Origin of the sequence: Xanthomonas sp. D-99, from assembly GCF_017746145.1 — a bacterium.
Classification (GTDB): Bacteria; Pseudomonadota; Gammaproteobacteria; order Xanthomonadales; family Xanthomonadaceae; genus Xanthomonas; species Xanthomonas cissicola.
In genome coordinates this window covers 1-47,375 of sequence record NZ_JAGHWU010000021.1, presented here as the reverse complement: position 1 = coordinate 47,375, position 47,375 = coordinate 1, and the positions used below count along the sequence as shown (strand labels likewise).

The following is a 47,375-nucleotide window of genomic DNA, read 5'->3' as shown; positions in this document are numbered from 1 at the left end:
GATTAAAAGTGCTGGTGACATCGAAGCCCGAGCCGCAGAGCTGGCCGATGCAAGAGCTCGGGTGACCCCGGAGGAACAAGCCCTCTGCGAGAAAGAGGCGTCGGCCAGCGCGGTGCATCTGGAGGCCTGGAGCTGGGACATGCTCCAGCGCTATCCCGTGGAACTCGACATGGCGATTGAACCCGAGCAGCCCCGTCCAAGCCCTGTCGTCTCCGTCCCTCCTGCGCCTGTCTACGTTCCCAAACCGCCGCGCCTCCACTGAAACCAAAGAGCCCCGCACTGCGGGGCTCAATGTTTGCGGGCGCTTGGCCGGCTCAGTGAAGGGTCGGGCGCTTCTTGCTGCGCACTGGATCCAGCTGGGAGTCTTTGGGCGTCCGGCCTGCGCGCCATTCGTCTATCGATGGGAGCTCCCGAACGATGACGGCCTCCCGGGTGCGCACAGCCTGGGATGGCTGGGCCGGGGCATGCTCCAAGGATTGGGCGGCGGCGCTCCCACCTGGTGGCTTCTTCTGGCTGTAGACGATCAGTTCGCCGGCGGACGCCCAGGCATTGCAAACATTTTTTTGGCGCACCAGTGGCTCGTCGGAGAGGGTCTGGCTCATCAGCCCGGCGAGCAAGTGGCCGGCGATCTCAAGTTGTTGGGGGTTGGTGGTCATGAAAACTCCTGCGTGTGGGGAAGTCCTCATCCAACCAACAATTCTCAGCTAAGCAAGAGCTCGCTTCGGGCCCCACTTCACAAATTTGAATACGAGGCAAATTTCAGTTTTGGTATGCCCAATGTTGATAGGTGGAGTTCCATCGCTCTCCTGGTCATCCGGAAAATAGTGGGCTCTGCCTTGCTGGAGGAAATGCGCCTATCAGGCTTGGGAGGCCGAACGGCCACCCACCCTCCCTCGGGAGCCTACCCGGTCCCCAAGAAGTCCGAGGTTCGCAGGCACAAAGACTTGAAGCGCTGCCGCTCGCTTGGCTATGATCGGGTATCACGCGGGGTATCACAAAAGGTATCATTTTTGGATCACCCCACTCCGGGATAAGCTAGGAAAATCAATTGGTTGGCGCGGGAGGATTCTGTTCCCATCGCCCGCTCCATGTGCCGCGAGGCTTTCAGCGATTCGGGCCGCTCCGCAATCTCCGGTGCGCTCCGCAATTCTTGGTCTCCTAGCGCCGCTTAGCCCGGCTCAGCATCAAGCCACGCCTGCAGTCGATCTGCAGATTCCATTGGGCGAACTATCAAAGACCAGACGGCAACCTCGTCAGTTTCATTTCCGTACGCGGTTGTCGCCCTTGTGCCCGGCGACCAGTCCGCCGTGATTCCAAGCTGTTCGATTCCTGCCAGCACGATGCCGCGTTGAGTAGATAGAACCGGCACTGCGCCATCGATCAACAGCATGCGCTCGTCAAAAAGATCACATTTCATAAGGTTCTCCGTTGTGAGAGCAGATGGTCGCAAAGAAAAATCTCAGGGGTGACTTGCGGTTTATGCTCGGATTACATTGAAATTTGACCGGTACTCTGGGTTCAGTTTATCGCGTCGAATTTGAATGACCGCTCCGTGATTGCGCGTAGCGCCGAGCTGCATCGGATCAGATTTCGTCAGGCTGTTATCTATTGGCGTGGTCGCTGTCTTGCGTGCCAACGCGCCGCTTGCCTCTTTTTGCGCATGGAAGACATCCGAAGCCCGCACAAAGACCGAAGAAAAAGATAGGCATCGCGGATGGATTGGCATACAGTGCCCGCCGCTGCGCTGGCAGTGGTTGCTGGCGCAGATGTCAGGTCGATGGAACGCTTGACCAGACCGGCTGTAGTGGCAACAAGGCAAGACACGCAGAGCGCGGTCTGCTGATTTAGAAAGGAAGTGGCTGTTGAGGTTGTTGAAACGTTGGATGTTGTTGCTGGTGGTTTTGGCTTTACCTGCGGGTGCTGCAGAGCTGGTCGGTCGTGCGACGGTGACCGATGGCGACACCATCACCGTTGCGCACCAGCGCATCCGCCTGTGGGGAATCGATGCGCCGGAGAGCGCGCAACAGTGCAGCGCACACGATGGCAGCACCTGGCCGTGCGGCCGCCGCGCTGCAGCGGCATTGGACAGCTATCTGCTGGACAAGACCGTGCGTTGCCAGCCAAAAGATACCGATCGTTATGGCCGCACGGTCGCCGAATGCTTCGTGCAGGGGCAGTCCGTCAATGCCTGGATGGTGCGCTCTGGCTGGGCGGTCGCCTATCGTCAATACGCCACCGCGTTCGAAGCAGACGAGCGCATCGCGCAGCAACAGCGGCGCAATCTCTGGCAGGGCGCGTTTCAGATGCCGGCAGACTACCGCCGCGACACGAAGGCGCGGACAGCAGCCACACGCCAGGCTGCAGCATCGGTGCCAAGCACTTGCACGATCAAGGGCAACATCTCCAGCGATGGCAAGAAGATCTTCCATGTGCCGGGCCAGCGCGATTACGCGAAGACGCGCATCTCGCCGGCGAAGGGCGAGCGCTTCTTTTGTTCGGTGAATGAAGCGGCCAACGCCGGGTGGAGACCGGCGCAACGGTGATGGTGCTGCGGGGTACCGAGGCACGCCGGCATCCCAGCTTCTGAATTTTCTTGCGTAGAGTCAGGGAGATCCCGATTGAGCCGGCTCTACTGCCGCCGCATAGTACCGGCATGACCACCCATTCCCAACTCGTCGGCGCGCTGATCAAGGGGATGCGCCGTGCCGAGTCTGCGTGGGCGGCCTCGATTGCCTACGGTGCCTGGCTCGCAAAGCAAGTGAGCTTCGGCCATGTCACGCCGGACAATGCGGGCAAGGTCCTGGACATGTTCGCGCTCGATCCCGAGCAGATCCGCGAACTCGGGCTGATTGGGGTGGAGGAGCTGGGCGAAACGGTCTACCACGCGTGGTCGATCAATGCCGGCGAATTGGATCGGGTGGTGCAGTGGTTTCGCACCCCGCGGGTGGAGTTTGTCGGCAAGCACTGCAGCGAACTGATCCGCGCCGGGCGAATCGGCCCGGTCCTGACCATGGCCCGCGAGCACGCACTGCTGCGCCATCGCTGAGCGCCAGCAGACCCGCACGGGCCCGGGCGCTTTACGCTGGGCGGCCCAGCGGCAATACTCGTTGACCCGCCCATACCTTATGTTTTGCCAATGCGCCAGGATTCGCCCGCTTCACCCACCGCCACCGCCCGGGCTCAACTGCTGGAAGAGCTGCGCAAGCTTGAACAGGAAGAAGCGCAGCTGAAATACGCCCAGACGCTGGAAGCCTTCGACCAGGTGATCGAGGTGCTTACCCAGTTCGGCAGCCGTTTCAATGCCAAACAAAAATCCCAGATCGCCTCGCTGGCGATGACCGGCAAGACCAAGGGGCCGCTGTCTTCCACCGGCGAAGTGGTCGCCAAGTACTGGATTCCGCATTCCGGCGAAACCTGGTCCGGCCGTGGTCGTACGCCGCGCGCCTTCAAGGCCTGGGAAGGCACCAGCTCTTATAAAGAATGGAAAGCCAATCATCCGGATAAGCGCTTCCCGCTGTATCCGGGTTGAGTCGTTCGACACGGGATGTCGAAGGCCTGCAGTGGGTTAGGCGTTGCTTTTGGCCTTCGATGTTTTGGTGAGTGGTTTGCGCTACAGCGCTTTGCTTTGCGCTCGTATTGCAAGACGCTTGGCCGATCTTCCGTGGTCTGCGCAGTCAGGTTGGATTTTTGATGATCTATCGTCGATGAATGGCTTGGGTGTTTGCACGCTTTAAGTGTGGTTGGCCGCAGACTTGCTGATGTCTGCTGGCTCTTAAGCATGTACTGCAGCTGCACGTCTGAGAACCGCAAGCCGCATGTTTTCAAACATCGCAGTCGATGCCGGCTTTTCAAGCAAGGCCACGAGCTCAGTAAATGCAGGAGAAGTATTCGCCGTGTTTCTCGCAGAAATCCCGAAGATGGATACGTACGAATTTCAGCTCCACATCCAGGTAGCAAGCAATGGCGTGGCCTAACGTAAGAGGTCGCACAAAGATTCGCTTGGGCATTGCCATCGGCACCATCATCCTGGCCACGCGTAAGCCGCGTAGCGCGCAGGACCACTCCGTCATTCCATCGACCGAGACAAAAACGCTTGCTGCCCATCCGATGCCGGTAGGCAGCAAGCGTCGCTCCTGATTGCGTGTTGCTGGGACAGCTTTACTGGTCGCTCTTGCACTCGAAGACCGACACGCTACGCGGCGGGGCCAGGAATTCGCTGGCACCGGCCGGCATCATGTCCACCTCCAGTGCTTCGTCGGTCGAGAGCACCAGTTTCCAGTGCACCGGCTCATCGGAGGAGGGCAGGGTGAAGGTCACGCCCTCGTGATAGGCGTTGATGACGATGAGCAAGGTGTCGTCATCGGCTAATTCCTTGACCCCCGAGGTCTGCGCCTTGCCTTCCAGCAACAGGCCCACCGAGCGCGCGGCGGGGTCGGTCCAGTGCGCATCGTCCATTTCGATGCCGCCTGGATTGAGCCAGGTGAGATCGCGCAGGCCGGCTTCTTCGTTGTATTGGCCGTTGAGAAAGCGGCCCCGCGACAGGATCGGATAGCGCTTGCGCAGACGGGTCAGTGCCTTCACGAACTCGGTCAGGCGGCCGTCGGTCGAATCGTTTTCCCAGTCCAGCCAGGTGATCTCGTTGTCCTGGCAATAGGTATTGTTGTTGCCACCCTGGGTCTGTGCACGCTCGTCGCCGCTGAGCATCATCGGCGTGCCTTGCGACAGCAGCAGCGTGGCAAGCAGGTTCTTCATCTGCCGCTCGCGGATCTGCAGCACCTCGGCGTTATCGGTGTCGCCTTCTTCGCCGTAGTTGCAGGAGCCATCGTTCGACGAACCGTCGCGGTTGTCCTCGCCGTTATCGATGTTGTGCTTTTCGTTGTAGCTGACCAGATCGCGCAAGGTGAAGCCATCGTGGGCGGTGATGAAGTTCACCGATGCCCACGGGCGCCGGCCGCGGCGATCGAATAGATCGGCCGAACCGGTGAAGCGGGTCGCGAATTCCGCCAGCTTGCCGTCTTCGCCTTTCCAGAATTCGCGCGCATTGTCGCGGAACTTGTCGTTCCACTCCGACCAACCGGGCGGGAAGTGGCCCACCTGATAACCACCTGGGCCGCAGTCCCATGGCTCGGCAATCAGCTTGACTTCCGACAGCAGCGGGTCCTGGTTGCAGGCATCCAGGAAGCCGCCACGTTGATCGAAGCCACTCGGCTCGCGGCCAAGAATGGTGGCCAGATCGAAGCGGAAACCATCCACATGCATCTCCCCGGCCCAGTAGCGCAGCGAATCGTTGACGAACTGGATCACCCGCGAATTGCTCAGATTCAGCGTATTTCCGGTACCGGTATCGTTGATGTAGTAGCGCTTGTCGTCGGCCAGGCGGTAATAGCTGGCGTTGTCGATACCCTTGAACGACAGGGTCGGCCCCAGCTCGCTGCCTTCGGCGGTGTGGTTGTAGACCACATCCAGAATCACTTCCAGACCCTGTTTGTGCATGGCCTTGACCATGTCGCGGAACTCATCGCGATGACCGCTGGACAGGTAGCGCGACTTCAGCGCGAAAAAGCCGATGGTGTTGTAGCCCCAGTAGTTACGTAGCCCCTTGTCGAGCAGATGCTGGTCGTCCAGGTACGCGTGTACCGGCAACAACTCCACCGCGGTGATGCCCAGGTCCTTGATGTATTGGAGTACCTGCGGCTGGGCCAGGCCGGCGAAAGTGCCGCGCACCGCCTCGGGGACCTGCCGATTGCGCATCGTGTAACCGCGCACATGGGTTTCGTAGATGACCGTTTCATTCCACGGCTTGAGCAGGCGGGTGTCGTCTCCCCAGTCGTAGGTGTCCTCGACCACCACGCACTTGGGCATGAAGGGCGCGCTATCGCGTTCGTCGAAGCTCAGGTCGCCGTCGGGGTGGCCCACGGTGTAGCCGTAGAGCTCGTCGGCCCAGATCAGATCGCCTTCCAGCTCGCGCGCATACGGGTCCAGCAACAGCTTGTTGTGATTGAAACGATGACCTTCGGTCGGCGCATAGGGGCCGTGGACACGGTAGCCATAGCGCTGGCCCGGCTTGGCATCGGGGAGATACCCGTGCCAGATTTCATTGGTGTACTCCGGCAGATCGACGCGGGTTTCGTTGCCCTGTTCGTCGAACAGGCATAGCTCGACACGCGTGGCATGCGCGGAAAACAGCGCGAAATTGGTGCCCTTGCCGTCGAAGACGGCACCGCGTGGGAACGGGCGCCCCTGACGGATGCGGGAGGGGTTGGCATAGGCCGCGCTTGCTGGACGTCGCATGGAGAGTCTCGGATTCGCCGGCATGCCGGCATTGAGGGGCCTCAAGCATTGCGTCTACAGCTGTGCAAGACGCGTTACGGCAACAGAGGTGTGGCGTGAGGGCGGCCGTCGGGATCGTTCACTTGACGCGCCGCTGCACGACGCGCGGTGAGCCACATTGCGGCCATGCGCGGGCAGGGGGGGGGGGGGCAAGGCCAGCTACTTGCGGCGATCAGGGTGAAGTCCGCGCGAAGTGCTTTGCGCAATCACGCGCATGCTTTGCTTGAGCGACGCGCCAGCGCCCTGCTAGCATCGGCCCGGTTGAGGCCGTGCAGCACAGCGTTGTTCGGACTTGTCGCGGTACCGTCGCTCTTCCCTTCTCGGGACCGTCGCAGTCGGCCTGATCGCAGCGTACATCGCGGGCTGCCGCGAACGCGCAATCGGCCTGCGCTGTACGGACTTGGGTCACTTCATCATCAGACTCTGCCCATGTCCAAGCCGCGCCGTGTGCCTGCCGCGATGAAAATCGCCATCCTTTCCCGCAACAGCAAGCTCTATTCGACCCGGCGGCTGATCGAAGCCGGACGCAAGCGTGGTCACACCGTGCGCATCCTCGACCCGCTGCGTTGCTACATGCGCATCGCCGCCGACGGCTTCAGCCTGCACTACAAGGGCAAGCCGATCACCGGCTTCGATGCGGTGATCCCGCGCATCGGCGCCTCGATCACCCGCTATGCCACGGCAGTGCTGCGCCAGCTCGAGTTCATGGGCACCTACACGCCCAATCCGTCGGACGCCATCCTGCGCTCGCGCGACAAACTGCGCGCGCATCAGTTGTTGGCCGCGCAGGGCATCGACATGCCGGTCACCGTGTTCGGCGACAACCCCGACGACACCCAGGATCTGCTCTCCATGCTCGGCCCACCGCCGCACGTGGTGAAGTTGAACGAGGGTGCGCAAGGCGCCGGGGTGATCCTGACCGAAAAGGCCAGCGCTTCGCGCGGCGTAGTCGAAGCGCTGCGCGGGCTGTACGCCAACTTCATCGTGCAGGAGTTCATCGGTGAGGCCGAAGGCGCCGACCTGCGCTGCTTCGTGGTCGGCGACAGGGTCGTGGCGGCGATGCGCCGGCAGGCTGCCGAAGGCGATTTCCGGTCCAATCTGCACCTGGGCGGCACTGCCGCCGTGGCCGAGGCAACCGCGCAGGAACAGGAGGTCGCGGTGCGCTCGGCACGCGCCTTGGGCCTGGCGGTGGCAGGGGTGGACCTGATCCGGTCAAGACGCGGCCCGCTGGTGCTGGAGGTCAACTCGACCCCGGGTCTGGAAGGGGTGGAAGGCGTGTGCGGCGTGGATGTGGCCGAGGCGATTGTCCAGCACCTGGAGCATTCGGTCCGCCGACAGCTGGTTAACGGCTTTACCAAAAAATTAACGAAAATCTAATTACGGCCTCGCTAGCCTCTTCCCACCGTAGCTCCGCTCTCGGCAGTGACGGTGATCGGGATGAACTTTTGGCCCAAGTGCGATGTCGCACTTGGGCCTTTTTATGGACGGCTTGCCGCTGTTTGGGTTCGCGTCTACATTCGCCAATGTTAAATGGGTCGGGCACAAGGAGGCGTCGCATGGCAAAGCGTTGGAGTGTTGCGGGACTGCTGCTCGCCACTGGCCTGATGAGTGGTCATGCCCTGGCCGTCGTGCTCGATCTGGACAAGCCGTTCAAGCCGCAGGCAGAGCAGGTCCGTACCGATCTTGCCGATGGCGAGAAGTACTCCGAGATCAGTCAGGATGAGCGCGCTAAGGTGGGCGCTGCGCTTGATCGGATCGAAGCAGCATTCCAGACGCAGCCGGATATCCAGGCGCTGCAGCCAGAGCAATTGGCAGCGGTTCGCAGCGATCAGGAGTTCGTCACCCGAATTTTGACCAGGGCACGCGAAGATAGCCGGCTGATTTGTCGGCGCGAGCGCGCGATTGGGTCGCAGATGAGTACGAAACAGTGCATGACGGCTGCCCAGCGGCGCTGTCAGACCACGGTGAGTCAAGACGACATTTCTCGGCGCCAGCGCTAAAACAGCTTAACGAACGAGGTTCCAGTGCGAATTCTAGTAATTGAAGATAACAGCGATATTGCCGCAAATCTTGGCGATTACCTCGAGGACCGGGGCCACACGGTGGACTTCGCCGCCGATGGCGTGACCGGCCTCCACCTTGCCGTGGTGCACGAGTTCGATGCCATCGTGCTCGACCTCAACCTGCCCGGCATGGATGGCATCGAGGTCTGCCGCAAGCTGCGCAACGAGGCGCGCAAGCAGACCCCCGTGTTGATGCTGACCGCGCGCGATTCGCTGGACAACAAGCTGGCCGGCTTCGACTCCGGCGCCGACGACTATCTGATCAAGCCGTTCGCGCTGCAGGAAGTGGAAGTGCGCCTCAACGCGCTGTCGCGTCGTGGCAAGGGCGTGCACACCCGCGTGCTGGAAACCGGCGATCTGGAGTACAACCTGGATACGCTGGAAGTGCGTCGCCGCGGCAAGCTGCTCCAGCTCAACCCGACTGCGCTGAAGATCCTGCAGGCGCTGATGGAAGCCTCGCCGGCGGTGGTCACACGCCAGGAACTGGAAACCCGCGTGTGGGGCGAAGAACTGCCCGATTCGGATTCGTTGCGCGTGCATATCCACGGCCTGCGCGCGGTGGTCGACAAGCCGTTCGATGTGCCGATGATCCAGACCCGCCACGGCATCGGCTACCGCATCGCCTCGCCCGATGCCTGAAAGTACGAGCGAGACGCGGCCGGCGCGTAGGCGCGGCCGCTATCGGCGGCGCCTGCGCAGCCGCATCATCCTGTCGTTCGTGTTGTTGGGCTTCTGCCTGACAACGCTGTTCGCCTTCGCCACCAACTGGGCGCGCTCGCGCGTGGAAAACCAGTTGGTCGAAGACGTGATGAACCGCAACATCGACGCCTTCGCGCAACGCTTCTATTCCGATCCGATGCGCAACCCCGATCTGCCGCTGCAGCAGATGCGCGGGCGCGTGGTCAAAAGCGACAAGTTCGAAGCGCTACGCCGCGAACAACCGGAGTGGTACCAGCTGCCTGACGGCATCCACACCATCACCGGCGTCGACGAAAGCGGCAATACCTATTCGTACAAGCTTGCGGTGCGCAAAACGCCCAGCGAGTGGTTCTTCCTTGCCTACAACATGACCCAGGCGCTGAAGGGCGAAATCCAGCTCAAGCGCACCCTGATCTTGTCGGTATTGGTGTTCAGCGGGTTTTCGCTGCTGATCGGCTGGTGGTCTGCGTCCAAGGTGATGCGCCCGGTCTCCGATCTGGCCGCGCGCCTGCGTGCCTATCGCGGCGGCAACAGCCAACCCAAGCCACTGGCCGCGCACTTCCCGGACGACGAGGTCGGCCAGCTCGCCGAAGCGCTCGACGACTACTCGGCGCGGCTCACCGAAGTGGTGCAGCGCGACCGCGAATTCAACGCCGACGTCAGCCACGAACTGCGCACGCCGCTGGCGGTGATCCGCGGCGCCACCGAGTTGCTGCTCACCAAGCCCAACCTGGACGAAAAGGTGTTGCAGCGGCTGCAACGCATCCAGCGCGCCGAGCAGCAATGCAGCGATCTGATCGGCTCGTTGCTGCTGCTCTCGCGTAACGAGCGCGGGCAGGGCAGCAGCAATGTCGCCAAGGTGGCCGAGCAACTGATCGATTCGCACCGCGCGCAGCTCGGCGGAAAACCACTGGAATTGCTACTGGAGGGCGTACGCGATCTGGTCATCGACGCGCCCGAATCCGCCTTGTCGGTGGCGCTGGGCAACTTGATCGGCAACGCCGTCAAATACACCCAGGATGGCCAGGTGCGCGTGCGCGTGCTGGGCGATGCCGTCGAAGTGATCGATTCGGGCCCCGGCCTGAGCGAGGAAGACGCCGCCAAGCTGTTCCAGCGCGGCTACCGCGGCACCCACGCCGGGCACTCGCAGGGTGGTGGCATCGGTCTATCGATCGTCAGCCGTCTTTGCGATCTGTACGGCTGGCGGGTCAGCGTGCGGCCAGGGCAGGAGCGAGGCGTGATTGCGACATTGGCGTTTCATCGCTAGGTCGTCGTTGCGACCTGTCATGTTTTCCGCTTCCGGCCGTGGGGTGTACGCAATTGCAGAAATGACATGCTAATTCGTGCGCTGGCGATAGCGCGCGTCGAGCTCGTGCGCCGCTCGAATCAGATGTGCCGGCTGGCCATCGTTGACCACGACATCGTCCGCTAGCGCCAGACGCTGCTCGCGGGACGCCTGCGCAGCGATCATCTGATCCGCCAATTCCGGCGTGCTGCCATCGCGGCGCATCAATCTTGCATGTTGCAGTTCGACTGGTGCATCGATCACCAGAACGCGATCCAACCAGGGGTAGGCTGTGCGGCCACCCGCTTCAGTGAGCAAAGGGATCGCAACGATGGCATAAGGACTTTCAGCCGCCTGTGCCGCGCGTTGCAACTCTGCACGGATAGCCGGATGCGTGATTGCTTCGAGCGCTTTGCGTTGCGTCACATCTGCGAAAACAATTTTGCGCAGCGCGGAGCGGTCCAGCGTGCCATCCGGCAGCAGGACGCCTTGTCCGAAGCGGTCGATGATGCAATCGAGAACAGGACCCGGCATGACGACTTGCCGCGCAACCACATCGGCATCGATGACCGGTACACCCAGCTTCTCGAACTCCGCGGCCAGCGCGCTTTTGCCGGAGGCAATCCCGCCGGTCAGGCCGACGATGAAGTCGCTCATCGTCGTGCCAGAGTCAACGCAACCCCGCGAAGCGCAGGTAACCGTCCACCAGATCGTTACCCCAGAAGAACACCACCCAGCCGGCGATGGCGAGGTAGGGGCCGAACGGAATCGGCGTGGCGCGATCGCGGCCCTTGGCGACCAGCCAGGCCGAGCCCAGGATGGCGCCGACCAGCGAGGAGATCAGGATGATGGGCAGGATGCCTTTCAACCCGCACCACGCACCAAGCGCGGCCAAAAGTTTGAAGTCGCCGTGACCCATGCCTTCCTTGCCGGTGAGCTGCTTGAACAACCACCAGACCGTCCATAGCGAGACATAGCCCACCGCCGCGCCCAACAGCGCCGGCTTGGCCGGCATGTACAGGTTGTCCATCGAACCGACCAGGCCCAACCACATCAAGGGCAGGGTGAGCTGATCCGGCAATAGCTTGTGACGTAGATCGATGCCCGACATTGCCACCAGGAAGCAGCTCAGCACGATTGCACCGAAGCCCTGCCAACCAAAGCCGAACCGCCAGACGCTAGCCACACACAAGAAGGCCGTGAGCAGCTCCACCAACGGATACTGGATCGAGATCGGCTTGCCGCTATAGCGCGACTTGCCGCGCAGCATCACCCAACTCAGGACGGGGATGTTCTCCCACCACTTGAGCTTGTCGCCGGTCACCGGATCGTGCGAGGGTTCCACCACGATCCCCGGCGGCGGCGGCTCGTAGATATCGGGCAACTCCAAAATCTCGCGCGCATCCCGCCGCCACTGCCACTCCATACGCTTGGGCAAGCGCAGGATCACCACGTTCAGGAAGCTGCCGATCAGCAGTCCCAGTCCGGCCGCGGCAGGGAAGCCGAGACCGGGATGCTGGTCGAGAAATGCCATTACGTCTTATCCAACCACCGAGGCGAGCTTGAAGATGGGCAGGTACATGCCGATGACCATGCCGCCGACGATGGTACCAATGAACACCATGATCAGGGGTTCGATCAGGCTGCTGAGCGCATCGACCGCGTTGTTGACTTCCTGCTCGAAATACTCAGCCACCTTGAACAACATGGCATCCAGCGCGCCCGCTTCTTCGCCGATGGCGGTCATCTGCACCACCATGTGCGGAAACAGGTTGACCTGTTTCATCGCTACGTTGACCGGGTAGCCCACCGAGACGTCTTCGCGCATGCGCAGTACTGCTTTTTCGTAGACCGAGTTGCCTGTAGCACCGGCCACGATGCCCAGCGCCTCGACTAGCGGTACGCCGGCCTTGAATGTAACCGCCGTTGTCCGGGCGAATCTTGCAATTGAGCTGTTATGCATGATCTGGCCAATGATTGGCACTTTTAGCACTAAACGGTCCATGCCATGTTGCATTGCTGGTGAACGTTTGTACGCGAAAACAGAACCGATTGCAGCGCCAATAAGTGCGAACAGCATCAGCCACCACCAAGACACCATAAAGCGAGACAGGTTGACGATCATCTGTGTGAAAGCAGGCAGCTCAGCGCCAAAGCCTTTGAAGACATCTTCAAATTGGGGGACCACCCAAACAAGCAGGATTGCACTGACCAACATCGCCACCGCCATTACCATGGCAGGGTAGAACAGGGCCTTCTTGATCTTGCCTTTTAGGGCTTCAAGGTTCTCTTTGTAAGTGGCGACGGTGTCGAGCACAGTTTCCAGTACGCCTGCGCCTTCGCCTGCTTTGACCAAATTCCGATAGAGCTCATCAAATTGCACCGGGTGCTTGCTTACGGCTTCGTAAAGCGATGCCCCGCCTTCGATATCTGTCCTGATCTGGCCAACCATTGTGCGCATGCGCGGATTTTTCTGGCCGCTACCAATGATCTCTAGCGCGCCGACAATCGGCACGCCCGATTTCATCATGGTTGCCATCTGTCGGCTGAAAAATGAAATGTCTTTTGCGGAGACCTTCTTTCCTGCAGCGCCGAATAGTGGCTTCGGCTTAACTTTCACAACGAGGGGGGTAATGCCCTGGCGTCGCAGCTCGGCACGCAGCAGATTTGCATTGCGGGCCGTTTGTTCGCCTTTCATCTTGACGCCGCGCTTGTCTGTTCCCTCCCAGATAAACGGGCTCATCTGCTCCGCCAGTGCGGCGGTCTTCGTCTTGACTGCGTTACGTACTGCTGACATGTGAATTCCTCATCCGCCATCCCCAGGCGGATACCTGAAGGATGGTAACCCGTTACTGGATCGCTGGCACCTAATTTTCAGGTAGCAGATAGCTCCCCAACCGCCAGCCTGGACCTGACGTTCTGTGTCACCTAGTGACCCGCGAGGGCTCGGCAAGAAGTGGGTCGCAGTTCGCGTTTCTGCCTCTGTGCACCGCTGCGGTACTGCTGCATCATCTGATCCGGGAGCACTTTGACGGCGTGCAGAAAACTGGCACGCTTTCTGCTACAGGTACTCTGCACGTGGCACCTCGCTACGCGGCGCCCAAAGGGAGTGCTCCGTGGGCGAAGACATTAATTACTCTAGGGGATATTTATGAAGAAGCAACAGGGTTTCACTCTGATCGAACTCATGATCGTCATCGCGATCATTGCAATCTTGGCCGCCATCGCACTGCCGCAGTACCAGAACTATGTCGCAAAGTCGCAGGTCACTGCTGGTCTGGCCGAGCTGAGCCCGGGCAAGACGCAGTACGAAACTCTTTTGAACGAAGGCAAGGGCTCGACGCTGACGACTGCTGATGCAGTTGGTCTGCAGGCCTCGTCGACCACCAATCGCTGTTCGACGATTACGGTGTTGGCTCCGGATGCTACCACCGGTGCGCAGACTAACGCTTTGAGCTGCACGCTGGCCGGTAGTCCGCGTATTGTTGGTAAGAAGATCACTTGGGCTCGTGATACCAACGGTGTTTGGACCTGCTCGACTGATATCGCGACTGGTGATAAGGCAAAGTTCGCTCCAGCTACCTGTCAGTAATATTTGAACCTCTCATTAAAAACCCCGACTTAGGTCGGGGTTTTTTTTGATCATTTCGCCGACTTTATCGTAACGGGTCCTAGTGAATTCGCGGCTGAGGGGAGCTGATATGCGGATTGAGTTCTTCGCCAATAAGGAGATTAAAGGCTTCACACTGATCGAATTGATGATTGTAATCGCTATAATCGCCCTGCTTGCTTCCATAGCGATCCCGCAATATCAGACCTACGTTGCCAAATCGCAGGTGGCAGCCGGCTTGGCCGAAGTCAGCCCCGGGAAGACGCGCTACGAGATTTTGGTCAATGACAGCGAGGGCAGCACACTAACTTCAGCCTCCGCAATTGGTTTGACTGCGACTGCTACCAGTCGATGCAGTGGCATTAGTGTGCTTGCACCTGATGCTAGTGGTGCTCAAGCACACGCTATAGATTGCACGTTGCGCGGCAATCCACGTGTCAATGGCGCCAAGCTCACGTGGGCCCGGGATGCAAATGGTATTTGGACATGCAGCACGGATTTGCCCCCGGTAGACAAAGATCGCTTCGCCCCTGCATCATGCCGCTAGTTTGTCTCGTGTTAGAGCTTGGTGGCTGTATTTTTGGTCTGACATGGGCCACTTGGAAAAAATGATGAATAGCGCCGTGACCGCAAATTTGGTGGGAATTACGGGCATCGCGCGCCGTCTGGTACAGGACGGCGCTGTCGAAGAGGCAGTTGCGCGATCTGCGATGGATCAGGCATCTGCGGCAAAAGTTCCTCTGCCGCAATGGTTTGCTGAGAAGAAGTTGGTCACTGCTTCCCAGCTCGCCGCTGCTAATGCGGTCGAGTTCGGTATGCCGCTGCTGGATGTGTCGGCGTTCGACGCCAGCCAAAACGCGGTCAAGCTGGTGAGTGAGGAACTACTCCAGAAACACCAAGTCCTGCCGCTGTTCAAGCGCGGCAACCGGCTGTTCGTGGGGGTGAGCAATCCGACCCAGACCCGAGCGCTGGATGACATCAAGTTCCACACGAACTTGGTAGTTGAGCCCATCCTTGTGGATGAAGATCAGATCCGTCGCACCCTGGAGCAATGGCAGGCCAGCAATGCTGCACTGGGCTCCGCGCTCGGTGACGACGAGGAGGGCATGGGGGATCTCGACGTCTCGGCCGGCGACGAGGACATGGGCGCCGGGGGGGATTCCGGGGTCGATGCCAAGGGTGATGACACGCCAGTGGTGAAGTTCGTCAACAAGGTGCTGGTGGATGCGATCAGGCGGGGAGCCTCGGACATCCATTTCGAGCCGTATGAAGACGACTACCGGGTGCGCTTGCGCATCGACGGCCTGCTGAAGAATGTGGCCAAGGCGCCGGTCAAGCTGAATCAGCGCATCGCAGCACGCTTGAAGGTGATGTCGCAGCTGGATATCGCCGAGAAGCGGGTGCCGCAGGACGGGCGCATCAAGCTCAACCTGTCCAAGACCAAGCAGATCGACTTCCGTGTCAGTACCTTGCCGACCCTGTTCGGTGAGAAGGTGGTGCTGCGTATCCTGGACGGCAGCGCGGCCAAGCTGGGTATCGACAAGCTGGGCTATGAGGCGGACCAGCAGAAGTTGTTCCTGGAAGCGATCCACAAGCCGTACGGGATGGTACTGGTGACCGGGCCGACTGGTTCGGGCAAGACGGTCTCGCTGTACACGGCGCTGGGGATCCTCAATGACGAAACGCGCAATATCTCCACTGCGGAAGACCCGGTCGAAATCCGCTTGCCTGGTGTCAACCAGGTGCAGCAGAACAACAAGCGTGGCATGACCTTCGCGGCAGCCTTGCGCTCGTTCCTGCGACAGGACCCGGACATCATCATGGTCGGCGAAATCCGTGACCTGGAGACGGCCGAGATTGCGATCAAGGCGGCGCAGACCGGTCACATGGTGCTGTCGACGTTGCACACCAACGATGCGCCGCAGACCATCGCCCGTTTGATGAACATGGGCATTGCGCCCTACAACATCACCTCGTCAGTGACGCTGGTGATCGCGCAGCGTCTGGCGCGGCGGTTGTGCAACAACTGCAAGCGCAAGTCGACGCTTCCTGACAACGCATTGCTGGCCGAAGGGTTCACGCCTGCCCAGCTTGCCGCCGGGATCGAGCTGTATGAGGCGGTCGGTTGCGATGAGTGCACCGAAGGCTACAAGGGGCGTACCGGTATCTACCAGGTGATGCCGATGACCGACGAAATCGGCGCGATCGTGCTGGAGGGCGGCAACGCGATGCAGATCGCCGAGGCCGCGCAGGCGATCGGTATCCGCGATTTGCGGCAGTCGGCGTTGATGAAGGCTGCGCACGGGGTGACCAGCCTGGCGGAGATCAATCGAGTGACGAAGGACTAAGCGCCCTCATCCGCCCTTCGGGCACCTTCTCCCGCGAGCGGGAGAAGAAAGCTGCAACGCGATCTCCCGCAAGCGGGAGAAGAGGGCGGGACGGCGATGCAGATCGCCGAGGCCGCGTAGGCGATCGGTATCCGCGATTTGCGGCAGTCGGCGTTGATGAAGGCTGCGCACGCGGTGACCGGCCTGGCGGAAATCACTCGAGTAACCAAGGAAGAGGGCTGGGAATCGGGGAGTCGGGATTAGGGAATCGGAACAGCTTGGTGACCCGGAATAGCCTGGGACCCATACGGTCCAGGCTGTTTTGTCTGGACAACAGCGTCGAGCATTGCAGCCGGCTACCGGGAGCTGACGCATGAGCCGGTCCATCGCAGTGTCTCCCACACAGGCCATCGAGGCCGGCAACTGCGCTTTTACGATTCCCGATTCCCCACTCCCGATTCCTGCTCTGCTACTCCATCCCCAGCTTCTTCAGCTTGTAACGCAGCGCCCGAAACGTGATGCCCAACTGCGCAGCAGTCTTGGTCTTGTTCCAGCGGTTTTCTTCCAGCGCCTTCTGGATCGCGGCGCGTTCCAGTTGTTCGATGTAGGACGGCAGCGCGGCTGAGGCGGGGTCGATGTCGACGACGGCTTCGCGCGGTTCGGCCGCGGCACCTCCTGAGGGGGCGGCCAGACGGTGGCCGCCGTGGGCGGGCAGGCGCAGGTCGGTGGCGCTGATCTGGTCGTCTTCGGCCAGGGCCAGGGCGCGTTCGAGGATGTTTTCCAGTTCGCGCACGTTGCCGGGGAAGCCGTAGTGATTCAATGCGTCGAGCGCCGATTGGGTCAGCAGCGGAATGGGGCGGCCGTGGCTGTGTGCCAGCCGCGCGATGATGGCCGCGGCCAGCTGCGGCAGGTCGCCACCGCGTTCGCGCAGCGGCGGCACACGCAACTCGATCACGTTGATGCGGTAGTACAGGTCATGCCGAAAGCGGCCGTCGGAGACCAGGTCGCCCAGATCCTTGTGGGTTGCCGAGAGGATGCGCACATCCACCAGCGATTCGCTGGATGCGCCGACCGGTCGCACCGACTTTTCCTGGATGGCGCGCAGCAGCTTGACCTGCATTTGCAACGGCAATTCGGCCACTTCGTCCAGGAACAAGGTGCCGCCGTGCGCGGCCTGGAACAGCCCGGGCTTGTCGGCATGCGCGCCGGTGAAGCTGCCTTTCTTATGGCCGAAGAATTCGCTTTCCATCAGCTCGGCGGGAATGGCGCCGCAGTTGACCGGCACGAACGGGCCGGCGGCGCGTGCGCCTTGTTCGTGGATGGTACGTGCGACCAGCTCCTTGCCCACGCCCGATTCGCCGACGATGTAGACCGGCGCCTGGCTGCGCGCCACCTTGCCGATGGTGGCGCGCAGGCTTTCCATGGCGCTGGAGTCGCCAAGCAGGCGGCTGGCCTGTTCCGGTGGCGGCGGTGGCGGAGCGGGGCGGTCGCGGTTGTTCAATTCCAGCGCATGCTTGACCAGGCCGCGCAGCACGCCGATGTCGACCGGCTTGCTGACGAAATCGAAGGCGCCGGCTTTCAGTGCTTCCACGGCCAGGTCCATGCTGCCGAAGGCGGTGATCATCGCCACCGGCGTCTGCGGGTAGTGTTTTGCGATTTCGGTGACCAGTTCGATGCCGTTTCCGTCTGGCAACCGCATGTCGGTCAGGCACAAATCGTAGGGATTGTTGGCCAGCAACTCGCGCGCCTCGGCCAGGTTGGCAGCGGTGCTGATGCGCAGGCCCATGCGGCCCAGGGTGAGAACAAGCAACTCGCGGATATCACGCTCGTCATCGACAACCAGGGCGCTTTTGGGTTCGTTCATGGGACGCACGATAGCCCAGCGTGATGACGGTCGACAATTGTCGAGCGGGTCGCCGCCCAACCGTTCACCTGCTGCGCGGGCGCATCGTTGCGGTTTTCAGCACGTTTGCAAGGCGCCGATGCCAGTCGGCGATGCGGGGCTGTAGATGTGCTGCGTCGCCAAACGCGTCTGCATACGAAAGCCTTGCTTGCGCAGGCCCGCAAGCCCTGCAAGCCAACTACCGCATGGCGTTTGCGTCTTCGCCAATTGCAACGGTCTGCTATCGATCACGCTGCTCGCTCTGCTCGTTATTGTCACATCAGGCATCCCGCTCGACCGATCGCCAGGTCCTTACTTGCCGAGCAATCCGTTGGGGCCTTGCAACGAGATCCGGAAGCACGCGCCGCCGCCGGGGACCGCGACGTAGTCCAGTTGCGCCTGGTTGGCGCGGCAGAGTTCCTGGGCGATGTACAGGCCCAGGCCGGTGCCGTGTTCGGAGGTGGTGTAGAACGGGCGGAACAGTTGTGCCGCCACGGCGTCGGGGATGCCTGGGCCGCGGTCGATCACATCGATCACTGCCTTGCGCTCGAGGCGTTCGACGTGCAGCTTGACCCGTGCCGGTTCATCCATCACCCGGCCGTACTTGAGTGCGTTGTGCACCAGCGCGGTGAGGATCTGATGCAGGTGCTTGGGGTCGACCAAGGCATGCACGGAGCTACCCTGGATGCCGGCCTCCAGGATGTCGGTTTCCATCGACAAGGTCTGGCGGTATTCGACCACGAAGCGGCGCACGAATGCGGCCAGGTCCAGATTGTCCGGGGTGGCGCGTTCCCGGCGCGCCAGCGCGAGGACGCTTTCGACGATGCCGTTGGTGCGCTGGCATTGCTGGTGGATGATCTGCAGCAGGCGGCGGTCGGCATCGCCGATGTCCGGCGATTCCTCCAGCAACTGCGAGGCGTAGCTGATGGCGGCTAGCGGGTTGCGGATCTCGTGCGCCAGGCTGGCCGAAAAGCGGCCCATGGCCGACAGGGTCAGCGACTCGGCACGGCGCGACACCACCGTGGCGTCGTCCAGAAACACCAGCGCCAGGTCGCTGTCGGCAAGCAGGCGCACGAAGCGCGGCTGCACTTCCGGGCGGTCGGCGCCGAGTTGCAGCGGCGCTTCTTCCTCGCGCCAGCCGCTGCGCCAGCGCTGCAGCCGGCGCGCCAGTTCCGGGGTGAGCGCCACCAGCGACAGGTCGGTGGACGGGGTGCGCTGGTCGCCATCGCCCAGCAAGCTCAGCGCCGCTTCGTTGGCCAACGAGATATGGTTGTGGGTATCCACCACCAGCACGCCGGTGCGCATGCGTCGGATGATCAGCTCGTTGATCTCGTACAGATTGGCGACCTGGGCGCCGCGTTCTTCGGCCAGCATCTGGTTGCGACGGGCGCGCGCGGCGATTTGTTCGCAGATGAAGGCCACCGCGACGTAGCTGGTGGCAAACATTGCCAGCTCCGCCACCGGGCGGGTAGCGCCGCCGCCTTCGAGCAGGGTCCACAGGTATTCCAGCAGGATGGCGGCGCTGGCGAGTACCGCGATGCTCATGCCGTAGCGCAGCCGCAGCAGGATGGAGGCGGCCGCCACGTTGAACAGCAGCATCATCGCAATCCCGGCGCTGGCACCGGGCAGCGCGTGCGTGGCCAGGGTGGCGGCAAGGATGTCGGCCATTACCGCGCACAGCACGGTCGGGGTGAGGCGGCGTTCGCCGCGGCCCCAGAACAGCAGCGGGATCGCCATGCACAGGTAGCCGATCGCCACGCCGGCGGCCAGGCGCGGGTAGCGCGGCTCGGGGATGGCGTCGGACAAGGGGCTGAACACCAGTGCGGCGATCAGGCCGGCCACCAGCACCCGGTACAGCGAGAAAAAGTACAGCTCGCGCTGCGGCGCGGACTGGATCCGGGCGATGAGCGATGCGATGGATGCCAAGCCGATTCCCCGCTGGAGCGAGCCGCGAGTATAGGCAGGTGCGCGGTCTGCGCAGCGCTTGCGCACAGAGTCGGCCGGCGCGCAAGCGCTGCGATCGGGCGGCCAATCCCGTCGAATTTTGCGCCGCACGGCGTGGTCGGCCACAATAGGCGGCCCGTTCGCGTCCCATGACGTGCCGCCCCGGCGGTCTGCGTTGCACGCAGCGGTCGTTTCCTTTTCCCACGGTGACGCATGAATTTCCACGAATACCAGTCAAAACAGCTGCTTGCCGAGTACGGCATCCCCGTTCCGGCCGGCAAGGTCGCGGCGACCCCGGACGAAGCGGTTGAAGTCGCCAATTCCCTGGGCAATGGCCCCTGGATGGTGAAGGCGCAGATCCACGCGGGCGGCCGCGGTAAGGCTGGCGGCGTCAAGTTCTGCAAGACCACCGACGATGTGAAGGCCGCAGCAGCCAAGATGCTCGGCACCAAGATGTCCACCTACCAGACCGCCGGCGTCGAGCTGCCGATCAACCTGGTGCTGGTCACCACGGCCGGTGAGATCGTCAAGGAGCTGTACCTGTCGATCCTGGTCGACCGCGGGACCAAGACCATCACCTACATCGCCTCCAGCGAGGGCGGCGTGGAGATCGAGCAGGTGGCGGCCGAAACCCCTGAGCTGATCCACGCGCTCAATGTGGATTTCGTCGAAGGCGTGCAGGGCTACCACGGCCGCGATTTCGGCTTCAAGCTCGGCCTGAACGCCAAGCAGGCCGGCCAGTTCGCCAGCATCATGGTGAACCTGTATCGCCTGTTCAACGAAAAGGATCTGGCGCTGGTTGAAATCAACCCGCTGGCGATCCTGGACGACGGCAACCTGTACGCGCTGGACGGCAAGTTCGACAGCGACGACAACGCCGCGTTCCGTCAGAAGCAGCTGGTCGCCATGCGCGACAAGACGCAGGAAGACGAAACCGAAGTGACCGCGTCGGAGCTGGACATCAACTACGTCACCATGGACGGCAACATCGGTTGCATGGTCAATGGCGCAGGCCTGGCCATGGCCACCATGGACGTGATCAAGCTCAATGGCGGCGAGCCGGCGAACTTCCTGGACGTGGGCGGCGGTGCGAACAAGCAGCGCGTTATCGAGGCGTTCAAGCTGATCCTGTCCTCGGACAAGGTCGAAGGCATCTTCGTCAACATCTTCGGCGGCATCGTCCGCTGCGACATGATCGCCGAAGGCATCATCGCCGCGGTCAAGGAAGTGGGCGTCAAGGTTCCGGTCGTGGTGCGCCTGGAAGGCACCAACGTGGAAGAAGGCAAGCAGCTGCTGCGCGACAGCGGCATGGCCATCATCCCGGCCGACAACATCAACGACGGTGCCAAGAAAGTCGTTGAAGCTGTCAAGAACGCCGCCTGATCCACGACACCGAAGGAATTATCCATGTCCGTTTTGATTAACAAGAACACCAAGGTGATCGTGCAGGGCTTTACCGGCCAGCAGGGCACCTTCCACGCCACTCAGATGGTCGAGTACGGCACCCAGGTCGTCGGCGGCGTGACGCCGGGCAAGGGCGGCACCACCCACATCAATCTGCCGGTGTTCAACACCGTCGCCGATGCGGTCGAGGCCACCGGCGCCGACGCCTCGGTGATCTACGTGCCGCCGCCGTATGCGGCCGATGCGATCCTTGAAGCGGCTGCGGCCGGCATCAAGGTCATCGTGTGCATCACCGAAGGCATCCCGGTGCTGGACATGCTGCGCGTCAAGAACGTGCTGACCCGTTCGCATCCGGACACCGTGCTGATCGGGCCGAACTGCCCCGGCGTGATCACCCCGGGCGAGTGCAAGATCGGCATCATGCCGGGCCACATCCACAAGCCGGGCAAGATCGGCATCGTGTCGCGCTCGGGCACCCTGACCTATGAGGCGGTCAAGCAGACCACCGAAGTGGGCCTGGGCCAGAGCACCTGCATCGGCATCGGTGGCGACCCGATCAACGGCCTGAACTTCGTCGACTGCCTCAAGCTGTTCAACGAAGACCCGCAGACCGAAGGCATCATCATGGTTGGCGAAATCGGTGGCGACGCCGAGGAAGCCGGTGCCGAGTACATCAAGAACCACGTCAAGAAGCCGGTGGTCGGCTTCATCGCCGGTGCCTCGGCGCCGGCCGGCAAGCGCATGGGCCACGCCGGTGCGATCGCATCGGGCGGCAAGGGCACGGCCGAAGGCAAGTTCGCGGCGATGGAAGCCGCTGGCGTCAAGACCGTCCGTTCGCCGGGCGATCTGGGTGCGGCGATCGCTGCGCTGGTGAAGTAAGCACGCCCCACGCGCAAGCGTGTGAGCGTCAGAAAGGCCGCCTTCGGGCGGCCTTTCTTGTTGTTGGGGCGTGGGAGCTTGCCCTCATCCGCCCTTTGGGCACCTTCTCCCGCAGGCGGGAGAAGGGAGTGGCGAGCGCAGGTGTGAGTGTTGTGGCGATAGGAGCTACGACTGTGCAGCATCAGCATCAGCATCAGCATCAGCAGAAGCAGAAGCAGCAGTAGCAGTAGCAGTAGCAGTAGCAGCAGTAGCAGTAGTAGCAGTAGTAGCAGTAGCAGTAGCAGTAGCAGTAGCAGTAGCAGTAGCAGTAGCAGTAGCAGAAGGTTAGACGCAGACCGATCCACCGACTGCCTTTCGCCCTGGATTTCCCCTCTCCCGCGTGCGGGAGAGGGGCAGGGGTGAGGGCGCTTTCCTTACACCTCCCAACGGCCGCAGCCGATAGCGAGCAGTGGCGCTCGACACCAAGCTGTGAGCTCCCCAGACCTGGGAGCTTCCGATGCGCACCGGTGAAAAGATCCGCTTTGCAAGAACCTTGCGGCGCGAGATGACCGCTGCCGAGCGTTTGCTTTGGTACCGACTACGTGATCGGCGTCTGTTGGGATTCAAGTTCCGCAGGCAGTGTCCGGTCGGCCCGTATGTCGCCGATTTCGCCTGTCTGGAACGCGCGTTGATCGTAGAACTTGACGGCAGCCAACATCTGGATGCGCCCTCCGATGCCGCGCGCGAGGCCTTCCTGCACCGAAAAGGCTTCCAGTTGCTGCGCTTCTGGAATAATGAAGTGCTGGTGCGCACCGACGCTGTCTGCGACGCGATTGCGCAACGGCTGTGCGTTGCCCGCTTCTCTCTTCCTCCTTCCGGCGTTCGGTAGGAATCTGCAAAAGGCTGCCGATATGTCCCAGACCCTCCGCATCGCCATGGCCCAGTTCGACTTCCCGGTCGGCGGCGTGACGCAGAATACCGATCGCATCATCGAGTACATCGCAGCGGCGCGCGACGAGTTCGAGGCCGACATCGTGCTGTTTCCCGAATTGGCGATCAGCGGGTATCCGCCGGAAGACTTGCTATTACGGCCGGGATTCCTCGCTCATTGCGAACAGGCGTTGGCACGGATTGCGGCGGCCACGCGCGGCATCGTGGCGGTGGTCGGCTGGCCGCAAAGCGCCGGCAGCGTGGTCTACAACGCCGCCAGCGTGTTGCGCGACGGGCGGATCGAAGCCACCTACCGCAAGCGCGAACTGCCCAACTATGCGGTGTTCGACGAGCGTCGGTATTTCGACGTGGACCCGGATGGCGAGAACTGCGTGGTCACGGTCAAGGGCGTGCAGGTGGGCGTGGTGATCTGCGAAGACCTCTGGTTCGCCGAGCCGTTGGCCAACACGGTGCGGGCAGGCGCGGAGTTGGTGTTGGTGCCCAATGCCTCGCCGTACGAGCGTGGCAAGCATGCGCAACGCGATGCCTTGCTGGCCGAACGCACCCGCGAGAGCGGGGCAGCGATTGCCTATCTCAACGTCGTGGGCGGGCAGGATGCACTGGTGTTCGATGGCGCCTCGGTGGTTGCCGATGGCGACGGCACCGTGCATCCCGCCGCGGCAGCGTTCGTGGACCAGTGGCTGGTGGTGGACTACGCGGCCGGCGAGCGCAGCTTCACGCCGGTGGTATGGGTGGATGACGGCGACGAGAGCATGGACGCGCTGGCCTGGCGCGCGGTGGTGCGCGGGCTGCAGGACTATTGCCGCAAGAATGGCTTCAGCAAGGTCTGGCTGGGCCTGTCCGGCGGCATCGATTCGGCACTGGTGTTGGCGATGGCGGTGGATGCGCTGGGCGGCGACAACGTGACCGCCGTGCGGCTGCCGTCGCGCTATACCGCCAATCTGTCCAACGACCTGGCCGACGAGCAATGCCGCGCGCTGGGCGTGAAGCTGGAGACCATCGCGATCGAGCCGGCGTTCGAAGGCCTGCTCGGCGCGCTGGGGTCGATGTTCAAAGGTACCCAGCCGGACATCACCGAAGAAAACCTGCAGTCGCGCAGCCGTGGCGTGATCCTGATGGCGCTGTCGAACAAGTTCGGCGGGCTGGTGCTGACCACCGGCAACAAGAGCGAATACGCAGTGGGCTACGCCACCATCTATGGCGATATGTGCGGTGGCTATGCGCCGCTCAAGGACCTGTACAAGACGGAGGTGTTCGGCCTGGCGAAATGGCGCAACACCGTCGGCGGCGCACCGGTGATTCCGCCGGCGGTGATCGCGCGCCCGCCGTCGGCTGAGTTGCGCGACAACCAGACCGACCAGGATTCGCTGCCGCCGTACGATGTGCTCGACGGCATCCTGTATCGCTACGTCGATCAGGAGCAGTCGCGCGACGACATCGTTGCGGCCGGCTACGCGGCCGATACCGTCGAGCATGTGCTGCGCCTGGTGCGGCTCAATGAGTGGAAGCGCCATCAGTCCGCGCCCGGGCCCAAAGTGTCGCGGCGTGCATTCGGTCGCGAACGGCGCTATCCGATCACCAACGGGTATCGCGGGCAGTAATTCGAACGGCGAATCCGGTCACTCGGCTGACGCAGTGGTTGCCGCTGCGCTGGCTGGCGGCTGGGCGAACCGCGTGAGCAGATCCAGGGGCGGTTTTGGTCGGGCCAGGTCGTACATCAGGCCAAAGTGGCCTTCAGGCCCCTGGATGGTGGCCTGGTCCAGTAATTCGTAGACATTCACCTCGGCCACCACGTCGGCATAGTTGTCACGCACATTGCGCAACAGCTGCGCCAGGCTGTCGTAACAGCCACGGTCACCTGCGCTGCCGCCAGTGGTGCTGCCTGTATAGATCTCCGCACAGTTCAGCTCGTTGAAGAACACCGGGGTGTTGTAGGTGCGCGCGGCAGTGCGCAGCTGGCCCAGATACAAGTCCGTCCAGTAACCGGCATCCTGGTAGAACGCGTAGTAGTGTAAGCTGATGTGGTCGAAGTTGAAGCCGGCCGCTTTGGCCTTTGCCAAAAACCACAGGGAGCCGTTGCGATCGCCCGGGCAACGCGCGTTGGCGCTGCGATCGTCGCTATTGCAGGCGGTGATGTTGATGGTGAAGCGCAGGCCGGCGCCCAGTTCGTCGGATGCCTGGCGCATGCCCAGGTACATCGTGGTCATTGCGGCGATGCGGGTGTCGGCTTCGGCGCGGACCAGATCCTGTTCGTTGCCGATTTCCCAGACCTTGATGTCTGTGGCATAGCGGCGTGCCAGCTGGTAGCCGATCTCGCGCGACATCGGGTAGACCATCGGGCGCAGGGTGATGCCGTACTTGCGCGCCAAGGGGACGAGCGCATCCAGCGTGGCGTAGTCGCGCGGATCGATATCGAACCGGTAGCTGCGCAGGTTGCGTGCTGCCAGCAATTTGAAGCGTGCCTCGGCCTGGGTCAGGGCGTAGCCGGGGCGGCTGTCGTGGGCGTTGACGCCGTAGACGATGGGGGCTGCGGTGGCGCTGGCGGTCACGGCCGTCAGCCAGAGCATGAGCAGCAAAGCGATGAGGGCACGAGACATGCGGCTTCCTTGGCTGGCGCTCGCAGGCAGTCGGAACTGGTTCGGGATGAGTATAGACAGCAGGCCCGAGGCATGAGGTGACCTGGGGCCGGTTCCAGGCAGATGCCGGCTCCGGCAAGGTTCCAGGATGCGCGCACAGGCTCCGGCAATGCGTTTGCGCGCAGGGCAAGCGACTGCACGCCGCAGGTGCGTTAGCGGCGGCAATCGCCGCCGTGTCGTCGTCGGTGTTGCACGTGCGGTGCTGCCGTCAGCATCGCCGCAACAAAAAAGAGGCCTTTCGGCCTCTTTTCGGTCATGCGCTGCGCCTGATATCTCAGTCGCGATTCATCTGCGAATTGCTTTGCCCGGTCGCGGCGGATTTTTCGCCGGCAAACGGGTTGAGCTTGCGGATGGCCCACGGGTATTTCGGCCAGTTGCCGGTCAGCCACGGGTGCTGCGGGTCGTTGAGCTCCAGCACGCGGCGTGCGTCGGCTGCCAAGGTCTTGTTGCCCAGGTGCGTGTAGGCCTCGGCCAGCACTGCGACCGCGTCGTACTGGAAGGCGCTCTGCGGATAGGTTTCGAGCAGGTAGTTGGCACGACCGGCGGCCGACACCCAGGCATCGCGGCGCAGGTAGTACAGCGCGTTGTCCAATTCATGCTGGGCGAAGATGTCGCGCAACTCGATCATGCGCTTGCGTGCGTCGGCGGCGTAACGGCTGTTGGGGTAGCGATCGGTGACGGTATTGAAATCGTTGTAGGCCTGCTGCGGCGAAGACAGGTCGCGGCGGCTCGGGTCCAGCGACCACACGCGGCGCAGGAACACCGTGTCGCGGTTGCTGTTGGCCAGCCCGCGCAGGTAGTACAGATACGAGATGTTGCGGTGGGTCGGGTAGGTACGGATGAAGCGGTCGACGCTGGAGACGGCGTCGTCGTGCTTGCCGGCCTTGTACTGGGCGTAGGCGGTTTCGATCATCGCCTGCTCGGTGTACGGGCCATACGGGTACTGGGCGATCAGGCGCTTGTAGCTGGCTTCGGCGCCGGCCCAGTTGCCTTTCTCCATCAGGTTATGACCCTTGCCGTAGAGCTGCTCGACCGGCATGCCCTCGTCGGGATTCTTGTCCTTGGCGCCGCGGTGGCAGCCGGTGACGACGAACGCCATGACCAGCATGAGGGCAATCAGGCGCGCAGGCGCGGAAAACGTGGACCGTCGGATCATGGGTCTGGGCAGGACGCATCAGGAAAACGAAAGCGCGATGATAGCCTAGTGGCCTGTCCGGCGACTGACTCCCGCCGCCCGGACCCCCAAATTCCCGCTTTTGCCCGAGTGCCCGTGTCCATGTCCGACCCATCTGCCGAACCCCTCGACCCGTCCATCCGCCAGGCGATCGTGCCCGACAACGCCGCCGGACGCCGTTTCGACGCAGTGCTGGCCGAGCTGTTCCCGGAATTTTCGCGCTCGCGGCTGTCGGAATGGATCAAGTCCGGCGATGCGCTGCTGGACGGCGAAATGGCGCGCCCGCGCGATACCTTGCGCGGTGGCGAGAGCGTGCAGGTGCAGGTGGTGCTGGAAACCCAGACCCACGCTGCGCCGCAGGACATCCCGCTGAGCGTGCTGTACGAAGACGAGCAGGTGCTGGTGATCGACAAGCCGGCCGGCCTGGTGGTGCATCCGGGCGCCGGTAATCCGGACCGGACCCTGGTCAATGCGCTGCTGTTCCGCGACCCGGCGCTGGCCTCGGTGCCGCGCGCCGGGGTGGTGCATCGCCTGGACAAGGACACCAGCGGCGTGATGGTGGTAGCGCGCACCGTGCAGGCGCAGACCGCGCTGGTGGAGCAGCTGTCCGCGCGCGAGGTGCATCGCCAGTATCTGGCCGTGGTGGTGGGCGCGCTGGTCTCCGGCGGCACCGCCAATGCCCCGATCGATCGCCACCCGCGCGACCGCCTGAAGATGGCGGTACGCGACGATGGCCGCGATGCGGTCACGCATTACCGCCTGCGCGAGCGCTTCCGTGCGCACACCGCGCTGGAATGTCGGCTCGAAACCGGGCGTACCCATCAGATCCGCGTGCACATGGCGCACCTGAAATCGCCAATCGTCGGCGACCCGCTGTACGGCGGCGCGCTCAAGCTGCCCAAGGGCGCCACCGATGAGCTGGTGCACGAATTGCGCACCTTCAAGCGCCAGGCGCTGCACGCTGAAACCCTGGAATTCCTGCATCCGGTCAGCGGCGAGCCGGTCCGGGCCAGCGCGCCGGTGCCGGCCGATCTGCAGCGCCTGATGACTGTGCTGCGCGAAGACAGCGCACGCGCCGCCGAGCTGGCACGCCGCTGAGATGTCCATGGCTGCGGCCTTCATCCTGCCAGCCGACTGGCCGGCGCCGCCGCGCATCCGTGCGCTGACCACGCTGCGTCACTGTCTGGGCGGCTCGCTGCCGCCGTTCGACACGCTCAACCTCGGTAACCGCAACAGCGCCGAAGGCGATGTGCCCGAGCAGGTGGAGCGCAACCGAGCGCTGCTGGCCGCGACCCTGCAGCTGCCGAGCACGCCGCATTGGCTGCGGCAGGTCCATGGCGTGGACGTGGTGCGGCTGGATGCACCACCCGCTGCGCCCGATTCCGCCGAGCGCGCGGCGGATCAGCGACCAGGCGCGCACGAACCGGTCGCCGATGCTGCAGTGACGTCGGCGCCTGGCGTGGTACTGGCAATCCTCACGGCCGATTGCCTGCCGGTCGTGTTCGCCGCCGTCGATGGCAGCGAAGTTGCTGCTGCGCATGCCGGCTGGCGCGGGCTGGCTGACGGCGTGCTGGAGCGCAGCATGTCCGCAATGCGGACGCCACCGCAGCGACTGGTGGCCTGGCTGGGGCCGGCCGCGGGACCGCAGGTGTATGAAATCGGCGAGGACGTGTTCGACGCCTTCGTTGCGCACGATGCACAGGCGCAACGCGCGTTTGTCGCCACGCGCCCGGGGCACTGGCGGGTGGATCTGTATGCGCTGGCACGCCAGCGGCTGCAGCAGGCCGGCGTGCCGGCCGATGCGGTGCATGGCGGCGGGTTGTGCACCATTTCCGAGCCGCAACGCTTCTTCTCGCACCGTCGCGATCGCCGCAGCGGACGCATGGCCACACTGGCCTGGATTGTCCCCTGAACACGCCCCTGTTCGCCCAAGTGCTGGGGCAGGACGCGTTCGCGCAACTGCCTGCGCCAGTGCGCGCGCTGCACTCGGTGCGGCAGCGGCAGCGCTTTGCCGGACGCGCACAGATTCAGCGCGGTGGACATGCGCTGGTGCCGTTGCTGGCGCTGCTGAGCCGTCTGCCGCGTAGCGGCGAGGTGGCGGTGGAAGTGGACTTTCTGGCCGACACGCACGGCGAGCGCTGGCATCGGCGCTTTGACGGCATGCCGATGCATTCGCGGCTATGGCGCCATGGCGACAGCTTGGGCGAACACCTGGGTGCGGTGCGCTTTGAATTTTCGCTGCAGGCCGATGCGCAATCGTTGTATTGGCAGGCTACCGGCGTGTGGGCGTTCGGGATGATGCGGTTGCCTGCACGCTGGTTCCGGCAGGTGCGCTGCCGCGAGCATGCCGACGACGGCCGTTACGGGTTTCTGGTGCACGTGCAGTTGCCGCTGGTAGGACCGTTCATTCGTTACGAGGGCTGGCTTGAACCGCGCTGATCCATCGCCTGCTGCGCCGCCTGTGGGGCGCGCCACCATCGTCTTCGACGGCGTGTGCCTGCTCTGCAATGGCTGGGTCAAATTCCTGCTGCGCCACGATCGGCGTGGGCGCTATCGCTTTGCTGCCATGCAGGGGCAAGCCGGGCGCGCACTGTTGCAGCAGCACGGTCTGGACCCAGACGACCCCCTGTCGTTTCTACTGGTGGACGCCACCGGTGCCTGGACCGACAGCGACGCGATCGTGCGCGTGCTTGCGGGATTGGGCGGACTCTGGCGGCTGAGTGGGGTGCTGCGCCTGGTCCCACGTCGCGTGCGCGATCTCGGCTACCGGCTGATCGCACGCAATCGTTACCGCTGGTTCGGCCGCAGCGATCACTGCCTGCTGCCCACGCCCGAGCAGCACGCGCGGTTTCTGGACTGACGCAGTGCGCCCGGCATCGGGGCGCTGGCCTGAGGTGCGCTGCATCGCATCGCATTGCGATGCAACGCAACGCAACGCGAACCTACGCAGGAACGGGGCGATGCTGCGCCTCGCTCGGCTGGCCTCAGCAGCGCAGCTGTTGATGGATGGCATTTCTGCCCAAACCCGGTCGCGCCCGGGTGCGCTCCTACGAATCGCCAAGCATGCCGGGCTTATGCCGCGTTGTGGAAGCTGGCGCGCGCGAGGTTGGAGGTGCTCGGGCGGGTGTCGGATTGCAGGCGGAAGATCGAGACCGCATCGGCCAGTTCCACCGCCTGTTCTTCCAAGCTGCGCGCGGCGGCGGTGGCTTCTTCCACCAGCGCGGCGTTGCGTTGGGTGACCTCGTCCAACTGCGCGACCGTGCGGTTGACCTGCTCGATGCCACTGGACTGCTCGGCGCTGGCCGAGGTGATCTCGCTCATGATGTCGGTGACGTGTTTGACCGAGCCGACGATCTCGCGCATGGTCGCGCCGGCGCGGTGCACCAAGCCCGAACCCAGCTCCACCTTGTCGGTGGAATCGGCGATCAGCGTCTTGATTTCCTTGGCCGCATCGGCCGAGCGCCGCGCCAGGGCACGCACTTCCGAGGCGACCACCGCAAAACCGCGGCCCTGTTCGCCGGCACGTGCGGCTTCCACTGCGGCATTGAGTGCCAGGATGTTGGTCTGGAACGCGATGCCGTCGATCACCCCGATGATCTCGCCGATCTTGCGCGAGGCGGTGCTGATCTGGCCCATGGTGGCGACCACCTCGTCCATCACCTGGCCGCCGCTCTGCGCCACGTCGCCGGTGCCGACGACCAGGCGATTGGCCTGCAGCGCGCTCTCGGCGTTTTGCTTCACGGTGGAGGTGAGTTCTTCCATCGAGCTGGCGGTTTCTTCCAGATTGGCCGCCTGTTGCTCGGTGCGCTCGGAAAGATCCATGTTGCCGGCGGCGATTTCCACCGCGGCCTGGCGGATGGTGTCCGATGCGGTCTGGATGCCGCCGATGATCTCGGTCAGGCGGGTGACGGTCTGGTTGGTGTCGTCGCGCAAGCGCGCGAAGATACCGTGCGCATCGCCATCCACACGCTGGGTGAGGTCGCCTTCGGCCAGCGCGCCGATCACGCGCGCCAGTGCGGCCAGATGGGTTTCCACCGAGTCGTAGATGCGGTTGATGCCTTGCGCCAGGCTCAGCAGCACACCGTCCATGCCGTCGATCTGCATGCGACGGCTGAAATCGCCAGCGGAGGCGGCGTCGATGATCTGGATCAGTCCCTGCTCGGCATTGACCTGCGCGGTGACGTCCATCCACTGCGCGATGGTGCCGAGCTTGGTGCCGTCGGCGGCGATGATCGGGCTGTACACGAAGTCGATCTGGCGGCCGAAGAACGGCGCACGCACGGCCTTGGAGGCATTCAACGCGCGCATGCGGTCGATCGCGGCCTGGCTGTCGGGATAGATGTCGCCGATGCTGCCGCCGACGAAGCCTTCGGCATGGAAGCTGGGGCGGAAGCTCTGTACATCCGGCTCGATCAGCTTGAGCATGGCGAGCAGTTTGCGGTTGGCAAACAGCACCTGGCCATCGTCGTCGGCGATGCGGATCATGGTGTCCAGATCGTCCAGCGCCTTGATCACGAACTGGCCATGGCGCAGGCCTTGCTCCATCACGTCGATGCGGATGGCGAGCTTGTCCTTGGCATCCTGCAACGCATGCAGCAACGGCGCGAGGTCGCCGGAGGCGTTGCGCAGGTCCAGACGCTGGGTGCGTCCTTCGCCGATCGCCACCGCCGCGCGCATTGCCTGCTGCAACTGGCCGTCGTGACGCCGGCGCGACCACCACCAGAGCCCGGCGCTTGCCGCGCCCAACACCAGCAGGGCGGGCAGCACGCGTCCGAGCCCGCTCAGGAAGCCGCCGGGTACCAGCGTGGCGGCATAGCAGGCCAGCAACGCCAGCAGCGCGATATGTGCAGCGGCGGGCAGCCATGCGGTCCAGGTAGCGCGCGCAACGTGCCGACCGGCAGGCGGTTGGGCAACGGGGGCGGCATCGTGTGCAAGCGACATAGGCTGAGTCCAGCTGGGTGATCTGAGAAGGGGGAGCGGTATCGGCAGTCCATGGCCCGCAATGGGGGTATCGGCGGCTGAGTCCGAATCATGATGATGTGAAGGCGCCGTTCGTCGGAATGTGGCAACCAAGTCTCGAAATGGCGGGATGTCATTGATATGGAAGCGATTTCAGTTCGTCAGGGTATGTGCGTCGGGTGCGATCAAATGCGCCCGCGCGTCAATTTGATTGTAAATTCCGCGTGAAAAATCTCTATGCGGGTCGAATGCCCTGCAATGTCGGCGAACTGCGATTTAGGGTGGCCAAACCCCTCCGGAAATGGTGCGGGTTGGCTTGTCGACCTGCGCGGGCTCTGGATTGGCACCCACACAGGCCTTTGGCTGCTGCATGGGGGCGCCGGCCTCGGAGGTTGGCGTGTATCCGGACGTCCGCGACGCAGGTTTGACAGCCAACGCACGTCGGTCGCGCGTCTTGCGCTGGGCGGACATCCCCGACTTGGACCCCATGAGTCTTGGCCGCACCGGGATGCGCGCGCACAAAAAAACCGGCCGTCTCGCGACGACCGGTTTGATTGATGCGTCCGTCGGCCCCGGGCCGACGGCAGGTTGCCTATGCGCCAGCACGCAGCCAGGCGGGTGAGGCGCAGCGGCCGATGCAGTGCAGACTGCATGCGCTGATGCGCCTCAGCGCACTGCCTGGCCGCGCGGTGCGTGGAGCGCGGCCGTCACTTGGCAGGCGCGGCCTGCGCATCGTCCGGCAGGGCCCAGGCAATGACGCTGTCGCCCGACTTGGTTTCCATGCGGTCGTGTCCACCGACGGCAGCCACGATGTACTGCTTGCCGTTGATGGTGTAGCTCATCGGCGCTGCCTGCGGGCCGGCGGGGACGCGGGTCTCCCAGACCTGCTTGCCGGTGCGGCTGTCGAAACCGCGCATGAAGTCGTCCAGGGTCGCGCCGATGAAGGTCACCCCGCCAGCGGTGGCCAGCGAGCCGCTGTTGTTGGGCGTGCCGATCTCGAATTTGGTCTTGGACGGGATACCCATCGGCCCCTGGTCGTAACCGGTGCCCAACGGACGGCGCCAGATCACCTGCTGCGTGCGCAGGTCGACACCGGCGATGTAGCCCCACGGCGGTGCCACGCACGGGGTGTTGAGCGGCGACATCCACGGCTCCTTGCGTGCGCCGTAGGCCAGGCCCTTCTGCGCCATGTAGCCGGGCGTCTTGCTCTTGCCGTCGAACACTGAGACCACGCCCAGCTCGTCCATCTTCTGGCGGGTATACACCTGCAGGGTGTAGGGCAGGCGATTGCTGTTCATCACCATGATGCCGCGCTGCAGGTCCACCGAAACGCCACCCCAGTTGATGCCGCCGTGGTTGCCGGTGAAAGCCAGCGACCCCTGCAGTGTGGGTGGGGTGAACATGCCTTCGTAGCGCAGCTGCTTGAACTGGATACGGCACACCAACTGGTCGAACGGGGTCATGCCCCAGGCATCGGATTCGATGATTTTTTCGAACTCGCGGCTCGGCGCGCCCACGGTGTTGGGCATGCCCGGCGAGATCGGCTGCGTGGCAGCGGTCCAGTCACCGTGGTCGGTTCCCTGCGGTACCGGGATCTGCTTGACCGGCATGATCGGCTCGCCGGTGGCGCGGTCCAGCACGAACACCTGGCCGGACTTGGTCGCCTGGATCACCGCAGCACGCGTGCCGCCGCCAGCGACCGGCCAATCGACCAGGTTCGGCTGCGGGCCGATGTCGTAATCCCACAGGTCGTGATTGACGGTACGGAAATGCCAACGCTCCTTGCCGGTGGCGGCATCCACCGCAACCAGCGAGGCGGTGTATTCCTCGTCCTGCGGGGTGCGGCCCTTGCCGAAGAAGTCGCCGGACGCATTGCCGGTGGGCAGATAGACCAGACCCAGCTCATCGTCGGCGGCCATCAGCGACCACACGTTCGGGGTGGAGCGGGTATAGGTCTGGCCGGCCGGCGGCTCGGCGGTGATCGCCGGGTTGCCCAGGTCCCAGGCCCAGCGCAGCTGGCCGGTGAGCGCATCGAAGCCACGCACCACGCCGGACGGCGCATCGCCTTCCTGACCATCGCGGACCTGGCCGGTCGGCTGGATCACCACGCCGCGCATCACCACCGGCGGCGAGGTCGGGCCGACGAAGCCCGGCTTGGTGTTGCCGGTGCCCGCATTCAGATCGACATAGCCGTTGTTGCCGAAGCTGGTGCACAGCTTGCCGGTCTGCGCGTCCAGCGCACCGAGGCGGCCATCGACCATCGGCCAGAAGATCCGGGTCGGGCACTCGGCGGTGCCTTCGGGTGCCTGGTAATACGACACGCCACGGCAGGTGGTGGCAGCCACACCCGCCATCGCCTTCGGGTTGGTCTGCGGATCGAAGCGCCAGCGCTCCTTGCCGTTGGCTGCTTCCACCGCGATCACCTTCTGGGTGGGGGTGCAGATGTAGAGCAGGTCGCCGACCTTGAGCGGGGTGTTCTGGAAGGCGTAGCCCAGCTTGGAATCCTTGGGCTTGAGATCGCCGGTGTGGAATTCCCAGGCCACCTTGAGGTTCTTCACGTTGTCCGGGGTGATCTGCGCGCCGGGGGTGTAGTGGTTGGACAGGTTGGAGCCGGCATAGGAGGTCCAGTTGCTGGCGTCGTGGTTGGCCGCGACGTTGCCGTCGGGGCTGGGCACGGTGCCGCGGCTGAAGGCCGTTGCGTTGTCGGCCGGCAGCGTGGAGGCATTGGCCAGCTCGACATTGCGCGGCATCAGCAGCGGCCACAGGATCAGCGCCGCCCCCAGGATCGGCAGCACGCCAGTCACCAGCGCATAGCCCGGCCCGGATAGTGGCTGCATGCGACGACGCGCCACACCCCAGAACGGCAGCAGCACCAGGCCGAGCACCGACATCATGGCCAGGCGCGGCACCAAGCCCCAGCCATCCAGGCCCACTTCCCACAGCGCCCAGGCGATGGTGCCGGCCAGCGTGGCGCCAAACAGCCACAGCCCGGCGCGCTTGCCCAGCGCGAGCAGGACGCCCGCCAGGAACAGGGCAATACCCGCGATCAGGTAATACCAGGAGCCGCCCACGGCCACCAGGCGGCTGCCCTGATAGGCGAGCACCGCGCCGAGCACGGCGATCACCACGGCATAGGCCACCAGCAACCAGGTGCCTAGCCCACGTTTTGAGGATTGATCAGTCATTTTGAGATGTCAGGAAGGACTCAGGCACCAGCGAGCGGTGGCGAGTCGTGGAGGGAGAGCGATCGCAGGCGCCAACACGCGGCCCAGGATCTAGATACGAACGTCGAACGCTATGAACGCGCAGCCCCTCCCAGGGTCCTCAGCGCTAATCATGCAAATATTTTAGACCCCCGAACGCCCTTTGTCCGTGACGGAATAGGAACCAGCGTTCCAACCTGCACGTTTGGCACCGGTAACATGCGGATCTTGAACGCCTCGCGAAGTGCGTGCGGTACTTGCACAGCCGTCGGCGACATGCGCTGCTGCTGAGCGCGACTACGATTGAAGAGCCGGATGCAGGGGCGCACGTGGCGTTGCGTGTGACTGCCGCGTCGATCGCAGCTGCAGACTGTCGACGTGCGAGGTATTCACCCCTTGCGCGTCGGGGCAGCTTGGCCAGACGCCGCAGCCGCTCAATATGGCTGCGTCACGCATTGGCCAAACGCCGCAGCTGCTCAATATGGCTGCGTCACGCAGCGCGTCTCTGGAAAATCAGAACTTCAGTCTGATTGCGGCCGCACCCACGTCCGCATTTCGGGCACCGTCTCCTTTATCGAGGAGAACAATGGCTGGTGGGAAAAGGTTTGCCCTACACCTCAGACAGCGCTTGCAGATAGCGCTGGCGCCAGTGGTTGATATTGTTCTTGCGCAGGTGGTCCATCATTGCGTGCCAGCGTTCGATGCGGCTTGCCAGCGGCATGCTTGCTGCTGTGGCGATCGCGTCGGCCACGCCATCCAGATCGTGCGGGTTGACCAGCAGCGCTTCCTTCATTTCATCGGCTGCACCTGCAAACAGCGACAACACCAGCACGCCCGGATCTGCCGGGTCCTGCGCAGCCACGAATTCCTTGGCAACCAGGTTCATGCCATCGCGCAGTGGCGTGACCAGGCATACCGACGCCGCGCGATAGAAGCCCGTCAGCGTGGCATGGCTGAAGTTCTGGTTGACGTAGCGCAGCGGCGTCCAGTCCGGCTCCGCATGTCCGCCATTGATGTGGCCGGCGATCTGTTCGAGCTGGCTGCGCAATTGACGGTATTCGGTGACATCGCCGCGCGAGACCGGCGCGATCTGCAGATAGGTCAGGCTGCCGGATTGATCCGGGTACCGCTCCAGGTAGCGCTCGAAACCCTGAAAGCGCTCCGGCAAGCCCTTGGAATAATCCAGGCGGTCCACACCGATGGCCAACTGACGGCCACGCAGGCTTTCGCGCAGATCGCGTACCGCCTGCTTGCCGGCAGACGCCTTGGCCTGGTGGGCAATCAGGTCGGTATCGATCCCGATCGGGAACGAAGAAGCGGTGAAGCGGCGCCCACCCGGGCCTTCCACCAGATCGCCTTCCAGAATGCGGCCGCCGCCGAACAGGCGTACATAGGCCTTGAAACGTTCGGCATCGCGCTGGGTCTGGAAGCCGACCAGGTCGTATGCGTAGAAGGTACTGAACAGGCGCGCGTGATCGGGCATGGCCTGCACCAGATCGGCCGATGGCATCGGTACGTGCAGGAAGAAGCCCATCTTGCAGCCCACGCCCAGCTCGCGCAGCATCGCGCCGAGCGGGATCATGTGGTAATCGTGGATCCACAGCGTGTCGCTGTCTTTCAGCAGTGGCGCGAGTTTTTCGGCAAATAGCCGATTGACGCGCAGATAGCCTTCGCGGGTGGCACGATCGTAATCGACCAGATCCAGGCGGAAGTGCAACAAGGGCCACAGCGTGCGGTTGGCGAAGCCGTTGTAGTACGAATCGATGTCGCGCTTGTTGAGGTCCATGGTGACGAAGGTGATGTCGCCTTCGGTCTGCTCGTGCATGCCACCGCTGTCGCCGCGCACGGTCTTGCCGCTCCAGCCAAACCACATGCCACCGCGCTCCTTGAGCGCTGCCAACAAGCCAACCGCCAGGCCGCCGGCGCGGTTTTCGCCAGGCACTGCAACACGGTTGGATACCACCACCAAACGACTCATGACGCCTCCTGCCAGCTCCGCGACAAGCGCATCGCTGCGATGATCAAGCCAACATGCGAATAGGTCTGAGGGAAGTTGCCCCAGGCTTCGCCGTCCTCGAACGATAGATCTTCCGACAGCAAGCCAAGGTGATTGCGGCGCGAAAGGATGCGCTCGAACAATTCACGCGCCTCGTCTTTGCGCCCGATCGCGGCCAGTGCGTCGATGTACCAGAAGGTGCAGATGGTGAAGCTGGTTTCCGGCTCACCGAAGTCATCCGGTGCGATGTAGCGGTATAGCGCATCGCCGTGCTTGAGCACGCGGCCGACCGCCTCGACCGTGCGCACGAAGCGAGTGTCGTCATTGGCCACGATCCCGATATCGGCCAGCAGCAACAGCGAGGCATCGAGCCGATGGCCGCCGAGGGTATCGGTGAAATGGCCGCGTTCCTCGTTCCAGGCCTCGTTCAATACGCGCTCGCGGATGCTGTCGGCACGTTCGCGCCAGTAGGTGCTGCGCTCGGGCAGCGCCAGCCGGTCGGCAATCTTGGACAGGCGATCGCATGCCGCCCAGCACATCGCGGCGGTGTAGGTATGCACTTCGGCGCGGCCGCGAAATTCCCACAGGCCGGCGTCGGGCACGTTATGCAATGCATAGGCGCGCTCGCCCAGCGGTTCAAGCCGGCGGAAGGTGTCCGCATCGCCTTGATCCTTCAGGCGCAGGTCGAAGAACAGCTGGGTGGACGCCAGCACCACGCTGCCATAGACATCGTGCTGCTGCTGGATCCATGCCAGGTTGCCGCGCCGCACCGGACCCATGCCGCGGTAACCGGCCATGGTGTCAACTTCGTGTTCTTCCAGCTGCGATTCGAAGCCGATGCCGTACAGCGGCTGCATGGTGCCGTCGGTGGTGGCGATATTGAAGATGTAGCCGATGAACTGCTCCATCGTGCGGGTTGCGCCAAGCCGGTTGAGCGCGCGCACTACGAAGGCGGCATCGCGCAGCCAGCAATAGCGGTAATCCCAGTTGCGCGGCGTATTGGGCGCTTCCGGAATCGAAGTGGTCATTGCCGCGATGATCGCGCCGCTGTCTTCGTACTGGCACAACTTGAGCGTGATCGCGCTGCGAATCACCGCTTCCTGCCAGTCCAGCGGAATGGACAGGTAACGCACCCATTCGCGCCAGTATTCTTCGGTGCGTTCCTGCGCTTCCTGCACGTAACCGGTGAGCGAGCGGGTCAGCGATTCGTCCACGCCCAGCACCAGGCTCACCGGATGGCTGAGCACGAACGGCAGGCCGTCACGTACGAAGCGCACCGGCACATCGGTGGTCAGGCGCAGGGTGAATTCCGGCAACACCCAACGGATGTGATTGCTGCCCCAGGTGGTGTCCGGCGTGCGGCCGCCCCAATCGGCCAGCGGGCGGGCGCGCACGATGATGCGTGGGTTGCCGCTCAGCGGACGGATCTGGCGAATGATGCTGACAGGCCGATAGAAGCGCCCGTTATTGCGCCAGCGCGGCGCAAAATCGATGACTTCCACCTCGCCGCCCTTGCTGTCGCGCAACACTGTGCGCAGCACGGCGGTATTGGGCAGGTAGTGCTGCTCGCTGCTGGCGAAATCTTCCAGTTCCACGGCGAAGTCGCCGCCTTCGGTCTTGGGCGAGAGCAGCGTGCAAAAGGCCGGGTCGCCGTCGAATGCCGGCAGGCAGCTCCACACCACACGTGCCTGCCGATCGACCAGTGCCCCGAAACTGCAGTTGCCGATGACGCCCAGATCCAGGTTTGGCTCGGTCATGGAGTGCAAACGATCCTGTTGAAGTGAAGGAGAGAAGGTGCGCTGTGCTCAGCGATTGCGTGCATTGCGCTGCAGCCACGCGTGGACGTCGGCGGTGCCATCGACGCGAAAGCGCGCGCTGGTCTGGGCGCGATTGCCCACCAGCACGCTCCAGCCGCCGAGCCGGTTGGCGGCGTCGAAGCCGAATTCGTCGGTGAGGTCGTCGCCGACGAACACCGGCGTGCGGCCGGCGAAGGTGCCGTGCTGCATCAGCTGTTCGACCGCCAGGCCCTTGTTGCTGCCCTCGGGAACGAATTCCACCACGTGGTCGCCGGGCTGCAGGCGATAGCCGGAAAGCCGTGCGATTTCCTGCTGCGCGAAGGCGAGCACCTCGGGGCCGGCCTGCGGCCGGGCGCGCCAATGCAGCGCCACGCTGGCGCCCTTGTCTTCGACCAGCACGCCCGGGTGTTGGTGGGTCAGCGCCGCGGCGCGTTGATGCAGGCCGTGCAGCCACTCGGAGCTGTCTTGCGGCATTGCCGCGCGTGCCGCCAGATCGCTGCGCAGTTCATGCCCGTGCAGACCGGCGGCCGGCAGCAGCAAGGGGGCGAACAGAGCATCCAGCTGGGCAAGTGGCCGGCCGCTGACCAGCGCAACGGCGCCCTTGAGGCGCTTGCTCAGCAGGCCGATGGCCTCGCGCACTTCGGGCAATAGCTGCACCGCCTCGGGGCGGTCGGCAAAGTCGATGAGGGTGCCGTCCACGTCCAGGAACAATGCACATGCATCGTCCAGCAATGGCGGCGACGGTAGGGGGGGATGCGCGTCTGCCATCAGGCCAGTGTGCGCAAAGCGGTGTGAGATTCAGGTTATGGAACGGCGGGGATTGGGGAGTCGGGATTGGGGATTCGTGCAAAGCAGGGCGCGCCAATCCCGATCGCGAACCGCCTTTGATGGCGTTCGCCATGGCCCTGCCAGTCAGTTCCGCTACCGTCTTGGGCACCGGGTATGCATGGCAGGGCCACGCCTGCCAATCTCGAATCTCCAATGCCAACGATTGCCGATTGCCTGGACGGTGTCGTAGTGGAGGCAAGGCCAATCTGGATTAGGGATTAGGGATTCGCAGCAATGCTGCTCATGCCAATCCCGAATCCCGAATCCCGAATCCCGATTCCCGCATCAGAAGCTGTACCGCACCCGCCCATACCAGTACGCGCCGTTGCTGCCGATCGGCGAGAGCACGTCGTAAGGGAGGTTGCCGAAGTAGGCGATGTCGTCGATGGAACGGTCCGAGTAGTTGTCCAGGATGTTCTGCCCGCCGATGGCCAGCGTCCATTGCGTGCCCAGGTGATATTCGGCTTCCAGGTCCAGTTGCCACTCGGCGCCGTAAGTCTGGCGCGGTACGAAGTCGCCGCCGAAATCGAACACGCGGGTGGCGCTGCCGTAGCGGTTGACGCGCGTCTGCAGGTTCCAGCGCTCGTTGCTCCAGTTCGCGGCAAGCGAGGCGCGGGTGCGCGGTGCGGCGTCGGTAAGCGTATTGCTTTCTTCCACGCCGAACAGCACGTACTCCGGGTTCAGTGCGAGCAGCTGGGCCGGGGTGGCGATGATGTTTTCCAACTCGGTCTTGGCGTAGCTGTAGGTGCCGGTCAGCAGCAGGTCGCCGCCAAAGGCGTACTGACGCCAGTTGGCGACCAGCTCGGCGCCGCGGGTGCGGGTGTCGGCGGCATTGAGGAAATAGCTGGCGCTCTGCACGCCGGTAACGCCGTAGTTCTGCTGCACGAAGCTGGTCAGCGCATCGCCGGTGATGTCTTCGGACAGCGCAATGCGGTCGTCGATATCGATCTGGAAAAAGTCCAGCGACACGTCGAAGTGATCGCCCAGCTTGCTGGTGAAGCCCAGGCTGTAATTGACCGACTTTTCCGGCTTCAGATCGGTGGCGCCCAGGCCGCGCGCGATGGGGTTGTTGACCGACAACAGGCGCCCCTGGGTCAAGCGGCCGGCGGCGTCGTAACCGGTGGAGGTGGCTTCATACCCGATCTGGCTGAGCGAAGGCGCGCGCACGTTGTTGGAGATGGCACCACGCAGCGCAAAGGCCGGTGCGAACGCGTAGCGTGCGGCCAGCTTGCCGGTCCATTGGCTGCCGAAATCCTGGTAATGCTCGTAGCGGCCGGCCAGGTCGGTGGAGAACTTGTCGCCGAACTGGCTGGAGACGTTGGCGTAGGCGCTGGCCACGTTGCGCGACAGGTCGGCTTCGTCCTGCGGGGTGAGCCCGCCGCCGGCCTGCGAGCCGGTGGGACGATCGGTGAACGGGCCGGCCGCGTAGCTGGCGGGGTCGCCGGCGTGGGTGCGGTATTGCTCGCGGCGGAACTCGGCGCCGGTGCCGAAGGTATGGGTGGCGCCGGCGGCGTCGAACACGCGGGTCAGGTCGAGGTTGCCCACGGTCTGCGCGAAGGCGAAATCGCCGGTCTTGAAGCGTGTGGGACTGCCGGGCCCCAGCGATGCATTGAGCGAGTTGCGTAGCCGGTAGGTGAAGTCGTTGCGGCCGTAGTTGACGCTGGCGTCGTAATCCCAGTTGCCCCACTGCCCGCGCGCACCGGCCACGAGTTGCAGGTCGCGATTCTCGCCTTCGGAAATCGGGCGGTAGCCGTTGGGGTAGATCTCGCGCCAGTTGGCGCTGCTGTCCGGGTAACGGAAGTAATTGGCGCCTTCGGTATCGCGCTGGTTGTAGGTGCCGAAGGCGTAAAACTCGCCGCTGGCGCTGAACGGAACCTTGGTGTTGAGCCAGGCATTGAGGCCCTTGGTGGCGCCATCGCCGAGCACGTAATTGCGCTGGCCCCGCAGCGCCAGGTTGGCCGGGGTCTGTTCTTCGAACGAGGGAATCTGGTCGAAGCCGGCGCGGTTGGTTGCCTCGCGGTTTTTCAGTTCCAGGCCGACCTTGAAGAAGCCGCCGTCGTCGCCCAGCAGCGAGCCGACCTTGGCGCTGGCGTAGCTGGTCTGGCCGTCGGTGACACGACGGTCGATCGGCTTCACATCGGTGTTGTAGGCGCCGAAGTTGGCTTCCAGTTCGCCGCGCTCGGGGTTGTCGTCCAGGATCACGTTGATGACCCCGGCAATCGCATCCGAGCCGTATTGCGCCCCGGCCCCGTCGCGCAGCACTTCGATGCGCTTGATCGCGTTGATCGGGATCGAATTGAAATCCACCGGCGTGGTGCCCTTGCCGATCTTGCTGTCGGTGTTGACCAGCGCAGAGGTGTGGCGGCGTTTGCCGTTGACCAGCACCAGCACCTGGTCGGGTGAGAGCCCGCGCAGCTGCGCGGCGCGGATATGGTCGGCGCCGCCGGAGTTGGACTGACGCGGGAAGTTGAACGAGGGCAGCAGCGCCTGCAGTGCGCTGCCCAGCTCGCCGTTGACCACGCCGGCCTTGCGGATGTCTTCGGCGGTGAGCACGTCCACCGGCACGGTCGATTCCAGTACGGTGCGGTCGCTGGCACGGGTGCCGGTGACGATCACGGTGTCCAGGGTGGTGGCGCCGGCATCGGCCTGCTGGGCTTGCGCGTTGGCGCTGAGCACGGCGGCGATGGCCAGGCCAATCACCGAAAGGGTGGGGCGGGTCATGCTGTTCTCTCTCCTGCAACTGCAACGCGCCGCGCGGTCGGCATCCGGCCGGGCTGGGCGCAAAGAGGGCGGATTGTCCACATTCATCCGGATGGAAAGATATTATCGCGTTGTTCAGGCCGGCGCGAGATGGCACAGTCCGTGCGCGCCGGCATGAGCTGATATCAGCCTTGCATGAGCCTGCCCCAAATCCTGTCCCCCGATCTGTTGTGGAGAAGTCGATGAAGTTGCTGCCGTCTTGCCTGCTTGCCGCCATGTTGGCGCTGACCGCATGCGCCACCACGCCCGGCACCGCGCCGACCGCGACCACTGCCAGCCTGCAGGGCGATGCAGCGCGGCCGGCGGCGGCACGGGGTTGGGTGCGCAGCGAGCTGTATTTCGGCGTCGGCGAGGAATCCGGCCCGGCCGACCGCCCGCAGACCCGCACCATCGACGAAACCCAATGGCGCGCGTTTCTGGACAAGGAAGTGACTCCGCGCTTCCCCGATGGTCTGACCGTGTTCGACGCCTACGGCCAATGGTTGTTCCGCGGCGCCAAGGAGCCGAACCGGCTGGGGACCAAGGTGCTGGTGATCCTGCACGAAGACACCCCGCAACGGCGCAGCGACATCGAGGCGATCCGGCTGGCCTGGAAGCAGGCCACCAGACACCAGTCGGTGCTGTGGTCGCGGCAGCCGGTCGAGGTCTCGTTCTGAGTCGGTGGCCTGGCTTGCGCACTGACAGGTCCGTACAGGTGCCGGCCACCACGCTCGCCGGCGTTGGTGGTCGTATGCCGCGCGTCCTCCGGCGCGGGCGGGTATCGCATGCGTCGTCGGGGAGCGCGTATCTGCGCACCGTTTCTGGCCAGCTGCGCATGCGCCTTGGCGCGTTGCAGTTGCCGTCCATGCGCACCGCGTGCGCACTGTTGGTTGCGATGGCAGGCGGGCTGGCGTTCGGCGCTGCGGCAGACGACACAAGTCTTCGTTTAACGCTAGATGCGCACACCCATGCGACCGCCACCTTGGTCGGCCAGCGCCTGCATGTGGTGCTGTCTCCCGGCGATGCCGAACAATGGTTCGACGCGAATGTGGACGATGGCGAGGGCGGCGCGCAGCTGCGCAGCGACGACTACAACTTCGATGGGCGCCCGGATCTTGCGGTGTCGGCAATGCTGGGTCAGGTCAACGAGGCGGTGTGGGTCTTTGTGTTCGATCCTGCAAAGCGCCGCTTTCATGCGCTCGCTGCACCGACGCGGCCGACGGTGCAGTGCGAAGGATTCTTCAATCTGGTTGCGGATCAACAGCAACGCAGCCTGACCAGTTCCTGCCGCAGTGGGCCGATGTGGTACGCGGATGTCTACCGCTACGACGCTGGCGGGCGGTTGTACGTCTGGCGGACGCAGCAGCGGATCGAGTCGCCGCAGATCCAGACCTTGCTGGATTCGGGAAGCGAGGATGGCATGCCGTTATCGGTGTGGCCGATGTACGACCCGCGCGGCACCAAGGTGGCAAGCGAAATCGGCACCACGCTCGAAGAACCCATGCCGGTGCAACTGCACGTACAGGTGGCGCGTTTGCCGCTGTACGCCACGCCGACGGCCACTGCCAGCAAGCGCTATCTGGTGCGCGGCGATCAGGCCGATGCGCTGGACGTCAGCGCCGATGGTAGGCGGCTGCAGGTGCGTTATCGCAGTGCCGGCCGCAGCGACAGCCTGGGCTGGATCGATGTGGATGCAGCGATGCAGTAGCGGGCGATGGCGCCGGGCTGCCTGCTCACGGACAGCCCGATGGCCTCTGGCCACGACACGCTCTGATCCACCGCGCCGCTGTCGCCCTTGCAATGCAGCGGCTACCATCGGCCGACCCCCCACGCTTGTTTGGTTCTCATGTCGGCTCCCTCTTCGCGTCCTGCGGCTGCGCCGCGCTGGTTCGTCGCTGGCGATCTCAATGGTTTCTTCGGCCTGGTGGTCGACAACCTGTCCATCCTCGGCTTCATCGCGATGGCCTTGGTCGGCATCTTCCAGTTCCCGGCCGAGGTGGTGTTCGCGCGCATGTTCCCCGGCACCGCGTTCGGCGTCTTGGTGGGGAATCTCCTCTACACCTTGATGGCGCGGCGGCTGGCCGCGCGCACCGGGCGCGACGACGTCACCGCCATGCCGCTGGGCCTGGACGCGCCCACCAGCATCGGCATGGCGCTGCTGGTGCTCGGCCCGGCATTTGCCGGTTTCAAGGCGCAGGGGCTGGACCCGCAGGCCGCCGCGATCGCCACCTGGAAACTCGGCATGGCTGCATTGGTGGTGATGGGCCTGCTCAAGCTGGTGCTGTCGTTCGCAGGCGAAGCGGTGACGCGCGCGCTGCCGCGTGCGGCCTTGCTCGGTTCCATCGCCGGTATCGCGCTGGTGCTGATGGGCTTGTTGCCGCTGCTGGAAACGCTACGTTCGCCGGTGGCCGGCTTCGTCACCCTGGGCCTGCTGCTGTACGTGCTGCTCGCCAAGGGCCGCCTCCCGACCAAATTGCCCGGCGTGCTGGTGGCGTTCGTGATCGGCACCGCGTTGTATTACGGGCTTGGCCTGGCGGGATTGGGTGCCCCCGGCTTCGCCTTGCCGGCGTGGAATCCGCCGCAGATCGTGCTGCCTCTGCCGACGCTGGGCTTTATCGACGGCCTGCCGGCCACGGTGGCTTACCTGCCGTTGCTGTTGCCGTTCGGCTTGTTGATGGTGGTGGGCGGCATCAACGTCAGCGAGAGCGCGCGTGCGGCCGGCGATGATTACCGCACCCGCGACATCCTGCTGGTGGAAGCCCTGGCCACGCTGGTGGCCGGCGTGTGCGGCGGCGTCGCGCAGACCACGCCCTACATCGGCCAGCCCGCGTACAAGCACATGGGCGCGCGCTCCGGTTATACGCTGCTGACCGGGGTCTTCGTCGGGATCGGTGGCATGCTCGGGGTGATCAGCGGCTTGGTGCAATGGCTGCCGCTGGCCGTGCTGGCGCCAATTATCGTGTACGTCTCGATCGACATCACCACCCAGGCATTCCAGGCCACGCCCAAACAGCACGCCGGCGCGATGGTGCTGGGCTTTTTGCCCTCGGTGGCGTACCTGTTGACCATCAAGGCGCCGGGCTGGATTGCGCCGGATCAGCTGGTCGCGCTGACCAGCAAGGTCGATGGCCACGGCCTGCCGGAGCTGGCAGTGATCTTCGCGCTGGGCAATGGCTTCATCATCACCGCGATGCTGTGGATCGCCACGGTGGCGGCGATGATCGATGGCCGCTTGCGACGCGGCGCGGTCTTCCTGCTGGTGGCTGCCGGGCTGACCCTGTTCGGCCTGATCCACTCGGTGGACCCGCGCGGCGGCATCTATCTGCCGTGGTCGCTGCAAGGCCTGGCGCGGGTGATCAGCTGGCAGTTCGTCGGTGCCTATGTGACCCTGGCGGCGACGCTGCTGTTGCTGTCGCTGCTGCCAGCGCGCAAGGAGGCGTTGCAGTGATTGATCGGATGCCGGTTGTGCGGTGCATTGTGGGCGGTGCGTTAGTGCTGAGTGCTGGCGCCGCATGGTCGGCGTCGTTCGACTGCAAACAGGCGGGGACGCCGGTGGAAAAGCGGCTGTGCGCCGTGCCTGCGCTCGGTCAATTGGACGATCAACTGGATGAGGCGTATCGCGGCGTGCTGGACACCGCGCCGCGTGCCTCGCTCACCGCAGTACGCGATCAGCAACGCGCTTGGTTGCGCCAGCGCAATGCCTGCGCGCAGGACGCCAAGGTGGATGACTGCCTGCAACGCAGTTTGAAGGCCAGGGTCGATGCGCTGGGCAAGACACTCGACGCCCAGCAGCAAACGCTGGACCGCATCATCGCCAGCATCCCGAAAACGCCAGCGGACGCTGCGCGCCAGTTGCAGGGCTACGACGCGCCGCTGGCATCGGCATGGCTGGCGTATCTGCATCACTTCGTGCCTGCCGCAGGCGTGGATGCGGCGTTGGCGAACGCGCGTTTTGAAAGCGCACGCAAGGCATTACGCAAGACCGACGATTTCGCAGCGTCCTTGCTCGACGATGTGGATGGCGCGCCTGCCATGCAACAGCAACAGCGTGTGCTGACCCTGTTGCGCATGTGGATCGAGCGCGAGGATCGTTCCGAGCGGCCGTACGTGCATTGCTTCATTTTCGCTGCAGTGGGCGAGCCGGCCTATGACGCGTTCGGTCCGCTCTATGGCTCGACACGCGACAGTTTCGCGCCGATCTGCGAGCCGCCTGGTGGGCTGTTCGCGCGACCGAGCTGGAAACAGCTGGATGCCGGGTTCGCAGGGCTGATCGAAGCCTTGAGCAAGGACGCGGGCACCATTCGCTACGCCAGCTACGCGGAGTGGCAAATCATCGCGCTGCGCGCTGCCGTGTCGCCGGCCTTGTATCTGCAGCCGGAATTGCGCAAGCGCTACGGCAACGATCCGGATCAGGCGATTGCTGCGTGGTCCGGCGAGGACAGCGACTGGCCGGTAGCCGAGCGTAACGCCATGCGCACGCTGTTGCCCAAGGTGCGCGCAGAGACAGCCGCCTGGCTGGCAAGCGAAAAGCGCATGCCGGCCAGGCAAGCCGAACAGGTTGCCGCTGCCATTGTCGCGGCTTGGGTGAATGCGCGGTTGGATTTCGCGGGCTAAGGAAGGTCTGATCAACTCACCGCAGATGCGCGACACTATCGCCTTATGTAGAGGATTCATCCATGCAGCTGACGTTC

The 47,375-nt window shown here is 63.8% G+C and carries 39 protein-coding genes and 2 pseudogenes; 24 read left to right on the top strand and 17 right to left on the bottom strand.

Annotated elements, in window-relative coordinates; translation table 11 throughout:
* Nucleotides 1–262: pseudogene (locus J7360_RS10055) on the top strand (plasmid mobilization protein); the annotation flags it as partial.
* A 52-nt stretch (nucleotides 263–314) separates the two neighbouring features.
* On the opposite strand, the gene J7360_RS10050 reads toward J7360_RS10055, so the two are convergent.
* Both J7360_RS10050 and J7360_RS10045 read right to left on the bottom strand, forming a co-directional pair.
* Nucleotides 315–656, bottom strand: a complete 342-nt coding sequence (locus J7360_RS10050) for a hypothetical protein (protein ID WP_057662502.1) — start codon at nucleotides 654–656, stop codon at nucleotides 315–317.
* Nucleotides 657–1,168: 512 nt separating this feature from the next.
* Nucleotides 1,169–1,417, bottom strand: a complete 249-nt coding sequence (locus tag J7360_RS10045; RefSeq protein ID WP_081027900.1) for a hypothetical protein — start codon at nucleotides 1,415–1,417, stop codon at nucleotides 1,169–1,171.
* A 466-nt stretch (nucleotides 1,418–1,883) separates the two neighbouring features.
* Between J7360_RS10045 and J7360_RS10040 the strand changes: the two genes are divergently transcribed.
* From J7360_RS10040 to J7360_RS10030, 3 genes are all read left to right on the top strand, one after another.
* Nucleotides 1,884–2,543, top strand: a complete 660-nt coding sequence (locus J7360_RS10040) for a thermonuclease family protein (RefSeq protein ID WP_057662499.1) — start codon at nucleotides 1,884–1,886, stop codon at nucleotides 2,541–2,543.
* Nucleotides 2,544–2,653: 110 nt separating this feature from the next.
* Nucleotides 2,654–3,046, top strand: coding sequence for a hypothetical protein (locus tag J7360_RS10035; protein ID WP_057662496.1), 393 nt, complete (start codon nucleotides 2,654–2,656; stop codon nucleotides 3,044–3,046).
* Between the two features lie 90 nt (nucleotides 3,047–3,136).
* Nucleotides 3,137–3,529: an H-NS family nucleoid-associated regulatory protein gene (locus tag J7360_RS10030; protein WP_057662493.1), complete on the top strand. Its 393-nt coding sequence runs from the start codon at nucleotides 3,137–3,139 to the stop codon at nucleotides 3,527–3,529.
* Between the two features lie 337 nt (nucleotides 3,530–3,866).
* Here J7360_RS10030 and J7360_RS10025 read toward each other — a convergent pair whose 3' ends face one another.
* Both J7360_RS10025 and glgX read right to left on the bottom strand, forming a co-directional pair.
* Complete coding sequence (locus J7360_RS10025; RefSeq protein WP_176215046.1) at nucleotides 3,867–4,124, bottom strand: hypothetical protein; 258 nt, start codon at nucleotides 4,122–4,124, stop codon at nucleotides 3,867–3,869.
* A 34-nt stretch (nucleotides 4,125–4,158) separates the two neighbouring features.
* Complete coding sequence (gene glgX, locus J7360_RS10020) at nucleotides 4,159–6,291, bottom strand: glycogen debranching protein GlgX (RefSeq protein ID WP_057662487.1); 2,133 nt, start codon at nucleotides 6,289–6,291, stop codon at nucleotides 4,159–4,161.
* Nucleotides 6,292–6,759: 468 nt separating this feature from the next.
* Here glgX and rimK point away from each other — a divergent pair, with 468 nt between their 5' ends.
* The 4 genes from rimK to J7360_RS10000 all read left to right on the top strand — a co-directional run bounded on the left by rimK (nucleotide 6,760) and on the right by J7360_RS10000 (nucleotide 10,359).
* The gene (rimK, locus tag J7360_RS10015; protein WP_176215045.1) at nucleotides 6,760–7,707 is read left to right on the top strand and encodes a 30S ribosomal protein S6--L-glutamate ligase; all 948 of its coding nucleotides are present in this window, start codon (nucleotides 6,760–6,762) and stop codon (nucleotides 7,705–7,707) included.
* Nucleotides 7,708–7,853: 146 nt separating this feature from the next.
* Nucleotides 7,854–8,330, top strand: a complete 477-nt coding sequence (locus J7360_RS10010; RefSeq protein WP_057662485.1) for a hypothetical protein — start codon at nucleotides 7,854–7,856, stop codon at nucleotides 8,328–8,330.
* A 24-nt stretch (nucleotides 8,331–8,354) separates the two neighbouring features.
* Entirely contained in the window at nucleotides 8,355–9,032 is a 678-nt protein-coding gene (locus J7360_RS10005) for a response regulator transcription factor (RefSeq protein WP_003490678.1), read from the top strand.
* The gene (locus J7360_RS10000; protein ID WP_209033772.1) at nucleotides 9,025–10,359 is read left to right on the top strand and encodes a HAMP domain-containing sensor histidine kinase; all 1,335 of its coding nucleotides are present in this window, start codon (nucleotides 9,025–9,027) and stop codon (nucleotides 10,357–10,359) included. The genes J7360_RS10005 and J7360_RS10000 overlap by 8 nt, the downstream gene beginning before the upstream one ends.
* 69 nt (nucleotides 10,360–10,428) lie before the next feature.
* On the opposite strand, the gene coaE is transcribed toward J7360_RS10000, so the two are convergent.
* From coaE to J7360_RS09985, 3 genes are read right to left on the bottom strand one after another with little or no spacing between them, the layout of a single operon-like run.
* The gene (gene coaE, locus J7360_RS09995; RefSeq protein ID WP_209033770.1) at nucleotides 10,429–11,034 is read right to left on the bottom strand and encodes a dephospho-CoA kinase; all 606 of its coding nucleotides are present in this window, start codon (nucleotides 11,032–11,034) and stop codon (nucleotides 10,429–10,431) included.
* Between the two features lie 13 nt (nucleotides 11,035–11,047).
* Nucleotides 11,048–11,911 (bottom strand): A24 family peptidase, encoded by an 864-nt coding sequence (locus tag J7360_RS09990; protein WP_017155144.1) that lies wholly within the window; start codon nucleotides 11,909–11,911, stop codon nucleotides 11,048–11,050.
* Nucleotides 11,912–11,917: 6 nt separating this feature from the next.
* Nucleotides 11,918–13,174 carry a type II secretion system F family protein gene (locus J7360_RS09985; protein ID WP_057662477.1) on the bottom strand — a complete coding sequence of 419 codons (1,257 nt, stop codon included), beginning with the start codon at nucleotides 13,172–13,174 and terminating at the stop codon, nucleotides 11,918–11,920.
* Between the two features lie 354 nt (nucleotides 13,175–13,528).
* On the opposite strand from J7360_RS09985, the gene J7360_RS09980 reads away from it, so the two are divergent.
* From J7360_RS09980 to pilB, 3 genes are all read left to right on the top strand, one after another.
* On the top strand, nucleotides 13,529–13,969 hold the full coding sequence (locus J7360_RS09980; protein WP_057662474.1) for a pilin: 441 nt from the start codon (nucleotides 13,529–13,531) through the stop codon (nucleotides 13,967–13,969).
* Between the two features lie 109 nt (nucleotides 13,970–14,078).
* Nucleotides 14,079–14,534, top strand: a complete 456-nt coding sequence (locus J7360_RS09975; protein WP_039568290.1) for a pilin — start codon at nucleotides 14,079–14,081, stop codon at nucleotides 14,532–14,534.
* 91 nt (nucleotides 14,535–14,625) lie between these two features.
* Nucleotides 14,626–16,335: a type IV-A pilus assembly ATPase PilB gene (gene pilB, locus J7360_RS09970; RefSeq protein ID WP_209033776.1), complete on the top strand. Its 1,710-nt coding sequence runs from the start codon at nucleotides 14,626–14,628 to the stop codon at nucleotides 16,333–16,335.
* 448 nt (nucleotides 16,336–16,783) lie between these two features.
* Here the strand turns inward: pilB and J7360_RS09965 are convergent, their stop codons facing one another.
* Both J7360_RS09965 and J7360_RS09960 read right to left on the bottom strand, forming a co-directional pair.
* On the bottom strand, nucleotides 16,784–18,238 hold the full coding sequence (locus J7360_RS09965; RefSeq protein ID WP_017155148.1) for a sigma-54 dependent transcriptional regulator: 1,455 nt from the start codon (nucleotides 18,236–18,238) through the stop codon (nucleotides 16,784–16,786).
* 270 nt (nucleotides 18,239–18,508) lie between these two features.
* Nucleotides 18,509–20,122 carry a HAMP domain-containing sensor histidine kinase gene (locus J7360_RS09960; protein WP_007965357.1) on the bottom strand — a complete coding sequence of 538 codons (1,614 nt, stop codon included), beginning with the start codon at nucleotides 20,120–20,122 and terminating at the stop codon, nucleotides 18,509–18,511.
* A gap of 231 nt (nucleotides 20,123–20,353) precedes the next feature.
* Between J7360_RS09960 and sucC the strand changes: the two genes are divergently transcribed.
* The 5 genes and pseudogenes from sucC (at nucleotide 20,354) to J7360_RS09940 (ending at nucleotide 24,954) form a co-directional block, all read left to right on the top strand.
* Entirely contained in the window at nucleotides 20,354–21,523 is a 1,170-nt protein-coding gene (gene sucC / locus J7360_RS09955) for an ADP-forming succinate--CoA ligase subunit beta (RefSeq protein ID WP_007965356.1), read from the top strand.
* Nucleotides 21,524–21,547: 24 nt separating this feature from the next.
* On the top strand, nucleotides 21,548–22,423 hold the full coding sequence (gene sucD, locus J7360_RS09950; RefSeq protein ID WP_005921370.1) for a succinate--CoA ligase subunit alpha: 876 nt from the start codon (nucleotides 21,548–21,550) through the stop codon (nucleotides 22,421–22,423).
* Nucleotides 22,424–22,596: 173 nt separating this feature from the next.
* Nucleotides 22,597–22,865, top strand: a pseudogene (locus tag J7360_RS21370) (hypothetical protein).
* Nucleotides 22,866–22,919: 54 nt separating this feature from the next.
* On the top strand, nucleotides 22,920–23,291 hold the full coding sequence (locus tag J7360_RS09945; RefSeq protein WP_057662468.1) for an endonuclease domain-containing protein: 372 nt from the start codon (nucleotides 22,920–22,922) through the stop codon (nucleotides 23,289–23,291).
* A gap of 22 nt (nucleotides 23,292–23,313) precedes the next feature.
* On the top strand, nucleotides 23,314–24,954 hold the full coding sequence (locus J7360_RS09940) for an NAD+ synthase (RefSeq protein ID WP_057662465.1): 1,641 nt from the start codon (nucleotides 23,314–23,316) through the stop codon (nucleotides 24,952–24,954).
* Nucleotides 24,955–24,972: 18 nt separating this feature from the next.
* Here J7360_RS09940 and J7360_RS09935 read toward each other — a convergent pair whose 3' ends face one another.
* Together J7360_RS09935 and J7360_RS09930 are read right to left on the bottom strand one after the other, a co-directional pair.
* Nucleotides 24,973–25,950, bottom strand: coding sequence for a hypothetical protein (locus tag J7360_RS09935; RefSeq protein WP_057662461.1), 978 nt, complete (start codon nucleotides 25,948–25,950; stop codon nucleotides 24,973–24,975).
* Nucleotides 25,951–26,263: 313 nt separating this feature from the next.
* Nucleotides 26,264–27,145: an outer membrane protein assembly factor BamD gene (locus J7360_RS09930; protein WP_005915798.1), complete on the bottom strand. Its 882-nt coding sequence runs from the start codon at nucleotides 27,143–27,145 to the stop codon at nucleotides 26,264–26,266.
* A 120-nt stretch (nucleotides 27,146–27,265) separates the two neighbouring features.
* On the opposite strand from J7360_RS09930, the gene rluD reads away from it, so the two are divergent.
* Genes rluD through J7360_RS09910 form a run of 4 tightly spaced genes read left to right on the top strand, consistent with a single transcriptional unit; the run spans nucleotide 27,266 to nucleotide 30,023 of the window.
* Nucleotides 27,266–28,261: a 23S rRNA pseudouridine(1911/1915/1917) synthase RluD gene (rluD, locus tag J7360_RS09925; protein WP_003488615.1), complete on the top strand. Its 996-nt coding sequence runs from the start codon at nucleotides 27,266–27,268 to the stop codon at nucleotides 28,259–28,261.
* Between the two features lies 1 nt (nucleotide 28,262).
* Nucleotides 28,263–29,075, top strand: coding sequence for a peptidoglycan editing factor PgeF (gene pgeF, locus J7360_RS09920; RefSeq protein WP_209033768.1), 813 nt, complete (start codon nucleotides 28,263–28,265; stop codon nucleotides 29,073–29,075).
* A 20-nt stretch (nucleotides 29,076–29,095) separates the two neighbouring features.
* On the top strand, nucleotides 29,096–29,602 hold the full coding sequence (locus J7360_RS09915; RefSeq protein ID WP_343237349.1) for a DUF4166 domain-containing protein: 507 nt from the start codon (nucleotides 29,096–29,098) through the stop codon (nucleotides 29,600–29,602).
* Nucleotides 29,589–30,023 (top strand): thiol-disulfide oxidoreductase DCC family protein, encoded by a 435-nt coding sequence (locus tag J7360_RS09910; RefSeq protein ID WP_057662452.1) that lies wholly within the window; start codon nucleotides 29,589–29,591, stop codon nucleotides 30,021–30,023. Before J7360_RS09915 ends, J7360_RS09910 begins: the two co-directional genes overlap by 14 nt.
* Before the next feature lie 212 nt (nucleotides 30,024–30,235).
* Here J7360_RS09910 and J7360_RS09905 read toward each other — a convergent pair whose 3' ends face one another.
* The 6 genes from J7360_RS09905 to J7360_RS09880 all read right to left on the bottom strand — a co-directional run bounded on the left by J7360_RS09905 (nucleotide 30,236) and on the right by J7360_RS09880 (nucleotide 42,666).
* Entirely contained in the window at nucleotides 30,236–32,104 is a 1,869-nt protein-coding gene (locus J7360_RS09905) for a methyl-accepting chemotaxis protein (protein ID WP_209033766.1), read from the bottom strand.
* A gap of 725 nt (nucleotides 32,105–32,829) precedes the next feature.
* The gene (locus tag J7360_RS09900) at nucleotides 32,830–35,268 is read right to left on the bottom strand and encodes a glucose/quinate/shikimate family membrane-bound PQQ-dependent dehydrogenase (protein ID WP_176215047.1); all 2,439 of its coding nucleotides are present in this window, start codon (nucleotides 35,266–35,268) and stop codon (nucleotides 32,830–32,832) included.
* Between the two features lie 667 nt (nucleotides 35,269–35,935).
* Nucleotides 35,936–37,303, bottom strand: coding sequence for an alpha,alpha-trehalose-phosphate synthase (UDP-forming) (otsA, locus tag J7360_RS09895; protein WP_039568127.1), 1,368 nt, complete (start codon nucleotides 37,301–37,303; stop codon nucleotides 35,936–35,938).
* On the bottom strand, nucleotides 37,300–39,078 hold the full coding sequence (locus J7360_RS09890; protein ID WP_057662441.1) for a glycoside hydrolase family 15 protein: 1,779 nt from the start codon (nucleotides 39,076–39,078) through the stop codon (nucleotides 37,300–37,302). Before J7360_RS09890 ends, otsA begins: the two co-directional genes overlap by 4 nt.
* Before the next feature lie 48 nt (nucleotides 39,079–39,126).
* Nucleotides 39,127–39,885, bottom strand: a complete 759-nt coding sequence (gene otsB, locus J7360_RS09885; RefSeq protein WP_057662437.1) for a trehalose-phosphatase — start codon at nucleotides 39,883–39,885, stop codon at nucleotides 39,127–39,129.
* Between the two features lie 345 nt (nucleotides 39,886–40,230).
* A complete protein-coding gene (locus J7360_RS09880; RefSeq protein WP_057662435.1) occupies nucleotides 40,231–42,666 on the bottom strand; it encodes a TonB-dependent receptor in 2,436 nt (811 codons plus the stop codon).
* 221 nt (nucleotides 42,667–42,887) lie between these two features.
* Here J7360_RS09880 and J7360_RS09875 point away from each other — a divergent pair, with 221 nt between their 5' ends.
* The 4 genes from J7360_RS09875 (at nucleotide 42,888) to J7360_RS09860 (ending at nucleotide 47,298) form a co-directional block, all read left to right on the top strand.
* Nucleotides 42,888–43,361 (top strand): DUF3574 domain-containing protein, encoded by a 474-nt coding sequence (locus J7360_RS09875; protein WP_057662432.1) that lies wholly within the window; start codon nucleotides 42,888–42,890, stop codon nucleotides 43,359–43,361.
* On the top strand, nucleotides 43,328–44,392 hold the full coding sequence (locus tag J7360_RS09870) for an FG-GAP repeat protein (RefSeq protein WP_057662427.1): 1,065 nt from the start codon (nucleotides 43,328–43,330) through the stop codon (nucleotides 44,390–44,392). The genes J7360_RS09875 and J7360_RS09870 overlap by 34 nt, the downstream gene beginning before the upstream one ends.
* Nucleotides 44,393–44,530: 138 nt before the next feature.
* Complete coding sequence (locus J7360_RS09865) at nucleotides 44,531–46,132, top strand: hypothetical protein (RefSeq protein WP_209033764.1); 1,602 nt, start codon at nucleotides 44,531–44,533, stop codon at nucleotides 46,130–46,132.
* A complete protein-coding gene (locus tag J7360_RS09860) occupies nucleotides 46,132–47,298 on the top strand; it encodes a lysozyme inhibitor LprI family protein (RefSeq protein ID WP_033481129.1) in 1,167 nt (388 codons plus the stop codon). The genes J7360_RS09865 and J7360_RS09860 overlap by 1 nt, the downstream gene beginning before the upstream one ends.
* The last annotated feature ends 77 nt before the right edge of the window (nucleotides 47,299–47,375 follow it).

What these genes read in the sequence shown, in the direction of transcription:
- J7360_RS10045 (WP_081027900.1), bottom strand. Translation starts at nt 1,417, where the DNA reads ATGAAATGTGATCTTTTTGACGAGCGCATGCTGTTGATCGATGGCGCA.
- J7360_RS09990 (WP_017155144.1), bottom strand. Translation starts at nt 11,911, where the DNA reads ATGGCATTTCTCGACCAGCATCCCGGTCTCGGCTTCCCTGCCGCGGCC.
- otsB (WP_057662437.1), bottom strand. Translation starts at nt 39,885, where the DNA reads ATGGCAGACGCGCATCCCCCCCTACCGTCGCCGCCATTGCTGGACGAT.
- J7360_RS10030 (WP_057662493.1), top strand. Translation starts at nt 3,137, where the DNA reads ATGCGCCAGGATTCGCCCGCTTCACCCACCGCCACCGCCCGGGCTCAA.
- rimK (WP_176215045.1), top strand. Translation starts at nt 6,760, where the DNA reads ATGTCCAAGCCGCGCCGTGTGCCTGCCGCGATGAAAATCGCCATCCTT.
- J7360_RS09945 (WP_057662468.1), top strand. Translation starts at nt 22,920, where the DNA reads ATGCGCACCGGTGAAAAGATCCGCTTTGCAAGAACCTTGCGGCGCGAG.
- J7360_RS09935 (WP_057662461.1), bottom strand. Translation starts at nt 25,950, where the DNA reads ATGTCTCGTGCCCTCATCGCTTTGCTGCTCATGCTCTGGCTGACGGCC.
- J7360_RS09975 (WP_039568290.1), top strand. Translation starts at nt 14,079, where the DNA reads ATGCGGATTGAGTTCTTCGCCAATAAGGAGATTAAAGGCTTCACACTG.
- J7360_RS09940 (WP_057662465.1), top strand. Translation starts at nt 23,314, where the DNA reads ATGTCCCAGACCCTCCGCATCGCCATGGCCCAGTTCGACTTCCCGGTC.
- J7360_RS10000 (WP_209033772.1), top strand. Translation starts at nt 9,025, where the DNA reads ATGCCTGAAAGTACGAGCGAGACGCGGCCGGCGCGTAGGCGCGGCCGC.
- J7360_RS09880 (WP_057662435.1), bottom strand. Translation starts at nt 42,666, where the DNA reads ATGACCCGCCCCACCCTTTCGGTGATTGGCCTGGCCATCGCCGCCGTG.
- sucD (WP_005921370.1), top strand. Translation starts at nt 21,548, where the DNA reads ATGTCCGTTTTGATTAACAAGAACACCAAGGTGATCGTGCAGGGCTTT.
- J7360_RS10050 (WP_057662502.1), bottom strand. Translation starts at nt 656, where the DNA reads ATGACCACCAACCCCCAACAACTTGAGATCGCCGGCCACTTGCTCGCC.
- J7360_RS09890 (WP_057662441.1), bottom strand. Translation starts at nt 39,078, where the DNA reads ATGACCGAGCCAAACCTGGATCTGGGCGTCATCGGCAACTGCAGTTTC.
- J7360_RS10010 (WP_057662485.1), top strand. Translation starts at nt 7,854, where the DNA reads ATGTTAAATGGGTCGGGCACAAGGAGGCGTCGCATGGCAAAGCGTTGG.
- rluD (WP_003488615.1), top strand. Translation starts at nt 27,266, where the DNA reads ATGTCCGACCCATCTGCCGAACCCCTCGACCCGTCCATCCGCCAGGCG.
- J7360_RS09905 (WP_209033766.1), bottom strand. Translation starts at nt 32,104, where the DNA reads ATGTCGCTTGCACACGATGCCGCCCCCGTTGCCCAACCGCCTGCCGGT.
- J7360_RS09865 (WP_209033764.1), top strand. Translation starts at nt 44,531, where the DNA reads ATGTCGGCTCCCTCTTCGCGTCCTGCGGCTGCGCCGCGCTGGTTCGTC.
- J7360_RS10040 (WP_057662499.1), top strand. Translation starts at nt 1,884, where the DNA reads ATGTTGTTGCTGGTGGTTTTGGCTTTACCTGCGGGTGCTGCAGAGCTG.
- sucC (WP_007965356.1), top strand. Translation starts at nt 20,354, where the DNA reads ATGAATTTCCACGAATACCAGTCAAAACAGCTGCTTGCCGAGTACGGC.
- J7360_RS09930 (WP_005915798.1), bottom strand. Translation starts at nt 27,145, where the DNA reads ATGATCCGACGGTCCACGTTTTCCGCGCCTGCGCGCCTGATTGCCCTC.
- J7360_RS09985 (WP_057662477.1), bottom strand. Translation starts at nt 13,174, where the DNA reads ATGTCAGCAGTACGTAACGCAGTCAAGACGAAGACCGCCGCACTGGCG.
- otsA (WP_039568127.1), bottom strand. Translation starts at nt 37,303, where the DNA reads ATGAGTCGTTTGGTGGTGGTATCCAACCGTGTTGCAGTGCCTGGCGAA.
- J7360_RS09980 (WP_057662474.1), top strand. Translation starts at nt 13,529, where the DNA reads ATGAAGAAGCAACAGGGTTTCACTCTGATCGAACTCATGATCGTCATC.
- glgX (WP_057662487.1), bottom strand. Translation starts at nt 6,291, where the DNA reads ATGCGACGTCCAGCAAGCGCGGCCTATGCCAACCCCTCCCGCATCCGT.
- pgeF (WP_209033768.1), top strand. Translation starts at nt 28,263, where the DNA reads ATGTCCATGGCTGCGGCCTTCATCCTGCCAGCCGACTGGCCGGCGCCG.
- J7360_RS09875 (WP_057662432.1), top strand. Translation starts at nt 42,888, where the DNA reads ATGAAGTTGCTGCCGTCTTGCCTGCTTGCCGCCATGTTGGCGCTGACC.
- J7360_RS10035 (WP_057662496.1), top strand. Translation starts at nt 2,654, where the DNA reads ATGACCACCCATTCCCAACTCGTCGGCGCGCTGATCAAGGGGATGCGC.
- coaE (WP_209033770.1), bottom strand. Translation starts at nt 11,034, where the DNA reads ATGAGCGACTTCATCGTCGGCCTGACCGGCGGGATTGCCTCCGGCAAA.